51 protein-coding genes, 1 tRNA gene and 7 pseudogenes (2 of these 59 running past the window's edge) are annotated in these 54709 nt (G+C 73.8%); 26 read left to right on the top strand and 33 right to left on the bottom strand.

The features are described from left to right. On the top strand, positions 1-365 hold the 3' end of the coding sequence (locus KCH_RS17100; protein WP_035863983.1) for a DUF4389 domain-containing protein. 442 nt of this gene lie to the left of the window's left edge; 365 of the gene's 807 nt are visible here — the last part of the coding sequence; its start codon lies beyond the left edge, outside the window; its stop codon occupies positions 363-365. A 4-nt stretch (positions 366-369) separates the two neighbouring features. On the opposite strand, the gene KCH_RS17105 is transcribed toward KCH_RS17100, so the two are convergent. The 4 genes and pseudogenes from KCH_RS17105 to KCH_RS17115 form a co-directional block, all read right to left on the bottom strand. Further along, positions 370-1065: an NUDIX hydrolase gene (locus KCH_RS17105; protein WP_035863985.1), complete on the bottom strand. Its 696-nt coding sequence runs from the start codon at positions 1063-1065 to the stop codon at positions 370-372. Next, positions 1062-1936, bottom strand: a pseudogene (nth, locus tag KCH_RS39725) (endonuclease III). Before nth ends, KCH_RS17105 begins: the two are co-directional and overlap by 4 nt. A 133-nt stretch (positions 1937-2069) precedes the next feature. Next, a pseudogene (locus KCH_RS17110) lies at positions 2070-3479 on the bottom strand (MFS transporter); the annotation flags it as partial. A gap of 92 nt (positions 3480-3571) precedes the next feature. Next, positions 3572-4519, bottom strand: a complete 948-nt coding sequence (locus tag KCH_RS17115; protein ID WP_035863986.1) for a hypothetical protein — start codon at positions 4517-4519, stop codon at positions 3572-3574. A 354-nt stretch (positions 4520-4873) separates the two neighbouring features. Between KCH_RS17115 and KCH_RS17120 the strand changes: the two genes are divergently transcribed. The 3 genes from KCH_RS17120 to KCH_RS17130 all read left to right on the top strand — a co-directional run bounded on the left by KCH_RS17120 (position 4874) and on the right by KCH_RS17130 (position 8050). After that, positions 4874-5146 carry a heavy-metal-associated domain-containing protein gene (locus KCH_RS17120; RefSeq protein ID WP_035863989.1) on the top strand — a complete coding sequence of 91 codons (273 nt, stop codon included), beginning with the start codon at positions 4874-4876 and terminating at the stop codon, positions 5144-5146. 53 nt (positions 5147-5199) lie between these two features. Beyond that, positions 5200-7452, top strand: coding sequence for a heavy metal translocating P-type ATPase (locus KCH_RS17125; protein WP_035863990.1), 2253 nt, complete (start codon positions 5200-5202; stop codon positions 7450-7452). Positions 7453-7606: 154 nt separating this feature from the next. Then, positions 7607-8050, top strand: a complete 444-nt coding sequence (locus tag KCH_RS17130; RefSeq protein WP_035863992.1) for an iron chaperone — start codon at positions 7607-7609, stop codon at positions 8048-8050. A 12-nt stretch (positions 8051-8062) separates the two neighbouring features. On the opposite strand, the gene KCH_RS17135 is transcribed toward KCH_RS17130, so the two are convergent. Continuing rightward, positions 8063-8965, bottom strand: a complete 903-nt coding sequence (locus KCH_RS17135; RefSeq protein ID WP_035863994.1) for a hypothetical protein — start codon at positions 8963-8965, stop codon at positions 8063-8065. Positions 8966-9117: 152 nt separating this feature from the next. On the opposite strand from KCH_RS17135, the gene KCH_RS17140 reads away from it, so the two are divergent. From KCH_RS17140 to serS, 3 genes are all read left to right on the top strand, one after another. Next, a complete protein-coding gene (locus KCH_RS17140; RefSeq protein WP_035863997.1) occupies positions 9118-9312 on the top strand; it encodes a DUF4287 domain-containing protein in 195 nt (64 codons plus the stop codon). A gap of 29 nt (positions 9313-9341) precedes the next feature. Further along, entirely contained in the window at positions 9342-10139 is a 798-nt protein-coding gene (locus KCH_RS17145) for an alpha/beta fold hydrolase (RefSeq protein WP_035863998.1), read from the top strand. An 88-nt stretch (positions 10140-10227) separates the two neighbouring features. Further along, a complete protein-coding gene (serS, locus tag KCH_RS17150; RefSeq protein ID WP_035864000.1) occupies positions 10228-11523 on the top strand; it encodes a serine--tRNA ligase in 1296 nt (431 codons plus the stop codon). An 87-nt stretch (positions 11524-11610) separates the two neighbouring features. Here the strand turns inward: serS and KCH_RS46070 are convergent, their stop codons facing one another. From KCH_RS46070 to KCH_RS17160, 3 genes are read right to left on the bottom strand one after another with little or no spacing between them, the layout of a single operon-like run. Then, the gene (locus KCH_RS46070) at positions 11611-12465 is read right to left on the bottom strand and encodes a sensor histidine kinase (protein WP_051653154.1); all 855 of its coding nucleotides are present in this window, start codon (positions 12463-12465) and stop codon (positions 11611-11613) included. 11 nt (positions 12466-12476) lie between these two features. After that, positions 12477-12701 carry a hypothetical protein gene (locus KCH_RS39730; protein WP_051653155.1) on the bottom strand — a complete coding sequence of 75 codons (225 nt, stop codon included), beginning with the start codon at positions 12699-12701 and terminating at the stop codon, positions 12477-12479. Next, complete coding sequence (locus KCH_RS17160; RefSeq protein ID WP_035864002.1) at positions 12698-13369, bottom strand: response regulator; 672 nt, start codon at positions 13367-13369, stop codon at positions 12698-12700. The genes KCH_RS39730 and KCH_RS17160 overlap by 4 nt, the downstream gene beginning before the upstream one ends. A gap of 69 nt (positions 13370-13438) precedes the next feature. Between KCH_RS17160 and KCH_RS17165 the strand changes: the two are divergent. Then, positions 13439-14758 (top strand): annotated as a pseudogene (locus KCH_RS17165) (diacylglycerol/lipid kinase family protein). After that, positions 14755-15341 (top strand): annotated as a pseudogene (locus tag KCH_RS39735) (phosphatase PAP2 family protein). The pseudogenes KCH_RS17165 and KCH_RS39735 overlap by 4 nt, the downstream one beginning before the upstream one ends. Here KCH_RS39735 and KCH_RS17175 read toward each other — a convergent pair. The 11 genes from KCH_RS17175 to KCH_RS17215 all read right to left on the bottom strand — a co-directional run bounded on the left by KCH_RS17175 (position 15329) and on the right by KCH_RS17215 (position 25207). Continuing rightward, positions 15329-16003, bottom strand: coding sequence for a response regulator (locus KCH_RS17175; protein ID WP_035864006.1), 675 nt, complete (start codon positions 16001-16003; stop codon positions 15329-15331). The pseudogene KCH_RS39735 and the gene KCH_RS17175 overlap by 13 nt on opposite strands. Beyond that, a complete protein-coding gene (locus KCH_RS17180) occupies positions 16000-18543 on the bottom strand; it encodes an ATP-binding protein (RefSeq protein ID WP_035864011.1) in 2544 nt (847 codons plus the stop codon). The genes KCH_RS17175 and KCH_RS17180 overlap by 4 nt, the downstream gene beginning before the upstream one ends. A gap of 98 nt (positions 18544-18641) precedes the next feature. Next, positions 18642-19259 carry a K(+)-transporting ATPase subunit C gene (kdpC, locus tag KCH_RS17185; RefSeq protein WP_035864013.1) on the bottom strand — a complete coding sequence of 206 codons (618 nt, stop codon included), beginning with the start codon at positions 19257-19259 and terminating at the stop codon, positions 18642-18644. 19 nt (positions 19260-19278) lie between these two features. Then, on the bottom strand, positions 19279-21360 hold the full coding sequence (gene kdpB / locus KCH_RS17190) for a potassium-transporting ATPase subunit KdpB (protein WP_035864015.1): 2082 nt from the start codon (positions 21358-21360) through the stop codon (positions 19279-19281). After that, the gene (kdpA, locus tag KCH_RS17195) at positions 21360-23021 is read right to left on the bottom strand and encodes a potassium-transporting ATPase subunit KdpA (RefSeq protein ID WP_035864017.1); all 1662 of its coding nucleotides are present in this window, start codon (positions 23019-23021) and stop codon (positions 21360-21362) included. The genes kdpB and kdpA overlap by 1 nt, the downstream gene beginning before the upstream one ends. 1 nt (position 23022) lies before the next feature. Next, positions 23023-23112, bottom strand: a complete 90-nt coding sequence (gene kdpF / locus KCH_RS42565) for a K(+)-transporting ATPase subunit F (protein ID WP_035864019.1) — start codon at positions 23110-23112, stop codon at positions 23023-23025. Further along, positions 23109-23270 (bottom strand): hypothetical protein, encoded by a 162-nt coding sequence (locus KCH_RS42570; RefSeq protein ID WP_167574072.1) that lies wholly within the window; start codon positions 23268-23270, stop codon positions 23109-23111. Before KCH_RS42570 ends, kdpF begins: the two co-directional genes overlap by 4 nt. Positions 23271-23347: 77 nt before the next feature. Beyond that, positions 23348-24190, bottom strand: coding sequence for an NAD-dependent protein deacetylase (locus tag KCH_RS17205; RefSeq protein WP_035864022.1), 843 nt, complete (start codon positions 24188-24190; stop codon positions 23348-23350). Positions 24191-24330: 140 nt separating this feature from the next. Beyond that, positions 24331-24663: a hypothetical protein gene (locus tag KCH_RS17210; RefSeq protein WP_035864024.1), complete on the bottom strand. Its 333-nt coding sequence runs from the start codon at positions 24661-24663 to the stop codon at positions 24331-24333. After that, complete coding sequence (locus KCH_RS46075; RefSeq protein ID WP_279635877.1) at positions 24660-24782, bottom strand: hypothetical protein; 123 nt, start codon at positions 24780-24782, stop codon at positions 24660-24662. Before KCH_RS46075 ends, KCH_RS17210 begins: the two co-directional genes overlap by 4 nt. Further along, positions 24743-25207, bottom strand: a complete 465-nt coding sequence (locus tag KCH_RS17215) for a universal stress protein (RefSeq protein ID WP_051653156.1) — start codon at positions 25205-25207, stop codon at positions 24743-24745. Before KCH_RS17215 ends, KCH_RS46075 begins: the two co-directional genes overlap by 40 nt. Before the next feature lie 197 nt (positions 25208-25404). Here KCH_RS17215 and KCH_RS17220 point away from each other — a divergent pair, with 197 nt between their 5' ends. Both KCH_RS17220 and KCH_RS17225 read left to right on the top strand, forming a co-directional pair. Next, positions 25405-25830, top strand: coding sequence for a universal stress protein (locus tag KCH_RS17220; RefSeq protein ID WP_051653157.1), 426 nt, complete (start codon positions 25405-25407; stop codon positions 25828-25830). Between the two features lie 77 nt (positions 25831-25907). Further along, positions 25908-27098, top strand: coding sequence for an amidohydrolase (locus tag KCH_RS17225; RefSeq protein WP_035864026.1), 1191 nt, complete (start codon positions 25908-25910; stop codon positions 27096-27098). Positions 27099-27158: 60 nt separating this feature from the next. On the opposite strand, the gene KCH_RS17230 is transcribed toward KCH_RS17225, so the two are convergent. Further along, positions 27159-28634: an APC family permease gene (locus tag KCH_RS17230; RefSeq protein ID WP_035864029.1), complete on the bottom strand. Its 1476-nt coding sequence runs from the start codon at positions 28632-28634 to the stop codon at positions 27159-27161. Positions 28635-28683: 49 nt separating this feature from the next. Further along, a complete protein-coding gene (locus KCH_RS17235) occupies positions 28684-29898 on the bottom strand; it encodes an amidohydrolase (protein ID WP_035864031.1) in 1215 nt (404 codons plus the stop codon). Positions 29899-30076: 178 nt separating this feature from the next. On the opposite strand from KCH_RS17235, the gene KCH_RS17240 reads away from it, so the two are divergent. Both KCH_RS17240 and KCH_RS17245 read left to right on the top strand, forming a co-directional pair. Next, positions 30077-30733 (top strand): GntR family transcriptional regulator, encoded by a 657-nt coding sequence (locus tag KCH_RS17240; RefSeq protein WP_035864033.1) that lies wholly within the window; start codon positions 30077-30079, stop codon positions 30731-30733. A gap of 205 nt (positions 30734-30938) precedes the next feature. Then, positions 30939-31613 carry a Crp/Fnr family transcriptional regulator gene (locus KCH_RS17245; RefSeq protein WP_014136744.1) on the top strand — a complete coding sequence of 225 codons (675 nt, stop codon included), beginning with the start codon at positions 30939-30941 and terminating at the stop codon, positions 31611-31613. 87 nt (positions 31614-31700) lie between these two features. On the opposite strand, the gene KCH_RS17250 is transcribed toward KCH_RS17245, so the two are convergent. The 5 genes from KCH_RS17250 to sp36 all read right to left on the bottom strand — a co-directional run bounded on the left by KCH_RS17250 (position 31701) and on the right by sp36 (position 34376). Further along, complete coding sequence (locus KCH_RS17250) at positions 31701-32522, bottom strand: MBL fold metallo-hydrolase (RefSeq protein ID WP_035864036.1); 822 nt, start codon at positions 32520-32522, stop codon at positions 31701-31703. Then, positions 32519-32713: a hypothetical protein gene (locus KCH_RS17255; protein ID WP_035864038.1), complete on the bottom strand. Its 195-nt coding sequence runs from the start codon at positions 32711-32713 to the stop codon at positions 32519-32521. The genes KCH_RS17250 and KCH_RS17255 overlap by 4 nt, the downstream gene beginning before the upstream one ends. A 95-nt stretch (positions 32714-32808) precedes the next feature. Further along, positions 32809-33651 carry an NUDIX hydrolase gene (locus KCH_RS17260; RefSeq protein ID WP_035872424.1) on the bottom strand — a complete coding sequence of 281 codons (843 nt, stop codon included), beginning with the start codon at positions 33649-33651 and terminating at the stop codon, positions 32809-32811. A gap of 102 nt (positions 33652-33753) precedes the next feature. Next, on the bottom strand, positions 33754-34218 hold the full coding sequence (locus tag KCH_RS17265; protein ID WP_035864040.1) for a RidA family protein: 465 nt from the start codon (positions 34216-34218) through the stop codon (positions 33754-33756). A gap of 2 nt (positions 34219-34220) precedes the next feature. After that, complete coding sequence (gene sp36 / locus KCH_RS42575) at positions 34221-34376, bottom strand: Sp36 family protein (RefSeq protein ID WP_014136749.1); 156 nt, start codon at positions 34374-34376, stop codon at positions 34221-34223. Positions 34377-34653: 277 nt separating this feature from the next. On the opposite strand from sp36, the gene bagA reads away from it, so the two are divergent. Continuing rightward, positions 34654-35664, top strand: coding sequence for an ATPase BagA (gene bagA, locus KCH_RS17270; RefSeq protein WP_035872427.1), 1011 nt, complete (start codon positions 34654-34656; stop codon positions 35662-35664). Next, entirely contained in the window at positions 35661-36806 is a 1146-nt protein-coding gene (gene bagB / locus KCH_RS17275; RefSeq protein WP_035864042.1) for an ATPase BagB, read from the top strand. Before bagA ends, bagB begins: the two co-directional genes overlap by 4 nt. Positions 36807-36934: 128 nt before the next feature. On the opposite strand, the gene KCH_RS17280 is transcribed toward bagB, so the two are convergent. Beyond that, entirely contained in the window at positions 36935-37258 is a 324-nt protein-coding gene (locus KCH_RS17280) for a WhiB family transcriptional regulator (protein ID WP_035864045.1), read from the bottom strand. Between the two features lie 400 nt (positions 37259-37658). Between KCH_RS17280 and KCH_RS17285 the strand changes: the two genes are divergently transcribed. After that, entirely contained in the window at positions 37659-39881 is a 2223-nt protein-coding gene (locus tag KCH_RS17285; RefSeq protein WP_035864048.1) for a transglycosylase domain-containing protein, read from the top strand. A 165-nt stretch (positions 39882-40046) separates the two neighbouring features. On the opposite strand, the gene KCH_RS17290 is transcribed toward KCH_RS17285, so the two are convergent. Next, entirely contained in the window at positions 40047-40502 is a 456-nt protein-coding gene (locus KCH_RS17290) for a GatB/YqeY domain-containing protein (RefSeq protein ID WP_035864049.1), read from the bottom strand. A 131-nt stretch (positions 40503-40633) separates the two neighbouring features. On the opposite strand from KCH_RS17290, the gene KCH_RS17295 reads away from it, so the two are divergent. The 6 genes from KCH_RS17295 to KCH_RS17320 all read left to right on the top strand — a co-directional run bounded on the left by KCH_RS17295 (position 40634) and on the right by KCH_RS17320 (position 47807). Further along, positions 40634-41578 carry a metallophosphoesterase gene (locus KCH_RS17295; RefSeq protein ID WP_035864051.1) on the top strand — a complete coding sequence of 315 codons (945 nt, stop codon included), beginning with the start codon at positions 40634-40636 and terminating at the stop codon, positions 41576-41578. Positions 41579-41666: 88 nt separating this feature from the next. Then, positions 41667-41740: transfer RNA gene (locus KCH_RS17300), tRNA-Pro, on the top strand. 760 nt (positions 41741-42500) lie between these two features. Beyond that, entirely contained in the window at positions 42501-43487 is a 987-nt protein-coding gene (locus KCH_RS17305) for an HNH endonuclease (protein WP_051653973.1), read from the top strand. Positions 43488-43935: 448 nt separating this feature from the next. Further along, the gene (locus KCH_RS17310) at positions 43936-45078 is read left to right on the top strand and encodes a hypothetical protein (protein ID WP_157032083.1); all 1143 of its coding nucleotides are present in this window, start codon (positions 43936-43938) and stop codon (positions 45076-45078) included. A 276-nt stretch (positions 45079-45354) separates the two neighbouring features. After that, positions 45355-46668 carry a dipeptidase gene (locus KCH_RS17315; RefSeq protein WP_208866057.1) on the top strand — a complete coding sequence of 438 codons (1314 nt, stop codon included), beginning with the start codon at positions 45355-45357 and terminating at the stop codon, positions 46666-46668. Between the two features lie 20 nt (positions 46669-46688). Further along, a complete protein-coding gene (locus KCH_RS17320) occupies positions 46689-47807 on the top strand; it encodes an aminopeptidase P family protein (RefSeq protein ID WP_035864057.1) in 1119 nt (372 codons plus the stop codon). Between the two features lie 18 nt (positions 47808-47825). Here the strand turns inward: KCH_RS17320 and KCH_RS17325 are convergent. Beyond that, positions 47826-48697, bottom strand: a pseudogene (locus tag KCH_RS17325) (LysR family transcriptional regulator). Between the two features lie 90 nt (positions 48698-48787). Here KCH_RS17325 and KCH_RS17330 point away from each other — a divergent pair. After that, complete coding sequence (locus KCH_RS17330; protein WP_035864059.1) at positions 48788-49159, top strand: YybH family protein; 372 nt, start codon at positions 48788-48790, stop codon at positions 49157-49159. Positions 49160-49187: 28 nt separating this feature from the next. Here the strand turns inward: KCH_RS17330 and KCH_RS17335 are convergent, their stop codons facing one another. Continuing rightward, positions 49188-49715 carry a GNAT family N-acetyltransferase gene (locus KCH_RS17335; RefSeq protein ID WP_035864061.1) on the bottom strand — a complete coding sequence of 176 codons (528 nt, stop codon included), beginning with the start codon at positions 49713-49715 and terminating at the stop codon, positions 49188-49190. A gap of 67 nt (positions 49716-49782) precedes the next feature. Between KCH_RS17335 and KCH_RS17340 the strand changes: the two are divergent. Then, positions 49783-50564, top strand: a pseudogene (locus tag KCH_RS17340) (SURF1 family protein). A 3-nt stretch (positions 50565-50567) separates the two neighbouring features. On the opposite strand, the gene KCH_RS17345 reads toward KCH_RS17340, so the two are convergent. Next, complete coding sequence (locus KCH_RS17345; RefSeq protein WP_035864064.1) at positions 50568-51134, bottom strand: hypothetical protein; 567 nt, start codon at positions 51132-51134, stop codon at positions 50568-50570. A 32-nt stretch (positions 51135-51166) separates the two neighbouring features. Further along, the gene (locus KCH_RS17350) at positions 51167-52990 is read right to left on the bottom strand and encodes a S9 family peptidase (protein ID WP_035864066.1); all 1824 of its coding nucleotides are present in this window, start codon (positions 52988-52990) and stop codon (positions 51167-51169) included. Between the two features lie 141 nt (positions 52991-53131). Here KCH_RS17350 and KCH_RS17355 point away from each other — a divergent pair, with 141 nt between their 5' ends. Further along, the gene (locus tag KCH_RS17355) at positions 53132-53701 is read left to right on the top strand and encodes a DUF6197 family protein (protein WP_035864068.1); all 570 of its coding nucleotides are present in this window, start codon (positions 53132-53134) and stop codon (positions 53699-53701) included. Between the two features lie 11 nt (positions 53702-53712). On the opposite strand, the pseudogene KCH_RS17360 reads toward KCH_RS17355, so the two are convergent. Continuing rightward, positions 53713-54526: pseudogene (locus tag KCH_RS17360) on the bottom strand (helix-turn-helix transcriptional regulator). Between the two features lie 139 nt (positions 54527-54665). Here KCH_RS17360 and KCH_RS17365 point away from each other — a divergent pair. Further along, a protein-coding gene (locus KCH_RS17365) for an SDR family oxidoreductase (protein WP_035864070.1) crosses the window boundary here: on the top strand, positions 54666-54709 show its start. 715 nt of this gene lie beyond the right edge of the window; the window shows 44 of its 759 coding nt (coding positions 1-44); the start codon lies at positions 54666-54668; its stop codon lies off the right edge, out of view.

Genomic DNA, 54709 nt, shown 5'->3' on the forward strand with positions numbered 1-54709 from the left:
GGTGGACGCTGTCCTTCGTCAACTGGCTGATCGTGCTGATCCTCGGGCGGATGCCGCAGGCGCTGTTCGAGGCCACCGCCGCCGTGCTGCGCTACCGGATGCGCTTCCAGGCGTACCTGCTGATGCTGACCTCCGCCTACCCGAAGGACGTGTTCGGCGATCCGCCGAACGCCGAGCCGCAGCGCTCCGCGACCCGGCCGCTGGTGCTGACCGGGGCCGCGAAGGCGCTGCTGGTGATCTACCTGGTGCTGGGCCTGTTCTCGTCGGCGGCGGGTTCGACCAGCGACCAGTGGACCGACGAGAACGGCGACACCTACACCGGGGACGTGATCTCGACGCTCGCCCCGCTGCGGTCCGGGAGCTGACCGCTCAGGAGCCGTGGCGCAGCGACAGCGCCACGGCCTCCTCGGAGAGTTCGACGGTGCGCCGGCTGTCCCAGGGCCGTTCCAGGCCGCTGAGGTGCAGCACCCGGTCGATCACCCCCGCCGTGAAGCCCCACACCAGCCGGTCGGCCACCTGGAACGCCGGGCCGGTGAACCCCGAGGGGTGGCGCAGCCGGGCCCGGTTCGCCGGGTCGGTGAGCTCGGCCAGCGGCACCCGGAACACCGCGCCGGTCTCCGCCGGGTCCACCACCGCGACCGGCGACTCGCGCCGCCACCAGCCGAGCACCGGCGTCACCACGAAGCCGCTCACCGGGATGTACAGCGCGGGCAGCCGGGCGAACAGCTGCACGCCGGCCGGGTCGAGCCCGGTCTCCTCGGCGGCTTCGCGCAGCGCCGCCGCCAGCGGGCCGTGGGTGGCCGGGTCGCCGTCCTCCGGGTCCAGCGCGCCGCCCGGGAAGGACGGCTGGCCGGCGTGCGAGCGCAGGCTGCGGGCCCGTTCGATCAGCAGCAGGTCCGGGCCGGTCGGGCCCTCGCCGAACAGCATCAGCACCGCCGACGGGCGGCCGCCCTCGGCGGGCGGCAGGAAGCGGCTGAGCTGTTCCGGCGCCGCCCGCTCGGCGGCGTCGCGCACCGGCAGCAGCCAGTCGGGCAGGCCGTCGCGGAGCACCGCGGGCGCCGTCACGCCCCGCCCTCCGCGTTCTTCCGGGCGGCGCGCACCGCGGCCGGGGCGGTGTCGGGCAGCGGGTGGCCGGCGGCGACCTCGGCGCGGGCGGCCGCCTCGCCGGGGTAGTCGGCCGGGGGCGCAGGCGCTGGCCGGGCTGGCCGGCGAGCTCGTACTTGAGCAGCTTGCGGGCCTTCTCCGGCTCGGTCTCGCCGATGCCGTAGGAGGGGCAGAGCGGCGCGATCGCGCAGGCCCCGCAGGCGGGCTTGCGGGCGTGGCAGACCCGGCGGCCGTGGAACACCACCCGGTGCGAGAGCATCGTCCACTCCGACTTCGGGAAGATCGCCGCGACGTCGGCCTCGACCTGCTCCGGGTCCTCGGCGGTGGTCCAGCCGAAGCGGCGGGCGAGGCGTCCGAAGTGCGTGTCCACGGTGATGCCGGCGCCGCCGAAGGCGTTGCCGATGACGACGTTGGCGGTCTTGCGGCCGACGCCCGGCAGCGTGACCAGGTCGTCGAGCTTGCGCGGCACCTCGCCGTCGTAGCGGTCGCGGAGCCCGATCGCCAGGCCGATCAGGGACTTGGCCTTGGCCCGGAAGAACCCGGTGGGCCGGATGATCTCCTCCAGCTCCTCGGGGACGGCCGCCGCGAGGTCCTCCGGCGTCGGGTACTTGGCGAACAGCGCCGGGGTGGTCTGATTGACCCTCAGGTCGGTGGTCTGCGCCGACAGCACGGTCGCCACCAGCAGTTGGAACGGCCCGTCGAAGTCCAACTCCGGGTGCGCGTACGGGTACAGCTCCGCCAGTTCTCGGTTGATCCTCCGGGCCCGGCGCACCATCCCCAGGTGCGTCTCGGGCTTCTTCCGCCCGGCCTTCGCGACCTTGCTCTCTGCCATGCACGAAGGCTACGCCGATCCGTCCGGCCGGCGGTCGGGTTTGCGCCGCGTCCACGACGACGGCCCCTGCCCGGCGCTCCGCGGGGAGCGCCGGGCAGGGGCGGGGAACGGCGGGGTCAGGCGGTGGCCTCCGCCGGGGCGGCGGCCGGGCCGGGGTGCGGAGGGTGAGGAGGGAGGCGACGGCGCCGAGCAGGGCCAGGGCGGCGGCGCCGAGGAAAGCGGCGGAGAAGCCGTGGGTGAGGGCGACCGGGTCGCCGAGCTCGCGGGAGCCGTGGGCGGCGGCGACGGCGGTCATGGCGGCCAGGCCGAGGGCCGAACCCACCTGGTAGGAGGTGTTGACGATGCCGGAGGCGAGACCGCCCTCGGCGGGGTTCGGGACGGCCAGCGCGGTGCCCAGCGAGGGGATGAAGGCCAGCGACATGCCGACCGCGGCGAGCAGCGAGGCGGGCAGGACGTCGACCGTGAAGCTGCCGTCCGGGCGGGCCAGCGACAGCCAGTACATGCCGCCGGCCAGCGCGGCCAGGCCGGTGACGATCAGCGGCTTCGGGCCGAAGCGGGCGATCAAGCGGGGCGCCAGGACGATCATCATCAGCATGATCGCGGCGGTCATCGGCAGCAGCGCGGCGCCCGAGGCGAACGCCTTCAGGCCGAGCACCTGCTGCAGGTAGAGGTTGAGGAAGAACCACATCGGGATCCACGCGGCGGCCATCAGCAGCTGCGCCAGGTTGGCACCCGCCAGGTTCGGGCTGCGCCAGATGCCGAGGCGCATCAGCGGCTCGCGGCGGCGGGACTGGACCAGCAGGAAGGCGGCGATCAGCAGTAGGCCGCCGGCCAGCACCAGCCAGGTCTGCGCCGAGCCCCAGCCGATCTCCGGGGCGCGGACGACGGCGAACACGGTGACCGCGAGGCCGGCGGTGACGGTGACCGCGCCCAGCCAGTCGATCGAGCCGCGGCGGGCCGCGGCGGCGGGCATCACCGACGGGGTGGCGGCGAGCACGGCCAGCGCCACCGGGACGTTGACCCAGAACACCCACTCCCAGCTGGCGTACTGGGTGATCAGACCGCCGAGGAACACGCCCGCGGTGCCGCCGGCCGGGGCGGCCGCGCCGTACACGGCGAAGGCCTTGGGGAGTTCGGTGGGGCGGCCGCCGAACAGGGTCATCAGCAGGGTGAGCGCGGCGGGGGCGATCAGTGCGGAGCCGGCGCCCTGGGCGGCGCGGCCGACCAGTTCGACCCAGGCGGTGCCGGCCAGTCCGGCCACCAGGGAGCCGACGGCGAGGACGGTCCAGCCGGCGGCGAACACCCGCTTGGCGCCGAACAGGTCGGACAGGCGTCCGCCGAGCAGCAGCAGGCCGCCGAAGGCGATCACGTAGGCGTTGAACACCCAGGACAGGTTCTCCTGCGAGAAACCGAGCGCGATCTGCATCTTCGGCAGGGCCACGCCGATGATCGAGGTGTCCATGATGACCATGAACTGGGCGAGGGCGATGAGGGTGAGCGCCGTCCAGCGGCGCGGTGCGGGTGGTGCGCTGGGCTCGGACATGGCCGGGGCTCCTCTGGAAATATACCGGGAGGGGGTATGTGACGGACGTGGGTGTGCGCCGTTTCCGGGCGCACGGGGGGCCTGGCGGCCGGTCAGTGCTGGTGGCCCGCCTCGGCGGGAGCGGGCGCGGGCGCGGCGGCCGTGGCGTCGGCGGTGAGGGTGAAGGCCGCCGTGTGGACGGTGCCCGCGTGCTGGAAGTCCAGGAACAGGCGGTAGTCGCCCGCGCTCGGCGCGGTGGCGGTGAAGTCGACCTCCGGCCCGGGCGCGGTGACGCCGTCGCCGGGCTCGCCGTCCGGGTGGACGTGCAGGTAGCCGAGGTCGCCGGCGCGCAGCACCACCAGGTGACCGTAGGCGGCGAGGTAGGGGTCGAGGTCGGCGACCGGGTGGCCGTCCTTGCTGACGGTGAAGGCGAGGCGGCCGGCCCGTCCGGTCGTCAGGTCGCCGGCGAGGGTGACGGTGTAGCCGTCGACGGTCACGGTGCGGCCGGTCTGCGGGAGGGCGGCCGGGCGGTAGTCGCCGGTGGCGTGCAGGTCCGCGCCGAGGGTCAGCGACTCGGTCTCGGCGGCCGGGGTGAAGTCGGCGAACACCCGATAGTCGCCGGCCTTGGCGATGGTGGCCGGGACGGTCCAGGTGCCGTCCGCGGCGCGGACCGGGTGGACGTGCTGGAAGTCCGTCAGGTCGCGGCTGGCGACGATCAGGTGGAGTTCCTTCTCGTGCGCCGGGCGGTAGGCGGTGAGCGGCTTGCCGTCCGGGGCCAGCACGCGGAAGCTCAGCTCGGTCGGGCCGGCGGCCGGGACCACGGTGCGGTCGAGGCTGAGGGTGTAGCCGCGGTCGGAGATCTGCAGGCCGCCGACGGGATGGTCCTCGTGGCCGCCGTGTTCCTCGTGCGGGGCGGCCGCGGTGTCGTGGGCCCGGTGGTCCTCGTGCGCGGTGGGCGGCGCGGCCGGGGTGGTGCCGACGGCGTGGCCGACTCCGTAGGCGGCGCCGAACGCGAGGGCGAGGCCCGAGGCGAAGACGGCGACCTTGAGTGCGGTGTTCATGGCGGACTCCTTTGACGGTTGGCGGTGCCCGGCGACACCACGGAGTACATACCCCCCAGGGGTATGTGTCAAGCGTGAGCGGGCCCAGATTCGACGGAGGGGCGGACCGCCGCCGGGCGGCCCGCGCGGCAAACGGCGAGGTCAGGGCGGCGTACGCCGAGAGGCGCGGGCGGCCGGAAATTTCTCGAGGTCAGGAGTGGTGTGCGGTCGAGAACAGGAACCGCACGCGCGAGGAGGCCGGCGGCCCGGATCCATGGAGAGCAACGCTTGCATTGCATACCCCCCAGGGGTATAAATGTTGCTACCGGAGGTGATACCCCCTCTGGGTATCAGAAACCAGCTACGGAGGATCCCATGTCCTGCTGCTCCAGCGACGGCACCTGCTCGACCACCGCGACCGTCACCGAGCCGGCCGCGGTCACCACCGTGTTCGCCGTGTCCGGGATGACCTGCGGCCACTGCGAGCAGTCGGTCGGCAAGGCGATCGGGGCGCTCGACGGCGTCCACGCGGTCCAGGTGGACCTGAAGAACGGGCTGGTCACCGTCGGTTCGGCGGCCGAGCTCGACGACGAGACGGTGCGCGCCGCCGTCGACGAGGCCGGCTACGAGCTGACCGGCCGCGCCTGAGAAGTGCAGTGCCCGGCCGCCGGCCGGGATGTCCGAGACCACGAGGAGCCCTGATGACCACCCAGGCAGCACCCGCCTCGACCGAGGTGGAACTCCGCATCGGCGGCATGACCTGTGCCTCTTGCGCCGCGCGGATCGAGAAGAAGCTCAACCGCATGGACGGCGTCCGGGCCAGCGTCAACTACGCCACCGAGAAGGCCAAGGTGGTCGTCGACGGGCCGGTGGACGTCAGTGACCTGATCGCCACCGTGGAGGCCACCGGCTACACCGCCGCCCTCCCGGAGCCGCCGGCCGAGGAGCGGGGCGGGCCCGCCGAGGAGCAGGCCGACGAGCTGGCGCCGCTGCGCCAGCGGCTGATCACCGCGCTGGCGCTGGCCGTGCCGGTGATCGCGATGGCGATGGTGCCGGCGCTGCAGTTCGACAACTGGCAGTGGCTGTCGCTGACCCTGGCCGCGCCGGTGGTGACGTACGCGGCCTGGCCGTTCCACCGGGCCGCCTGGACCAACGCGAAGCACGGCGCCGCGACCATGGACACCCTGGTCTCGCTGGGCACCGGCGCCGCGTTCCTGTGGTCGCTGTGGGCGCTGTTCTTCGGCGACGCGGGCATGCCGGGCATGCGGCACGGCTTCGAGTTCACCATCGCCCGCTCCGACGGCGCGTCGAACATCTACCTGGAGGCGGCGGCCGGCGTCACCGCGTTCATCCTGGCCGGACGGTACTTCGAGGCCCGGTCGAAGCGGACCGCGGGCGCGGCGCTGAAGGCGCTGCTGGAGCTGGGCGCGAAGGACGTGACGGTGCTGCGGGACGGCCGCGAGGTCCGCGTCCCGGTCGGGCAACTCGCCGTCGGGGACCGGTTCGTGGTCCGCCCGGGCGAGAAGATCGCCACCGACGGCACCGTGGTCGAGGGCAGCTCCGCGGTGGACGCGTCGATGCTGACCGGCGAGTCGGTGCCGGTGGAGGTCGCCCCCGGCGACTCGGTGACCGGCGCGACCGTGAACGCCGGCGGCCGGCTGGTGGTCGAGGCCACCCGGGTCGGCGCGGACACCCAGCTGGCGCGGATGGCGAAGCTGGTCGAGGACGCGCAGAACGGCAAGGCCGCCGCGCAGCGCCTCGCGGACCGGATCTCCGGCGTGTTCGTGCCGGTCGTGATCACCCTGGCGCTGGCCACCCTCGGCTACTGGCTGGGCACCGGCGAGGGCTGGACCGCCGCCTTCACCGCGGCCGTCGCGGTGCTGATCATCGCCTGCCCCTGTGCCCTGGGCCTGGCCACCCCGACCGCGCTGCTGGTCGGCACCGGCCGCGGCGCCCAGCTGGGCATCCTGATCAAGGGCCCGGAGGTGCTGGAGAACACCCGCAAGGTCGACACCATCGTGCTGGACAAGACCGGCACCGTGACCACCGGCCGGATGGCGCTGGTCGGCGTGCACACCGCCGAGGGCACCACCGAGGACGAGGCGCTGCGGCTGGCCGGCGCGCTGGAGCACGCCTCCGAGCACCCGATCGCCCGGGCGGTGGCCGCGGCCGCGCAGGAGAAGTTCGGCGAGCTGGAGCCGGTCGAGGGCTTCGAGAACGTCCCGGGTCTGGGCGTGCAGGGCGTCGTCGACGGCCACGCGGTGGTCGCCGGGCGGGAGGCGCTGCTCGCCGAGTGGGCGCAGCACCTCCCGGCGGAGCTGCTGGCCGCGAAGGCCGCGGCGGAGCGGACCGGCCGGACCGCGATCGCGGTCGGCTGGGACGGCCAGGCGCGGGCCGTGCTGGAGGTGGCGGACGCGGTGAAGCCGACCAGTGCGGAGGCGATCGCCGAACTGCGGGCGCTGGGCCTGCGGCCGGTGCTGCTGACCGGTGACAACCGGCTGGTGGCGGAGTCGGTGGCGGCCGAGGTCGGGATCCCCGCCGAGGACGTGATCGCCGAGGTGCTGCCGGAGGACAAGGTCGCCACCGTGCAGCGGCTCCAGGCCGAGGGCCGCACCGTGGCGATGGTCGGCGACGGCGTCAACGACGCGGCCGCCCTCGCCCAGGCCGACCTGGGCCTGGCGATCGGCACCGGCACCGACGCGGCGATCGAGGCCGCCGACCTGACCCTGGTCCGCGGCGACCTGCGCTCGGCGGCGGACGCGATCCGGCTCTCGCGCCGGACCCTGGCCACCATCAAGGGCAACCTGTTCTGGGCCTTCGCCTACAACGTGGCGGCCCTGCCGCTGGCCGCGACCGGCCTGCTCAACCCGATGATCGCCGGCGCGGCGATGGCCTTCTCCTCAGTCTTCGTGGTCGGCAACAGCCTGCGGCTGCGGACCTTCAAGGCCCGCTGAGCACCGCATCGGAGCCCGGCCCGGGAGTCCCCCGGGCCGGGCTCCGGCGTTCCCGGGACCGCTCCGGAGACCGATCAGTTTCTGAGAAGCCGGGCGGGCGGGCCCGTTCCTAGGATGAAGAACGTCAACGGGACAGCGGGACGGGAGAGCGGTCATGGCGGAGAAGCACGAGGGTTTCACGGCGGACGAGCGCGCGGCGATGAAGGAACGCGCCAAGGAGCTGAAGGCGGAGTCCAAGCGGGCGTCGGCCGCCGCGAAGGCCGCCGAGGCGGAGCGGGACCTGCTGGAGAAGATCGCCGAGATGCCCGCCGAGGACCGGGTGCTGGCCGAGCGCTTCCACGAGATCGTCACCACGGTCGCGCCGCAGCTGGCCCCGAAGACCTGGTACGGAATGCCCGCGTACAACAACGAGGACGGCAAGCCGGTGTGCTTCTTCCAGAGCGCCGCCAAGTTCAAGTCCCGGTACGCGACGATCGGCTTCAGCGACAACGCCCGGCTGGACGACGGGGACATGTGGCCGGTGTACTACGCGATCGCCGACCTGGGCGAGGCCGAGTCGGCGCGCATCGCCGAGTTGGTGAAGCGCGCCGTCGGCTGACCTCGCGGTGCGTCAGGCGTAGCTGCGCAGGGTGAGCAGGGCGCCGAGGGTGACGCCCGGGCGGGCCTCGTGCTCGGTGGACTCCGACCAGCGGGCCCAGTTGATCGGCCAGCCGCCGTCCGGGAGCTGGGCGGACGCCAGGTGGACCAGGCCGCGTTCGAGTTCGGCGTCGGAGAACCAGGCGCGGGCCAGGCTGTCCGGGCCGGGGGCGAAGTCGTGCGGCAGGTGGTACTCGCGCGGCGCGTAGCCGGGGGCGAGCCGCACCTGCTCGGGGTGGGCCGGGTCCAGCAGCACCAGCTGCTGACGGCGCACCAGTTCACCGAGGCGGGCGGCCTGTTCGGCGGCCCAGGCGCGGTCCGGCGAGGCGTCCAGGAAGCCGACGGCGGTGATCGCCTCGTACGGGTGGGTGGTGTCGATCGCCTCGATCGTGCGGCGGCAGAACTCCTGGGCGCCCTTCAGCCACGGGTGCTGCACGCCGTGCCGGAGCAGCGGCGCGGCGATCTGGCCGGTGGCGAGCAGTTCGGCGGGCGGGTCGTCGGCGATCGGCAGGAAGGGCGGGTGCGGGTACCGGCGCAGGCTGGGCAGCACGGCGGGGACGCCGCCGTCCGGGGTGGTCAGGGTGGCGGCCCAGTCGCAGAGTTCGGTGCCGCGCGGGCCGTTCAGGGCGCCGGCCTCGGCGGTGATGCGGGCGGCGGCGCCGGCGGCCAGCGGCTGGGCGGCCGGGCCACGGACGTCGGGTTCCAGGCCGTACGCCCAGCCGCCGTCGAGGGTGCGGTAGGCGTCCAGGGCGGCGAGGACGCCCGCCGGGTCCGGGACGCCGAACAGGTGGGTGAAGCGCCGCTGTTCGAGGACCCGGCCCGCGGTCCACAGGTAGTCGGCGGCGCGCTCGATCGTGCTGTCGTCGATCCATGCCATGCCCCGACGGTAGGCGGCTGCGGCGGGCCGCGGCCGGTGTTCGCCGAGTGGCGCGAAAAAAGTTTCGCGGGGAGCGATGAGTGCCGCGGGGGACGCTCGTCCATTCCTGTGACGGCAACGACGGCAGCGCGGCGGACACGGAGGAACCAGGGATGAGCGTCAAGGGACCGGCCAGCTACTTCCCCTCGATCGAGCAGAAGTACGGGCGGCCGATCGCCGACTGGCAGGAGCTGATCCGCAGCTCGCCGCTGACCAGGCACATGGAGCTGGTCGCCTGGCTGAAGGCCGAGCACGGCCTGGGCCACGGCCACGCCAACGCGCTCGTCGCCCACACCCTCGCCCACTGACCACCCGCACCGCACAAGGGAGTTCGACCATGACCGAGTTCGTGACCTCCGCCGACGGCACCCCGATCGCCTACCAGGCGGCGGGTGAGGGCCCCGCCGTGGTGATCGTGGACGGGGCGCTCTGCCACCGCGCGTTCGGCCCGTCCGCGGGCATCGCCGAGCAGCTGGCCGCCCAGGGGTGCCGGGTGTTCAGCTACGACCGGCGCGGCCGCGGGGAGAGCGGCGCCGGCGACCAGTACGCCACGGAGCGGGAGATCGAGGACCTGGCGGCGCTGGTCGCGGCGGCGGGCGGCTCGGCGACCCTGTTCGGGGTGTCCTCCGGCGGGGCGCTGGCCCTGCGGGCGGCCGGCGCGGGCATCGGCGTCGAGCGGGTCGCCGTGTACGAGCCGCCGTTCGCCACCACCGAGGAGCAGCGGGCCCGGTTCCGGGAGTACCGGGAGGGCGTGCGGCGGGACGTCGCCGCCGGCGACCGGAGCGCGGCGGTCGCCCGCTTCATGGCCTTCGTCGGCGCGCCCGAGGAACTGGTCGACGGAATGCGGCAGTCACCCGCCTGGCCGGTCTTCGAGTCGGTCGCGCCGACGCTGGTCACCGACGCGGAGGCGCTGGAGGCCGCGGACGGCGCGCCGGTCCCGGCCGGGCGGCTGGCCGCGCTGACCGTGCCGGTGCTGGTGCTGGACGGCGGGGACAGCACGGAGCTGCTGCGGGACGCGGCCCGGGCGACGGCCGCCGCCGCGCGCGCCGAGTACCGCACCCTGGACGGCCAGACCCACGAGGTGGCGCCGGAGGTGCTGGCGCCGGTGCTCGCGGAGTTCGTCGCCAAGGGCTGACGGGGCGGCGACAAAGGCGCTGCAGCGCGCTCGGCGCCCCTGCTACCGTCGGGGAACTTCACCTGGCTGTCCCGAGGAGCAGACTCCGATGCATGATGCCCGCGCCCTGATCGACCTGGGGGACGAGGCCGTCCGACGGCTCGCACGTCGCGGCTACCGGCTCGACCTGTCCGCACTGGAGGCGCTGCAGTCCCGCCGCAACGCGGGCATCCAGGCCGGCGACGAGCTGCGGGCCCGCTCCAAGCAGGTCGCGCAGGAGGTGCAGCGGACGGCCAAGCAGGGCGGCGACGTCACGGAGCTGAAGGAGAGCGCCCGCGCGCTGAAGGAGCAGATCCAGCAGAACGAGGCCGAACTGGAGACCGTCCAGCAGGAGTTGACGGACCTGCTGCTGACGATCCCGAACCTGCCCGCGGACGAGGCGCCGGACGGCTTCTCGGACGAGGACGCCACCGAGCTGCGCCGGGTCGGCGAGCCGCGGGCGTTCGACTTCACCCCGAAGGACCACGTCGACCTCGGCGAGGTCATGGGGATCATGGACTTCGGCCGGGCCACCAAGCTGTCGGGTTCGCGGTTCAGCGTGCTGCGCGGCACCGGTGCCGCGCTGGAGCGGGCGATCGTCGCGCTCCTGCTGGACCTGCACACCCGCCGGCACGGCTACGTCGAGCACGCGGTGCCGTACCTGGTGAACCGCCGCACCATGACCGGCACCGGGCAGCTGCCGAAGTTCGAGGAGGACCTGTTCCGGACGGGCGTCGCCGACCGCGACCTGTTCCTGATCCCGACCGCCGAGGTGCCGCTGACCAACCTGTACGCGGACGAGATCGTGGCGCCGGCCGAGCTGCCGCTGGCGCTGACCGCGCACACCCCGTGCTTCCGTTCGGAGGCCGGCTCGTACGGGCGGGACACCCGCGGGCTGATCCGGCTGCACCAGTTCTCGAAGGTGGAGATGGTGCGGATCTGCGCCGCCGACCAGGCGCGCGAGCAGATGGAGCTGATGGTGTCGCACGCCGAGGCCTGCCTGCGGGAGCTGGAGCTCTCCTACCGGGTGGTCGTGCTGGCGGCCGGCGACACCGGCTTCTCCTCGCAGCTGACGTACGACCTGGAGGTGTGGCTGCCCAGCCAGGACACCTACCGGGAGATCTCCTCGGTGTCGGACTTCGGCACCTTCCAGGGCCGCCGGGCGGGCATCCGCACCCGGGACGAGAACAACCGGCCGACCCCGGCCGCCACCGTCAACGGCTCGGGCCTGCCGCTGGGCCGGACCATCGCGGCGGTGCTGGAGCAGCACCAGCAGGCGGACGGTTCGGTGCTGCTGCCGAAGGCGCTGCACAAGTACCTGGGCTTCGCCCGGATCGCGGCCGACGGCACCCCCGTCGAGGAGTAGGACCCGCCCGCCCTTCCCGGCAGCGCGTCGACGGCGCACGGCTCCCCCGGTTCCCGGGGCGGCCGTGCGCCGTCGGCGTTCGGGCGCTCAGGTGGGGAGGGTCGCGGCGACCCGCCAGCCGGTGCCGTGCGGGCCGGCCGTCAGTTCGCCGCCGAGGTCGGCGATCCGGGTGCGCAGCGCGCTCAGGCCGGTGCCGCCGCCGGGGCGGGCGCGCGGGTGGGCGGGCCCGGAGTCGGTGACGGTGACGGTCAGTCCGGCGTCGGGGCAGTGGGCGAGGGCGAGGGTGATCCGGTCGGCGGCGGGCGCGTGCCGGCGGATGTTGGTGAGCGCCTCCAGCGCGACCCGGTAGGCGGCGTCCTCGACGACCGGCGGCAGCGCGGGCAGATCGTCGGGGCGGTGCAGGGCGGGCCGGTCGGGGAAGTGGTCGAGCAGGCCGGGGAGTTCGGCGAGGGTGTGGCGGCGCGGGGCGGCGTCCTCGGCGCGCAGGGCGTCGAGGGTGTGGTCCATCGAGGCGAGGGCGCGCTGCCCGGCGGCCTCCAGCCGGGCCAGCAGCCGGGCGTTCTCGTCCGGGTCGTAGCCGCTGACCTGGGCGGCCTGGACCTCCAGCAGGATGCCGGTGAGCTCGTGGGCGACGTAGTCGTGCAGGTCGCGGGCGACGGCGAGGCGCTGTTCGCGGCGGGCGTCGCGGACGGCGCGGGCCCGGCGGTCGTCCTGGCCGCGCAGGTAGAGGGCGCCGCCGAGGGCGACGGCGACCGGCGCGACGGACAGCACCAGGCCGGCGACGGAGGCGTCCAGCGGCTCGGGCTGGCGCAGCGCGAAGCGCAGCGGCAGCAGCAGGGCCGCGCCGGTGGTGAGCGCGCCGACCGTCCATGACTGACGGGCCGTCAGGTGCCGGACGGAGCGGACCACCAGGACCAGCAGGACGGCGAACTCGACGGGCATCCACGGCAGGGTCAGCCCGTTGTCGCCGAGGTAGCCGGCGTCGACGGCGAGCGAGAGCAGCGCGGCGCCGGCGGGGCGAGCACGGGCGAGCGCGGGCCGAGCGGGCGGGGCAGCGCGGTGAGCGCGACGACCAGGACGGCGGTGACGGCGGGGATCCAGGCGTTCCACGGGCCGAACGGGGCGGGCAGGAGCAGCAGGGCGGCCGCGAGGGCGGTGAGGGCGCGCCGGGCGGTCATGCGGCCGGGCCGCCGGGCAGGTCGGCGAGGTAGCCGAGTTCGAAGGCGCGCATGGCGACGCCGACCCGGTTGCGGACGCCGAGCTTGCGCTGGATGTGCGCGACGTGGGTCTTCACGGTGCCGGGCGAGATGAACAGGGCGGCGGCGATGTCGGCGTTGGTACGGCCCTCGGCGACCTCGCGGGTGATCTCCCGTTCGCGGGCGGTGAGCGGTTCGGCCGGCGGCGCGGCGTCGGGGCGGCGGCCGGTGACGTGCTGGAGCAGCCGGACGGTGACGGAGGGGCTGATCAGGCTGTCGCCGGCCATCGCCGCGCGGACGGCCTCGATCAGCAGGGCGGGCCCGGAGCGTTTGAGCAGGAATCCGGAGGCTCCTCCGCGCAAGGCGGGGTACACGTACTCGTCGAGGTCGAAGGTGGTCACCACGACCACCTTCACCGGCGGGTCGGCGGCGGGTCCGCAGAGCTGCCGGACGACCTCGAGGCCGTCCATCCTGGGCATCCGCACGTCGACGAGGGCGACGTCGGGGCGCAGGGTCCGGGCGGCTTCGATCGTGGCGAGGCCGTCGGCGGCCTCGCCGACCACCTGGAGGTCGGATTGGGTTTCGAGGATGCGTCGCAGTCCGCGCCGGACCATGTCCTGGTCGTCGGCGATCAGTACCCGGATGGTCACCCGGCGGATTCTGCCACAGCGGGTCCGTCGCACCGGGCCCGGCAGCTGACGGGGCGTTACCGTCGGGGAATGGCTGAGGTGGTGCGGGCGAAGTGGCTGGCGCGGGCCGCGATCGGGTGCGGGGCGGCGGCGGTCGGGGTGCTGGCCGCGGGCGCGGGGCTGCGCGGGGCGCTGGTGGTGGCCGTCGGGCGGCGGCGCTGGCGCTGATGGCGGTCGGGGTGTGGTGGGCGCTGTCGCGGCGCGGGCCGCTGCGCTGGCTGGGGGTGCTGCTGGCGGCGGCGGCCCGGCGGGCGCGGTGGCGGCGTACGTCGGGGCGGGGACGTGGCCGTGGGTGCTGGGCGCGGTGGTGCTGTGGGCGGTGGGCCTGTGGCCGGCCCGGGCGGCGCTGCGGGCGGCGCGGGGGATGCAGGCGATGCCGGAGCGGGAGGCGGCCCGGCCGCGCCGTCCGGTGCTGATCATGAATCCGAAGTCCGGCGGCGGGAAGGTGGAGAAGTTCGGCCTGGCGGAGCGGGCCCGGGAGTTGGGCGCGGAGGTGGTGCTGCTGGACCCGTCGGCGCCGCAGGACGTGGCGGAGCTCGCGGAGCGGGCGGTGGCGGACGGCGCGGACCTGCTGGGGGTGGCGGGCGGCGACGGCACGCAGGCGGAGGTGGCGCAGGTCGCGGCCCGGCACGGGCTGCCGTTCCTGGTGGTGTCGGCGGGCACCCGCAACCACTTCGCGCTGGACCTGGGCCTGGACCGGAACGATCCGGCGCGCTGCCTGGACGCGCTGACGGACGGGGTGGAGCTGCTGGTGGACCTGGGCGAGGTGGCGGGCCGGGCGTTCGTCAACAACGTGTCGTTCGGGACGTACGCGGAGATCGTGCAGAACCCGGAGTACCGGGACGCCAAGGCCTCGACGGTGCTGGCGATGCTGCCGGACCTGCTGGCCGGCTACGCGGGCGCGGAGCTGACGGCGGAGGCGGGCGGCGAGCTGCTGGAGCGGCCGCAGGCGGTGCTGGTCAGCAACAACCCGTACGACGCCGGGGACCTGCTGGATCCGGGCCGGCGTTCGCGGCTGGACCTGGGCCGGCTGGGGGTGCTGGGGGTGCGGGTGGACGGCGCGGCGCAGGTCGCCGACCTGGCGTTGCGTGGTACGAGTGCGGAGGCGGTGCGGACCCTGATGGGGCGTGAGGTGCTGGTGACGGCGGAGGCGGCGAGGATTCCGGTGGCGGTGGACGGCGAGGCGCTCGAACTGGACGTACCGGTGCGGTGCGTGATCCGGCCGGGGCGCTGCGGGTGCGGGTGCCGCGGGACCGGCCGGGGACGGTGCGGTCGGCGCCGCCGCTGTCCTGGCGCCGGCTGGCCCGGCTCGCGGCGGGCCGCATCGAGGCGAACGGCGGTGTGCGATGAAGGCGTTGACGCGGCTGGTGCTGGCCGGGCAGCGGGTGGTGGCGGACCTGGCGGCGGTGGACGGGGCGGTGTACGTCGCGGTGGCGGCGACGCCGACGCCGACCCTGGACGAGAAGCTGCGGCAGCTGTCCACGGCGGCGAACCACTCGAAGCTGTCGATCGCGGTGGCCTGCGGCCTGGCGCTGGTGCCGGGCGCGCCGCGCCGGGCGGCGCTGGTGGGCTGGGCTCGGTGGCGGCGGCGTCGGCCGCGGCGAACCTGGCGGGCAAGTCGCTGGCGCGGCGGGCCCGGCCGGACCGGGTGGCGGGGAAGGTGCCGCAGGCGCGGCACGTGCCGATGCCGGAGTCGGCGTCGTTCCCGTCCGGGCACACTGCGTCGGCGTTCGCGTTCGCCACCGGGGTGGCCTCGCAACTGCCCTGGGCGGCGGCCCCGTTGGGTCTGCTGGCGGCCGCGGTGGGCTATTCGCGGGTGCACACGGGGGTGCACTATCCGGGCGACGTGGTGGCGGGCGCGCTGCTGGGGACGGTGGCGGGCAGCGTGGTGGCGGGCGTGGGCCGCCAGGTGACCGCCCGTCAGGGCAGGTAGCGGTAGCCGAGGCCGGGTTCGGTGACCAGGTGGCGGGGCCGGTGCGGGTCGCGTTCGAGCTTGCGGCGCAGGGCGGCGAAGTGGACCCGCAGGTAGTTGCCGTGGTGTTCGTGGCCGGGCCCCCAGACGGCGGTGAGGAGCTGCCGACGGGTGACCAGCCGGCCGGGGGCGGCGAGCAGCACGGTGAGCAGCCGCCACTCGGTGGGGGTGAGCCGGACCGGGCCGTCCGGGCCGGTGGCGCGGGCGGCGGCCGGGTCCACGGTGTGGTCGCCGATCCGGGCCAGTGGCGGGGCGGCGGCGGGGGCGGGGCGGCGGAGCACGGCGCGCAGCCGGGCGAAGAGTTCGTCCATGACGAAGGGTTTGGTGAGGTAGTCGTCGGCGCCTTCGTCGAGGGCCCGGATGCGGTCGGCGGGGTCGGTGCGGCCGGACAGCACGATGACCGGTGCGGCGCTGTGCAGCCGCAGGGCGCGCAGCACGTCCATGCCGTCCCGGTCGGGCAGGCCGAGGTCGAGCAGGACGGCGTCGGGCGGGGTCCGCTCGGCCAGTTCGAGGGCCTGCCGGGCGGTGCCGGCGGTGAGGGCCGCGTACTGGCGGGCCAGCAGGTTGAGCCGCAGGGTGCGCAGCAGGCGGGGTTCGTCGTCGACGGCGAGGACGCGGGTCATCGGGTTTCCTCGGGGGGTGCTTCGGTGGCGGCGGGCAGGGTGAGCAGCATGGTGGTGCCGCCGCCGGGGGTGTCCTCGACGTCGAGGGTGCCGCCCATGGCCTCGGCGAGGCCGCGGGAGAGCGCGAGGCCGAGTCCGAGGCCGGTGGTGTTGTCGGTGTCGCCGAGGCGCTGGAACGGCAGGAAGACCCGGTCGCGGTCCTCGGGCGGGATGCCGGGGCCGCGGTCGACGACCCGGATCTCCACCCGGTCGGCGTGCCCGGACGCGGTGACCAGGACGGGTGCGCCGGGCGCGTTGTGCCGCAGCGCGTTGGTGACGACGTTGGCGAGGACGCGTTCCAGCAGCGGCGGGTCGGCGAGGACGGCCGGGGCGGTGTCGAGGTCGAGGGGGTGGACGGGCGCGGCGGGGTCGGGCAGCGAGTCGAGGGCGCGCGGCAGGATCTCGTCCAGGTGGGTGGGCTGCAGGTGCAGGGTGAGGGCGCCGGCCTGGAGGCGGCTGAGGTCGAGCAGGTTGTCGACCAGCCGGGTGAGTTCGACCAGCGACTCGTCGGCGAGGGCGAGCAGTTCGGCCCGGTCGTCGGCGGAGAACTCGACCTCGGGGCTGCGCAGCGAGCCGACCGAGGCGAGCGCGGTGGCGAGCGGGGTGCGCAGGTCGTGGCTGACGGCGGCGAGCAGCGCGGTGCGCATCCGGTCGGCGGCGCGGATCGGTTCGACCTCGGCGGCGGCGGTGGCGAGCCGGTCGCGTTCCAGGGCGGCGGCCAGGTGGGCGGCGAACACGGACAGCACCCGGTGGTCGGTGTCGGGCAGCCGGCGTCCGGTGAGGACCAGCAACGCGTCGGCGCCGACCGGGAGTTCGGTGGTCTCGGGGTGCTCGTCCGGGGTCGCGGGGGTGTCGGTGCGGGCGAGCACCTCGCCGGTGGCGGGGACGAGCAGGGCGGCGGTGTCCAGGCCGAAGGAGGTGCGGGTGCGGTCCAGCAGGGCGGGGACGGCGTCGGCGCCGCGCAGCACCGAGCCGGCCAGCGTGGACAGCGTCTCGGCCTCGGCGGTGGCGCGGGCGGCGCGGGCGGTCTGCCGGGCCGCGTGGTCGACGACGGTGGACACGCAGAGCGCGACGGCGGCGAACACGGCGAGCGCGATGAAGTTGTTGGCCTCGCCGATGGTGAAGGTGTGCACCGGCGGGATGAAGTAGTAGTTCAGCAGCAGCGAGGCGACCAGGGAGGCGAGCAGCGCGGAGGTCGCGCCGCCGAGCAACGCGACGGCGACGACGCCGAGTTGGAAGATCAGCGCGTCGGTGGTGAGGTTCAGCGCGGTGTGCGCCTGGGAGAGCACGGCGGTCAGCAGGGTGGGGACGGCGAGCCCGGCGGCGTAGCCGGCCAGGGTGCGGCGGCGGGAGTGCCGGCGGCCGAGCGGGGGGAGCCGGCCGCGCCCGGTGAACGCGTGGGTGACCATGTGGACGTCGATGTCCTCGGAGCGGTCGACGGTGGTCTCGCCGATGCCGGGCCCGGTGAGGAAGCGGTTGGTGCGGCCGCGCCGGCTGGTGCCGAGGACGAGCTGGGTGGCGTCGCGGGCGCGGGCGAAGGTCAGCAGCGCCTCGGGGATGTCGTCGCCGACCACCACGTGGTAACTGCCGCCGAGGGACTCGACCAGGCCGCGCTGTTCGGCGAGCCGGCCGGGCGAGGCGCCGGCCAGGCCGTCGCTGCGGGTGACGTGCACGGCGAGCAGTTCGCCGCCGGCGGTGCGGTCGCAGATCCGGGCGGCGCGGCGGATCAGGGTGGGGCCCTCCGGTCCGCCGGTGAGGGCGACGACCACGCGTTCGCGGGTCTCCCACACCCGGTCGATGTTGTGCACGGCCCGGTAGTCGCGCAGCCCTTCGTCGACCCGGCCGGCCAGCCAGAGCAGCGCGAGTTCGCGCAGCGCGGTGAGGTTGCCGACCCGGAACCAGTTGGCGAGCGCGGCGTCGACCTTCTCGGCCCGGTAGACGTTGCCATGGGCGAGGCGGCGGCGCAGCGCCTGCGGGGCCATGTCGACCAGTTCGATCTGGTCGGCGCGGCGGACCACCTCGTCGGGGACGGTCTCGCGCTGCGGCACGCCGGTGATCTTCTGCACCACGTCGTTGAGCGACTCCAGGTGCTGGATGTTGACGGTGGTGACCACGTCGATGCCGGCGGCGAGGAGTTCCTCGATGTCCTGCCAGCGCTTGGCGTGCCGCCCGCCGGGGACGTTGGTGTGGGCGAGTTCGTCGACCAGGGCGAGTTCGGGTCGGCGGCGCAGCAGCGCGTCCAGGTCGAGTTCGGCGAACTCGGTGCCGCGGTAGCGCCGCACGGTGCGCGGGAGTTGCTCCAGGCCGTCGAGCAGGCGGGCGGTGCGCGGCCGGTCGTGGGTCTCCAGCAGGCCGACCACCACGTCGGTGCCGCGTTCCCGGCGGCGGTGCGCCTCGTCGAGCATCCGGTAGGTCTTGCCGACGCCGGGGGCCGCGCCGAGGTAGACCCGTAGCCGGCCGCGCCGGTGGCCGGGGGGCTGTGCTCCGGGGGCGACTGGCATGGCGGCTCGTCTCGCGGTCGTGGGCGGGAGGGGGTCGGGGACGCGTCCGGCCGGACCGGGCGGGGGAGCGCCCGGGCCGGCCGTGTCCTGACGTGCGGTCACTTCAGTCCGGCGACCGCGCGGTTGAGCAGCAGCACGTTGACGCCCGGCTGTCCGAGGAAGCCCAGCGAGCGGCCGTCGGTGTACTTCTCGACCAGCCGGTCGAGCTGCTCGGCGGGCACGCCGCGGGCCTTGGCGACCCGCTGCACCTGCTGCTTCGCGTAGGCGACGGAGATCTGCGGGTCGAGCCCGGAGCCGGAGGCGGTCAGCGCGTCCGGCGGGACGCTCGCCGGGTCGACGCCGTCGAAGGCGGCGACGGCGGCGCGGCGCTCCTCGACGGCCTTCAGCAGCTCCTCGCTGTTCGGGCCGAGGTTGGAGGCGCCGGAGGACTTCGGGTCGTGGCCGCCGGCGGACGGGCGCGGCTGGAACCACTTCGGGTCGGGCTGCGCCTGCTCGTCGGGGTCGTCGGGGTTCTGCTTGGGCAGGTCGAAGCCCTGGGCGAGCAGGCCGGAGCCGATCTCCTTGCCGTCGGCCTTCACGATCGAGCCGTCGGCCCGGTCGGGGAAGGCGAGTTGGCTGATGCCGGTGACCAGCAGCGGGTAGGCGATGCCGAGGATCACGGTCATCACCAGCAGCATCCGCAGCGCGGTGAGGTGGGTGCGCAGGAAGGTGGGCATGTCTCGTTCTCCTCTCGTGTCAGCTCAGGCCGGGGACGAACTGGACGACCAGGTCGATCAGTTTGATGCCGAGGAACGGCACCACCAGACCGCCCAGGCCGTACACCCCGATGTTCCGGGAGAGCAGCGAACCGGCGTCGGACGGGCGGTACTTGACGCCACGCAGGGCCAGCGGGATGAGGCCGACGATGACCAGGGCGTTGAAGACGATGGCCGAGGTGATCGCGGAGGTCGGGCTGTGCAGGCCCATGATGTTGAGGTGGCTCAGGCCGGGGTACACGCCGGCGAACATCGCGGGGATGATCGCGAAGTACTTGGCCACGTCGTTGGCGATCGAGAAGGTCGTCAACGCGCCTCGGGTGATGAGCAGTTGCTTGCCGATCTCGACGATCTCGATCAGCTTGGTCGGGTTGGAGTCCAGGTCCACCATGTTGCCGGCCTCCTTGGCCGCCATGGTGCCGGTGTTCATCGCCACGCCGACGTCGGCCTGGGCGAGCGCGGGGGCGTCGTTGGTGCCGTCGCCGGTCATCGCGACCAGCTTGCCGCCCTCCTGCTCCTTCTTGATCAGGGCCATCTTGTCCTCGGGCGTGGCCTCCGCGAGGAAGTCGTCGACGCCCGCCTCCTCGGCGATCGCCCGGGCGGTCAGCGGGTTGTCACCGGTGATCATCACGGTCTTGATGCCCATCCGGCGGAGCTCCGCGAACCGCTCCCGCATGCCCTCCTTCACCACGTCCTTGAGGTGGATGACGCCGAGCACCCGGGGCGGGCGCTCCCCCTCGCGGTCGGCGACCACCAGCGGGGTGCCGCCGGCGGCGGAGATCCCGTCGACCAGCTGCGCCACCTCCGGGCCGACCGAACCGCCGTGCCCGGTCACCCAGTTGGCGACCGAGGCGGCCGCGCCCTTGCGGACCTGCCGGCCGTCGCCCTCCGGCAGGTCCACGCCGGACATCCGGGTCTGCGCCGTGAACGGCACCCACTCGGCGTGCGCCAACTCGCCCTGGGCGCGGGCCCGCAGGCCGTACCCGGTCTTGGCGAGCACCACGATGGAGCGGCCCTCCGGGGTCTCGTCGGCCAGCGAGGACAGCTGCGCGGCGTCCGCCAGCTCCTCGACGGTGACGCCCCCGGCGGGCCGGAACTCGGCGGCCTGCCGGTTGCCGAGCGTGATGGTGCCGGTCTTGTCGAGCAGCAGGGTGTTGACGTCGCCGGCGGCCTCCACGGCCCGGCCCGACATCGCCAGCACGTTGCGCTGCACCAGCCGGTCCATGCCGGCGATGCCGATCGCCGACAGCAGCGCGCCGATGGTGGTCGGGATCAGCGCGACGATCAGCGCCACCAGCACCACGGTGGGCTGCGGGGCGCCCGCGTAGGTCGCCATCGGCTGCAGGGTGACCACGGCGATCAGGAACACGATGGTCAGCGAGGCCAGCAGGATGTTCAGCGCGATCTCGTTCGGCGTCTTCTGCCGGGCCGCGCCCTCGACCAGGGCGATCATCCGGTCGATGAAGGTCTTGCCCGGCTCCGAGCCGATCCTGACCACGATCCGGTCGGACAGCACCTTGGTGCCGCCGGTCACCGCGGACCGGTCGCCGCCGGACTCGCGGATCACCGGCGCGGACTCGCCGGTGATCGCCGACTCGTCGACGCTGGCGATGCCCTCGACCACGTCGCCGTCGCCGGGGATCACCTGCCCGGCCTCGACCACCACGTGGTCGCCCAGCCGCAGCGCGGTGCCCGCGACCTCCTCCTCGGCGGACGAGGCCGGCCAGTCGACCAGCCGCCGGGCCGTCGCGTCGGACTTGGTGCGGCGCAGCGTGTCGGCCTGCGCCTTGCCGCGGCCCTCGGCGACCGCCTCCGCCAGGTTGGCGAACACCGTGGTCAGCCAGAGCCAGGCGGTGATCGCCCAGGCGAACACCGACGGGTCGGCGATCGCGGCGACGGTGGTGACCACCGAGCCGACCTCGACCACGAACATCACCGGGTTCTTCACCATCACCCGGGGGTCGAGCTTCTTCACCGCGTCGGGCAGCGAGGTGAGCAGCAGCTTCGGGTCGAGCAGGCCTGCCGCCGCCCGGTGCGGTACGGGTTCAAGGGTGGTGGACATCAGTGGAGACCTTCTGCGATCGGCCCGAGGGCCAGGGCCGGGAAGTAGGTGAGGCCGACGACGATCAGCACCACGCCGGAGAGCAGGCCGACGAACAGCGGCCGGTGGGTGGGCAGGGTGCCGGCGCTCGCCGGGACGGGCTGCTGCCGGGCCAGCGAACCGGCCAGCGCCAGCACGAACACCATCGGCAGGAACCGGCCGAACACCATCGCCAGGCCGAGCGCCGTGTCGTACCAGGCGGTGTTGACGGTGATGCCGGCGAACGCCGATCCGTTGTTGTTCGCGGCCGAGGTGAACGCGTACAGCACCTCGGAGAAGCCGTGCGGCCCGGAGTTGAGCATCCCGGCGCGCTCGCCGGGCAGGGCGATCGCGGTGCCGGCGCCGATCAGCACGAGGGCCGGCGTGGTGAGGATGTACAGCGAGGCGAACTTCATCTCCCGGCCGCCGAGCTTCTTGCCCAGGTACTCGGGGGTCCGGCCGACCATCAGGCCGGCCACGAACACCGCGACGACCGCCAGGATCAGCATGCCGTACAGGCCCGAGCCGGTACCGCCGGGAGCGATCTCGCCGAGCATCATGTTGAAGATCGTCAGCCCGCCGCCGAACGGCGAGTACGAGTCGTGGAAGGAGTTCACCGCGCCGGTCGAGGTGAGCGTGGTGGAGGCCGCGAACAGGCTGGACCCGGCGATGCCGAACCGCTGCTCCTTGCCTTCCATCGCCGCACCGGCCGCCTGCAGGGCGGTGCCGCCGTGCTGGTGCTCGAAGAAGGTGATCAGCGCCGCCGAGGCCACCCAGAACAGGCCCATCACCGCGACGATCGCGTAGCCCTGCCGGTGGTCGCCGACCATCCGGCCGAAGGTGCGCGGCAGCGAGAACGCGATCACCAGCAGCAGGAACACCTCCACCAGGTTGGTGAAGCCGGTCGGGTTCTCGAACGGGTGCGCCGAGTTGGCGTTGTAGAAGCCGCCGCCGTTGGTGCCGAGCAGCTTGATGACCTCCTGCGAAGCCACCGGGCCGCCGGGGACGGCCTGCTGACCGCCCGTCAACGTGGTCACCTCGTGGAAGCCGTGGAAGTTCTGCACCACGCCGTTCGCGGCCAGCACCAGCGCGAACACGATCGCGATCGGCAGCAGCAGGCGCAGCGAGATCCGGGTCAGGTCCACCCAGAAGTTGCCGACCCGGTCGGTGCGGTTGCGGGTGAACCCGCGGATCAGCGCCGCCACCACGGCGATGCCGACGGCCGCGGAGACGAAGTTCTGCACCGCCAGGCCCGCCATCTGCACCAGGTGGCCCATCGCGGACTCGCCGCTGTACGACTGCCAGTTGGTGTTGGTGGTGAACGAGATCGCGGTGTTCCAGGCCTGGTGCGCCTCCATCTCGGGCACCCCCAGGCTCAGCAGCAGGTGCGTCTGCAGCCGGATCAGCCCGTACAGGAACAGCACCGACAGCGCGGAGAACGCCAGCACCGACCGCAGGTACACCGGCCAGCGCTGGTCGGCGTCGCCGTCGACGCCGACCACCCGGTACAGGGCCCTCTCGGCTCTCAGGTGCTTCGAGGTGGTGAGCAGCCGCGCGATGTAGTCGCCGAGCGGCCGGTAGCAGAGGGCCAGCGCGCCGACCAGGGCTATCGCCTGGAGCCAGCCGGCAAGGGTGTCGCCCATGTCAGAACTTCTCCGGGTGGATCAGTGCGAGAACGAGGTAGCCGACCAGCGCGGCGGCGACGATGAGACCGACGAGGTTCTCCGCGGTCACAGCTTCTCCACCCCCCGCGCGATCAGGGCGATGACGGCGAACACGGCAACCGTGATGCCGACATGGATCAGATCCGACATGGCTCCACCAAGGTGGCTCGGGACAACGGCCTGCGTATCTCGCCGGCACAGTGAGCCAAGCAGCGCCGTCGCCCTCATCGACGCTTCCTGACGCCCCCCATACGGGTGGTCCCGCCCCCTTGACGCCTCCTTGACGCGCGCCCGGGGCGCGGGGGCTACGCGGCGAGCAGGTCGGCCAGGGCGGTGAGGGTCTCGCCGAGGGGCCGGTCGAGGCGGGTGGTGGCGAGGTCGTCGCCGCGGGTGGTGCCGCGGGTGATGATGGCGACCGGCTTGCCGGTCTTCGCGGCGTGGCGGACGAAACGCAGGCCGGACATGACGGCCAGTGAGGAGCCGAGGACGAGCAGGGCCTCGGCCTCGTCGACCAGGCGGTAGCAGTGGTCGACGCGGTCCCTGGGGACGCTCTCGCCGAAGAACACCACGTCGGGCTTGAGGACGCCGCCGCAGCGGGCGCAGTCGGCGACGGCGAAGGACTCCACCAGGTCGTCGGGGACTTCGACGTCGCCGTCCGGGTTGATGCGCGAACCGGCGTCGCGGAAGGCCGGGTTGAGCGCGGCGAGGCGCTCGTCCAGTTCGGTGCGGGGGCTGACGGCGGCGCAGCCGAGGCAGATCACCCGGTCGAGGCCGCCGTGCAGTTCGACGGCGTCGGCGGTGCCGGCGGCGCGGTGCAGGCCGTCCACGTTCTGGGTGATCACGGCGGAGATCCGGCCGCTGTCGCGCAGGCGGGCCACCGCGTAGTGGCCGGCGTTCGGGCGGGCGCCGGCGATCACGGCGCGGCCGGCGTGGCTGCGGGCCCAGTAGCGCCGGCGGGCCGGCTCCCCCGCCAGGAACTCCTGGTACGTCATCGGCGCCCGGTGCCGGCGGATCCCGTCCGGTCCGCGGTAGTCCGGGATGCCGGACTCGGTGGACAGCCCGGCCCCGCTCAGCACCGCCACGCCGCCCCCGCCCAGCAGGCGGGCCACGGCGGCCAGGCCGTCCTCGTGCGCAGTCATACCGTCCATTGTGGCCGCCCGGGCCGGCTCCGGGAGGAACGGGCATACGGCCCGGGCAGCGCCCCCACGCACCACCCGGACCGTTCCCGTGTGCGGCCGCCCCGGCCCCCACAGCCCGGACTGCCGCCGTCTTCAGTTGTACGTCGCCCTCACGGCCGGCGGGACAGCCGGGCCGTCAGTGCGGCGAGCAGGGCCGTGCCCGCGAACACCGCGAACTGCCGGGTCTCGAAGCCCCATCCCTGCCAACGCAGTTCGGCGTAGCGGTGTTCCGCGAAGCCGTTGTGGAACAGCCACGCCGCCAGGCCGATGACGGGTGCGGCCGGCAGCCGGGAGCGGGAGCCGAGCGCCCAGCACCCGGCCGCGAAGGCCGCCGTGCCGAACCAGCCGCCGCGCAGCTCCCCCACCAGGCCGAGCGCCGCGGTCAGCCCGGCCGCGCCGAGCAGCGCCGGCACGATGGACAGCCCGGCCGACGGGGCGGTCACTCCCGGCCGGTCCGCCGGCCGGCGTCGACCAGGTCGCGCAGCTCGCTGTCGAGGGCCCGGGCGGCGAACAGGTGGCCACTCAACTCATCGAGGGTGACGGCGAGTTCGGAGCGCGGCACGACCAGCACGGGCAGGCCGCCCGGCGCAGGCAGTACGCGGGGACGGACCCGCGCAGGCCGCGGTGCAGCCAGGAGCCGGACGGGCCGAGCACCAGCAGGTCGCCGGGCCGGTCGGCGGCGGCGAGCAGGCTCGGGGCGGTCCGGCCCCGGACGGTGCGGGCGGTGAGCGGAACGCCCGGGTCGGCGCCGCCGAACGCCTCCGCCATCGCCTCGGCGAGCGTCGTCGCGGCGGCCTCGCGGACCGCGGTCAGCAGCGGCGGGCACGGCGAGCGGCGGTGGCCGAACTCGCCGCTCGGCGGCTCCCACGCGTGCAGGGCCAGCACCTCGCCGCCCAGCCGCCGGGCCTCGGCCACCGCGCGGTGCACGGCCGCCAGGCTGCCGAGCGATCCGCTGACCCCGACCACGATCCGCGGCCGCTGCTCCATGACACGTCCTCCGTCCAGGTACTCGCGGGCTCCGGCCTTCCGGTCGCCGGGGCCCGCGCCACCCAGCAGACCGCACCCCGGCCCGCCCCCGGCCGTCCTTGACGCCCTCCTGACGCCGGGGCCCGGTTTCCGAACGCCGCCCTGACGCCCGCCCGCGCCGCCCGGGCGTTGACTGGAGGAGGACGAGGAGGTGGGTCATGGACCGCACTGCGGAGTCCCGGGTGGTGGTCGGCGTCGACGGTTCGGCGGCGAGCCTGGCGGCGCTGCGCCGGGCCGCCGTGGAGGCGGCGGCGCGCGGGGCCGTGCTGGTCCCGCTGTTCGCCGGGCGGACGCCGGACCGCACCGCCCGCCGGCTGCTGGACGGCGCGCTGCGCTCCGCATTCGGCGGCTGGCCGGGCGGGCTGGTGGTCCGCCCGACGGTGGCCGCCGGCCCGCCGGGACCGGCCCTGGTCGCCGCCGTCGCCGGGCCGGGCGACCTGCTGGTCCTCGGCGCCGCCGCCCGTCGGCACTGGCACCCGCACGGCGACCGCGCGGTGCGCCACTGCCGCGGCCACTGCCCCTGCCCGGTGCTCACCGTCACCGGCCGCGCGGGCACACCGAACCGTCAACTTGCCAATGATTAAAGCGAGTTGACTGCACGCTGCGGCACCGGTCAGCTTGGTTCCGGAAAGGCCCTCAGCACCTCCCCGGGAGCGACACGATGCACGCGACACTCTTCCGCCAGGTCCGCCCGTTCGGCGGTCCGGTCACCGATCTGGCCGCCGTGGACGGCGTCCTGGTGGCCGAGCTGCCGGAGGGCAGCAGTCCGGTGGTGGTGGAGGGCGGCGGCAGGATCGCGCTGCCGACACTGGTGGACGCGCACATCCACCCGGACAAGACGAGTTGGGGCGAGCCCTGGTACAGCCGCCGTCCGGCCGGCAGCCTGCCGGAGTACGTGGCGGGCGACGTCGAGCTGTACCACCACCTACGCAGCCCGATCGGCGAGCGCGCCCACCGCCTGCTGGCCCACGCGGTGACCCGCGGCACCCGCGCCGTCCGCGCGCACGTGGACGTCGCGCCCGCGTACGGCCTGGCCGGGGTGACGGGCCTGCGGGAGGCCGCCGAGCGGCTCGCCGGGAAGCTCGACGTGCAGTCGGTGGCGTTCCCGCAGCACGGGGTGCTGCGCACGCCGGGCGCGGCCGAGCTGCTCACCGAGGCGGCCCGCGAGCACTTGGTGGACGCGGTCGGCGGCATCGACCCGGCCGGCTTCGACGGCGGCAGCGCGGACGGCAGGGAGCAGCTGGACCTGCTGTTCGGGCTGGCCGAGCGGCACGGGGTACTGCTGGACGTCCACCTGCACGACCGGGGCGCGGCCGGCCTCGGCCCGCTGCGCGAGATCGCCGCGCGGACGGTCGCGGCGGGCCTGCAGGGCCGGGTGACGGTCAGCCACGTGTTCTGCCTGCCCGGGCTGACCGGCAGTGAACTCACCGCAGCGGCGAACCTGTTGGCGGCGGCGGGGATCGCGCTGACCACCGTCGCGCCGTCCGCGCACCAGGTGCTGCCGTTCCGTGCGCTGCAGGCCCGCGGCCTGCGGGTGGGCCTCGGCTCGGACGGGGTGCGGGATTCGTGGAGCCCGTTCGGCAACGCGGACATGCTGCACCGGGCGCACCTGCTGGGCTGGACCACCGACGCCCGCACCGACCGGGAGCTGACCGACTGCCTGGAGCTGGCCGCGCACGGCGGCGCCGACCTGCTCGGCCTGCCGAGGGCCGACCTGACGCCGGGCTCGCCCGCCGACTTCCTGCTGGTGGACGGCGAGTGCCCGCCCCAGGTGGTGGTCGACCTGCCGGAGCGCGAGCTGGTGGTGAAGGCTGGCCGGGTGGTCGCCGAACACGGAAAGCTGCTGGACTGACGCACGCCGAACCGGCGGTGACGGGCCGTCGGGGCCCGCCGCCGCCGGTCGGCGGGGCGCTCAGTCGCGTTCGACATCGACCTCGGTGAGCCGGGCGAACCGCTCCGGGTCGGTGCGCCGGATCCGCCGGGCGACCAGCCAGCCGGCCGCGCCGACCAGCGGCACCGGGACCAGCAGCAGCCAGTTCACCAGGCCCGAACGGCCGCTCAGCAGATCGAAGTTGAAGACCGCGAGCACGGTGAGCACGGCCAGTCCGGCGGCTGCCAGCAGCGGCGCCCAGACCACCCGGAACGCGGACAGCCCGCGCCGGTCCCTGCGGAAGAACGCGAACACCGCGACCGCCGCCAGGCCCTGCATCGCCATGATGCCGAGCACCCCGACGCTGTTCGACCAGAGCAGCACCACCAGGTACGGGTCGACGGCGAGCACCGCGCCCAGGCCCACCACCAGCGCGTTGAACGCGGACTGCACGAGCACTGCCTGCCCCGGCGAGCCGGTGCGCGGCGACACCCGGCCCAGGCCGCGCGGCAGCAGACCCTCCCGGCCCAGCGCGTACAGGTAGCGGGCGGCCGCGTTGTGGAAGGCCAGCGCGGAGGCGAACGCCGAGACGATGATCAGCACGTGCATGGTGTCGGACAGCCACAGGCCGACGAACCGCTCGGCGGCCCGGAAGGTCAGGTCCGGTCCGCCGTCCGCGCGGGCCTGCGCCACGGCCAGGTCGGTGCCGTACGCGCCCATCACGATCCAGGTGCCGAGCGCGTAGAAGACGGCCAGGAAGCCGATCGCGACGAAGGTCGCCCGGGGCACGGTGCGGGCCGGGTCGCGGGCCTCCTCGGCGTAGATCGCGGTCGCCTCGAAGCCGGTGAACGCGCCTATCACCAGCACGAACATGCCGGCCACCCCGGCCTGGGTGAGCAGCGACGGGTCGAAGGACACCGGGTCGAGCGCGGCCGTCCCCCGGTCGGCCAGCACCCCGCCCTCCATCACCAGCAGCGACAGCACCTCCAGCACCAGCGCCACGCCGAGCACCTTCGCGGACAGCGTGACCTTCAGCCAGCCGAGCACGCCGACCACCGCCACGCACGCCCCGGAGAGCAGCCACCACGGCACGTGCGCGCCGGTCCGCTGCTCGATGTGCCCGGCCGCGAAGTACCCGAACGCGGCGGCCACGCCCGGGGTGATCAGGTTGTAACTGACCACTGCCACATAGGCGGTGACCACGCCGAGGGTCCGCCCCAGCCCGCGCGCCACGTACGCGTAGAACGCGCCCGCGTTGCGCACGTACCGGCTCATCGCGGTGAACCCGGCGGCGAACAGCACCAGCAGCGCGCCGGAGATCAGGTACGCGGCCGGCGCGGACGCCCCGCCGACGCCGATCGCGAACGGCGCGATGCCGGCCAGCACGGTCAGCGGCGCGGCCGCGGCGACCACGAAGAACACCAGGTCGGTGGTGCCGATCAGGCCCTTGGCCAGCTGCCCGGGCGGCTCGGCGGCCGGTGCGGGCGGACTGTCGGTGGGGGTGGAGACGGTGGTCATGGTGGGGGTCCTTCCGAACACGGGGCGGTACGGGGGGAGTTCGGGTGTGTCAGCGGGCGAGCCGGTCGAGCACCGGGCGGCCGCGGTGCAGCACCAGCAGCCGTTCGGGGTGAGCCGCGACCGCCTCCGGCACGGAGTGGGCGGCCACCGCGACCAGGTCCGCGCGTCCCCCGACGGCGATCCCGTAGTCGGCCAGCCCGAGCGCCCGGGCGGCGTGCGCGGTGGCCAGGTCGGCGGCCAGCCGCAGGTCCTGATCGGTCATCAGGTCGCCCTGCAGCCCGATGATCGTGGCCCGCTCCAGCATGTCGCCGGTGCCGTACGGCCACCACGCGTCGCGGATGTTGTCCGAGCCGGCGAAGACCAGCACCCCCAGCTCGTGCAGGCGCTTGACCGGCGGCATCGACCGGGCCGGGCCGTTGGTCATCACGGCCACTCCGGCGTCCGCCAACGCCGCTGCGGTGGCTTCGAGTTCGCGGTCGTCGAGCTGCCCGAGGCAGTACGCGTGGCTGACCGCGACCCGGCCGGCCAGGCCCAGTGCGGCGGTCCGGCCGGCGATCGCCCGCAGCTGCGCCGCGCCGGGAGCGCCGCCGTCGTGCAGGTGGATGTCGATGCCCGCGCCGTGCCGCTCGGCGAGGCCGAAGACCACGTCGAGCTGGCCGTCCACGTCGCAGTCGAAGCCGAACGGGTCGAGTCCGCCGATCAGTTCGGCGCCCTCCCGGAGCGCGGCGTCCAGCAGCCCGGCCACGGCGGGCTCGGCGACCACGCCGCTCTGCGGGAAGGCGACCAGCTGGACGTCGATCAGCTCGCGGACCCGTTCGCGGGCCTCCAGCACGGCGTGCAGGTGGTCGAGGCCGGTGTCCGGGTCGACGTCCACGTGCGAGCGGACGTGGCCGGTGCCGAGCGCGGCCATCCGGCGGGCCAGCGCCTCCGCGCGGTCCACCACCGGGAGCAGCTCGGCGACCTCGCGGCGCAGCCGCCGCTCGGAGGCGATCTGGGCGCGCAGGTCGGCGGTCTCGCGGTGCGGCTGCCAGGGGGCGCCGAGGAAGGTCTTGTCGAGGTGCGCGTGACCGTCGACCAGGGCGGGCAGCAGCAGCGCGCCGTCCAGGTTGCGCCCGTCCGGGCCGGCGGGCGTGCGTTCGCGGCCGGGCGGGACGGGCGTGATCGCCGCGATCCGGTCCCCGTCGATCCGCAGGTCCGCGCGGGTGCCGTCGGCCAGGGCGGCGTCCAGCAGCAGCTGCGGGGCGGGGGTCGGAGGGGTCGTCACGGGGGCCTCCTCGGCTCGGCGAAGGGGATGCGGGCGGGGCGGCCGGGCACCGGTCGGGGCCGCTGGGCGGCCAAGCTATCCGGTATACCGAATACCGGACAAGGGGGTGGCCGGGAACGATCTGGAATGATCTGATCCTCAGACCGCTCGGCCCGCCCGCTTCCGCCTGGAGCCCCCGATGCCCGACACCCTCGGCGACACCCACCAGTCGCTGGCGGACCTCGTCTACCTCCGGTTGCGCGAGCGGATCATCGAGGGCGAGTACCCCGCCGGACAGCGCCTGGTGGAGCGCGAGCTCGCCGAGGGCCTGGGCGTCTCCCGGATCCCGCTGCGGGAGGCCATGCAGCGCCTGGAACGCGAGGGCTTCCTCACCGCCCAGGCCCGCCGCGGCGCGGTGGTCGCCGACTTCGGACCCGAGGAGGCCGAGCACTTCTTCGCCGTCCGCGAGTCGCTGGAGGCGCTCGCCGCCAGCCTCGCCGCCCAGCACGCCACCGCCGCCGGCGTCCGCGGCCTGGAACGCCTGCTCGCCCGCACCCGCAAGGCCGCCGAGGCCGGCCGGCTGCGCGAGACCGTCAGCCTGAACGCCGACTTCCACCGCGAGATCGTCGAGCTCTCCGGCAACCCGCTGCTGCGCGACATGATGGCCCCGCTCGACGGCCGCCTGCGCCGCCTGTTCCGCCTCACCTCGGACGCCGAGACCAGCCTCCCGATGTGCACCGAGCACCAGCAGCTGCTCGACGCCATCAAGGCCCGCGATCCGGAGACCGCCGCCGCACTCGCCCGCCACCACGTCGCCGGCACCCGGGCGTTCGCCCTCCAGGCCCTCGGTCGCTGACCCTCCGACAGGCCCGGTCGCTGACCCTCCGACAGGCCGGGGCGGCGACACGCCGTCGGACCGGCGCGGTCGCCCCGGTCACCCGAAGTGCGCGAATGGCCGCGTAGGCGGCACCCCAGCACACCCCCTCCTCATATGATCGGAGCGACATGCGTCATCCTTGGTGGTGAGTAGCACTGCCCATGACACCAGCAGGAGGAAGCTCGTGGACGACGTTCTGCGGCGCGCCGCGCTGTTCGCGGCACTCGACGACGACCAGGCTGCCGAGCTCCGCGCTTCCATGACCGAGGTGACGCTCGCCCGCGGCGAGTCGCTGTTCCACGAGGGCGACCCGGGCGACCGGCTGTACGTCGTGGTCGAGGGCAAGGTCAAGCTGCACCGCGCCTCGCCGGACGGCCGCGAGAACATGCTCGCCGTGCTCGGCCCCTCCGAGATGATCGGCGAGCTCTCGCTGTTCGACCCGGGCCCGCGCACCGCCACCGCCACCGCCCTCACCGAGGTCAAGCTCCTCGGCCTCGGCCACGGCGACCTGCTCCCGCTGCTGCACGCCCGCCCCGAGGTCTCCATCGCGCTGCTCCGGGCGATCGCCCGCCGCCTGCGCCGCACCAACGACGTGATGTCCGACCTGGTCTTCTCCGACGTGCCCGGCCGCGTCGCCAAGGCCCTGCTCGACCTCTCCCGTCGCTTCGGCGTGCAGTCCGACGAGGGCATCCACGTCGCGCACGACCTCACCCAGGAGGAGCTGGCCCAGCTGGTCGGTGCCTCCCGCGAGACGGTCAACAAGGCGCTCGCCGACTTCGCCGGCCGCGGCTGGCTGAAGCTGGAGGCCCGCGCCGTGGTGCTGCTGGACGTCGAGCGGCTGTCGCGTCGCTCCCGCTGAGCCGGCTTCCGAGGTCGCGCCCACGTGCACACCGGTGCACGGGGCGCGATCTCCGTTTTCCGGCCCGGTTCCGTTTCGCGGGCCGGCTCAGATCAGGCCGTGCTCTTCCAGGTACGTGAGCTGGGCCCGCACCGACAGCTCGGCGGCCGGCCAGAGCGCGCGGTCCACGTCGGCGTAGACCCGGGCGACCACCTCGGGGGCGGTGCGGCAGCCGGCCTCGACGGCGGTCTCGACCTGGGCGAGGCGGCCGGCCCGGTGGGCGAGGTAGTAGTCGACGGCGCCGAGGGCGTCCGCGAGGACCGGGCCGTGGCCCGGCAGGACGGTGCGGACGCCGTGCTCCGCGGCCATCGCGTGCAGGCGGCGCAGCGAGGCCAGGTAGTCGCCGAGGCGGCCGTCGGGGTGGGCGACCATGGTGGTGCCGCGGCCGAGGACGGTGTCGCCGGTGAGGATCGCGCCGTCGGCGGGCAGGTGGAAGGTCAGCGAGTCGGAGGTGTGCCCGGGGGTGGCGACCACCCGCAGGTCGAGGCCGCCGATCTCCAGCCACTGGCCGCCGTGCAGCCCCTCGTCGCCGAGTCGCAGCGCCGGGTCGAGGGCGCGGACGGCGGTGCCGGTGAGCTCGGCGAAGCGGACGGCGCCCTCGGCGTGGTCGGCGTGGCCGTGGGTGAGCAGGGTGAGGGCGATCCGCTTGCCCTGCTGTTCGGCGATGCTGACGACCCGTCGCAGGTGGGTCTCGTCGAGCGGGCCGGGGTCGACGACCACGGCCAGGTCGGAGCCGGGCTCGGACAGCAGCCAGGTGTTGGTGCCGTCCAGCGTCATCGGGGACGGGTTGGGGGCGAGCACGCACTGGGCGCGCGGGGTGGCGGCCCCGCCGACGGCGTCGGCGGGGTCGCCCGGAAGCAGACCGCTCACGCGGCGTCCGCCTCGGCCCGACTGAGTCGTCGCAGCGGGAGCGGCCGCACCAGCGCCCGGCCGGGCAGCTCACGGACCAGCAGGCGGGCGCCGGCCGCGGGCAGGGGTGCGGCGTCGCAGGCGGCGGCGCGGGGGGTGACGGTGCGGGCGGGCATGGCCGAGGTCCGGCGAGCCACGTCGTTGTGGGTCATCGGAGGTCTCCTTCCGGGGTGTTCTCAGTCGGTGCTGTCGCAGGGCAAAGCCACTGGTCGGCGCGGCGGTCGCCGTGCTTCCCGGGGGAAGGTTCTCACGCCGGGAACACGCCGTCGACAGTCAGTTCGTCATACCCGGGCCAGCGGACCGTCATGCGGTCGCCGAGGACCTCGGCCCGGCCCAGCACCGGGGTGACCTTGCGGTCCGCGGCGGCGGCCAGCGCGTCGGAGGCGGCCCGGACCTGAGACAGTTCGCGCAGCACCGTGACGGTCGGCGGCATCATGCCGAGCCGGCCCTCGTGGAAGCCGGCCACCGCGTCGGCGGGCGTCATCCAGGCGACCCGGTCGGCCTCGCCGACGGTGTCCGCGGCGGCCTGGCCGGCGGGCAGCGCGGCGACGAAGAACCAGGTGTCGAAGCGGCGTTCCTCGAACTCCGGGGTGACCCAGCGCGCCCAGGCGGCCAGCAGGTCGCTGCGCAGCACCAACCGGTGGCGCGTCAGGAACTCGGCCAGGGACAGTTCGTGGGACTCCAGCGCGTCCCGCTCGGCCGCCCAGTCGCCGGGTTCGACCAGCGTGCGGTCGTCGGGGCCGGCCAGCAGCACGCCGGCCTCTTCGAAGGTCTCCCGGACGGCGGCGCAGACCACGGCGCAGGCGGTCGGCTCGTCCACGCCCAGCCGCTCCGCCCACTCCTCGGTGGTCGGGCCGGCCCACGGCGGGCGCACCTCGCGGTCGCGGGGGTCGACGCCGCCGCCGGGGTAGGCGTACATGCCGCCGGCGAAGGCCATCGTGGTGCGCCGGCGCAGCAGGTACGCCTCGGGGCCGGCGGCGCCGTCGCGCAGCAGCACGACGGTGGCGGCGGGCCGGGGCGCGGCGGGGGTGAGCTCCCCGGTGGCCAGGGCGCGGATTCGGGCGGGCCAGGACGGCGGCATCTCGGGCATGTTCACGGATGTTAACCGCCGTTGCGCTGCACCGGAACCACCTCCCGGACAGCACGAAGGGCCCGCCGCCGCGGTCGCGGCGACGGGCCCGGAGTCGTCGCGTCAGTCGCGGACGCGGACCATCATCTCGACCTCGACCGGCGCGTCCAGCGGCAGCACCGCGACGCCGACGGCGCTGCGGGCGTGCACGCCCTTGTCGCCGAAGACCTCGCCCAGCAGTTCGCTGGTGCCGTTGACGACGCCGGGCTGGCCGGTGAAGTCGGGGGCGGAGGCGACGAAGCCGACCACCTTGACGACCTGCTCGACCTTGTCCAGGTCGCCGACCACGGACTTGATCGCGGCCAGCGCGTTCAGCGCGCAGATCCGGGCGAGGTCCTTGGCCTCCTCGGCGGTGACCTCGGCGCCGACCTTGCCGGTCAGCTGGAGCTTCCCGCCGACCATCGGCAGCTGCCCGGAGGTCATCACATAGTGACCGGTGCGCAGCGCGGGGACGTACGCGGCGACCGGGGCCGCCACCTCGGGCAGGGTCAGCCCGAGCTCGGCGAGCTTCTGCTCGACCTGGCCCATGACTACTCCTTCTCCCGCTTCAGGTACGCGACCAGCTGCTCCGGGTTCGGCCCGGGGACGACCTGGACGAGCTCCCAGCCGTCCTGGCCCCAGGTGTCGAGGATCTGCTTGGTGGCGTGCACGAGAAGCGGCACGGTGACGTATTCCCACTTGGTCATGGGGTGACTCTAGCCGCCCCGGCCGGTGTGAGGTGGGACACAAAGGGGGCATCATTCGCCGGGGCGACCGGGATGCTCCCGTCATCCGGAGCGCTCGCTCGTTACCCTCGCGGTGAGGGATGCCCGCGGGGATCCCGGCAGGAGGAGTGCCCCGGCAGTGCTCCTGCAGGCAGCAGCAGGCGGCGACGGACGGAGAGCGGGCGTGGCGGGCAGCAGCGGTACGGCGGGGCCGACCGGGCAGGCGTCGCCGCGGGAGCCGGACTGGGAGGGCGTCAGGCTGCACGTGGTCAGCGGCAAGGGCGGCACCGGCAAGACCACCCTGGCCGCGGCCCTCGCGCTGGCGCTGGCCGCCGACGGCAGGCGCACCCTGCTGATCGAGGTGGAGGGCCGGCAGGGCATCGCCGAGCTGTTCCAGATCGCGGCGCTGCCGTACGAGGAGCGCCGGGTGGCGACCGTGACGCCCGCTCAGCTGGGGCTGCCGGGCAGCGGGCACGGCGAGGTGCACGCGCTGGCGATCGACACCGAGCAGGCGCTGCTGGAGTACCTGGAGATGTTCTACAAGCTGGGCCGGGCCGGGAAGGCCCTGCAGAAGGTCGGCTTCGTGGACTTCGCCACCACCGTCGCCCCGGGCGTGCGTGACGTGCTGCTCACCGGCAAGGCCTGCGAGGCGTCCCGCCGCAAGGGCCCGGACGGCCGGCTGCGCTACGACGCGGTGGTGATGGACGCCCCGCCGACCGGTCGGCTCACCCGCTTCCTGAACGTCAACTCCGAGGTGGCGGGCCTGGCCAGGTTCGGCCCGATCCACTCCCAGGCGCAGGCCGTGATGCGGGTGCTGCGCTCGCCGGAGACGGCGGTGCACTTCACGACGCTGCTGGAGGAGATGCCGGTGCAGGAGACGGTGGACGGGATCGCCGACCTGCGCGAGGCCGGGCTGCCGGTCGGCGGCGTCCTGGTGAACATGGTGCGCCCGCCGATACTGGACGCGGCGGCGGTGGCGGCCGCCGACGGCGACCACCGGGAGGACGTGGCGCTGGCGCTCGGCGAGGCCGGCCTCGGCGGCCGCTCGCGCAAGCCGGAGACCGTCCGGGCCGCCGTGGAACCGCTCCTCGACCCGCTGCTGGAGCAGGCCAGGGAGCACGCCGAACGGGTCGAGCTGGAACGCACCCAGCGCATCGACCTCCAGCAACTGCGGCTTCCCACCTACGAGTTGCCACTACTGGGCGAGGGCGTGGACCTGGCCGGCCTGTACCGGCTGGCAGGCGAACTGAAGCGGCAGGGGGCGGCATGACCGGGCTGGACATCGACACCCTGATCGACGACCCGGCGACCCGGATCCTGGTCTGCTGCGGCTCCGGCGGCGTCGGCAAGACCACCACCGCCGCGGCGATCGGCCTGCGGGCCGCCGAACGCGGCCGCCGCGTCGTGGTGCTGACCATCGACCCGGCCCGCCGGCTCGCCCAGTCGATGGGCCTGACCGAGCTCGACAACACCCCGCGCGTGGTCAAGGGCACCCGCGGGGAGGGCGAACTCCAGGCAATGATGCTGGACATGAAGCGGACCTTCGACGAGGTCGTGCTCGCCCACGCCGAACCCGAGCGGGCCAAGGCGATCATGGAGAACCCGTTCTACCAGTCGCTGTCGGCCGGCTTCGCGGGAACCCAGGAGTACATGGCGATGGAGAAGCTGGGCCAGCTCCGCGCCGAGGACCGCTGGGACCTGATCGTGGTCGACACCCCGCCGTCCCGCTCCGCGCTGGACTTCCTGGACGCGCCGAGCCGCCTCGGGTCCTTCCTGGACGGCAAGGTGATCCGGCTGCTCACGGCCCCCGCCAAGGTCGGCGGCCGGTCCGCGATGAAGTTCCTGAACGTCGGCATGGGGCTGATCACCGGCACCCTCGGCAAGATCTTCGGCGCCCAACTCCTCACCGACGTGCAGACGTTCGTCTCCGCGATGGACTCGATGTTCGGCGGCTTCCGGGAACGCGCCGACCGCACCTACCAGTTGCTCAAGGCCGAGGGCACCGCGTTCCTGGTGGTCGCCGCGCCCGAACGGGACGCGCTGCGCGAGGCCGCGTACTTCGTCGACCGGCTCGCCGCCGACGCCATGCCGCTGGCCGGCCTGGTGCTCAACCGGGTGCACGCCTCCGGCGCCCCGCAGCTCACCGCCGAACGCGCACTGGCCGCCGCCGAGGCCCTGGAGGAGAACGGCACCGCCACCGCCACCGTCGAGGCCGAGACCCTGGCGGCCGGACTGCTGCGGCTGCACGCCGAACGCATGCAGGTCATGGCGAGGGAGCGCCGCACCCGCGACCGCTTCGCCTCGGTCTACCCGGACGTGCCGATCGTCGAAGTGGCGGCCCTGCCCGGAGACGTCCACGACCTGGACGGACTGCGGGCCATTGGCGAACGCCTCGGCTCCCCCGCCGAGTGAGCCGACAGCCCACCGCACCAACCCGCCTGACGGACCGTCACTCCGCCTGACGGGCCGTCAACCCGTCCGGCGGCAGCCGCCGCGCCCGCGGAACACCGGCCGGCCGGGCGCCCGAGCGCCCGGCCCGGTCAGCCCGCCTGCGCGTAGTCCCGGAGGACCACTCCGGTGGCCAGCGACTCCTCGTACTCGGTGCGTGCGGTCTCCAGCAGCCTGCGCCAGGACCCCACGGTCGGTCGCCGCCGCAGCAGCGCCCGACGCTCGCGTTCCGTCATTCCGCCCCAGACGCCGAACTCGACACGGTTGTCGAGTGCGTCCGCGAGGCACTCGGTGCGCACGGGACACCCGCTGCACACCGCCTTGGCGCGGTTCTGCGCCGCCCCCTGCACGAACAGTTCATCCGGATCGCTCGTGCGGCACGCGGCCTGCGCGCTCCAGTCGTCCACCCAGCCCATTCCGGCGCCGTCCTCTCCCGATTCGGGGCTCCCCCACGGCGGCAACGGCATATTCACCGTTGCCAGTTGAGGACGTTACGGAAGAACGACACAACGCAACAGCCCCTGTCGGCCCAATCTCGAATGACCCGATCGGACTATGGGTGTCCGACAGCTCACTCGTTGGAGTGACTGCAGGTCGCAGGGCTTGCGGGGGTCGATTGGTGCGTTTTCGTCACGGTGCGCGACAGCCGCCCGCCGCGCGGCTCTCCGAAATCGGTGCACAATGCCCCGAATCGGACAAAGCTCATCACTCACAAGAGTGATGATGATGAACGGAGCGAAGCTGTCGCAGTTCTGTGACAAGCGTAGGCGAACACCTGCCCCCCTGTACGGGATTCCGCAACGTAGGGTTCTCCCCATGGCACCTACGCGATCCACGGGCTCCGCACTGGACAAGGCAGGGCTCGGCGTCAAGTTCCTGGGCAGCGCCGTGCTCGCCGGCATTCTGGTCGCCGGAATGGCCCTGCCGGCCGTCGGCGCGTTCGGTCTGACCGCCAAGGACACCGCCGAGTCGTTCGACAACATCCCGGACGACTTCAAGACGCCGACCCTCTCCCAGGCGTCGATGATCTACGACGCCAAGGGCGGCCTGATCGCCAAGGTGTACGACCGCGACCGCACCATCCTCACCGCCGACCAGATGGCCCCGGTGATGCGCCACGCCCAGGTCGACATCGAGGACGCCCGCTTCTACGAGCACGGCGCCGTCGACCTCAAGGGCGTGCTGCGCGCGGCCACCAAGAACGCCGAGTCCGGCACCACCGCCCAGGGCGCGTCGACGCTCACCCAGCAGTACGTGAAGAACGTCTTCGTCGAGCAGGCCGGCGACGACCAGCAGGCCTTCCTCGAAGCCACCAAGAAGAGCATGGGTCGCAAGATCCAGGAGCTCAAGTACGCCATCAAGCTGGAGGAGGACCTGAGCAAGGATCAGATCCTCACCAACTACCTGAACATCACGTTCTACGGCCACCAGGCGTACGGCATCGAGGCCGCCTCCAACCGCTACTTCAGCAAGAGCGCCAAGGACCTCACCATCCCGGAGGCCGCGATGCTGGCCGGCCTGGTGCAGAACCCCTCGGCGTACGACCCGGTCACCCACCCGCAGGCGGCGCAGACCCGCCGCAACACGGTGATCAACAAGCTGCTGGAGTTCAAGCACATCTCGCCGGACGAGGCGAAGGCCGCGCTCGCCGCCCCGCTCGGCATCAAGTACTCCGAGCCGCAGAACGGCTGCATCACCGCGCAGAACGGCATGGGCTTCTTCTGCGACTACGTGCGCCACGTGATCAAGCAGGACCCGGTGTTCGGCAAGACCGCCGCCGAACGGCAGAAGGTCTGGTCGCAGGGTGGTCTGAAGATCAACACCACCATCGACCCGGACAAGCAGAAGGACATGTACAACGCGGTGACCAAGAAGGTCAACGTGAACGACAAGGTCTCCGCCGCCGGCACCATGGTCAAGCCCGGCACCGGCGAGATCCTGGCGATGGCCCAGACCCGCCCGTACGGCCTGGACGAGTCCAAGAAGCAGACCGTCCTCAACCTGAACGTCGGCGCGGCGATGGGCGGCGGCAACGGCTTCTCCCCCGGCTCGACCTTCAAGCCGATCCTGGCCGCGGCCGCGCTGGAGAACGGGGTGCCGATCACCCAGGAACTCCCCTCGCCGTTCAAGATGGAGTACCCCAAGGTCTCCACCTGCCAGGGCATGTGGAACGACACCAGCAAGCCCACCGTGCAGAACGAGGCGGAGAAGGAGTACGGCCCCTACAGCATGCAGATCGCCATGCAGAAGTCGGTCAACACCTACTTCGTGCAGCTGGAGCAGCAGACCGGCCTCTGCCCGATGAAGCAGATGGCCGACAAGCTCGGCGTCGGCACGCTGGCCAACGGCAAGGCGCTGCAGGAGGTCCCCTCCATGGTGCTCGGCACCCAGGAGGTCAGCCCGCTGCAGATGGCCTCGGTCTACGCCTCCTTCGCCGCCCGCGGCGTGTACTGCTCCCCGGTGGCGCTGACCTCCGTGATCGGCACCGACGGCAAGAAGCTCGACGTGCCGAAGGCCAACTGCAACCAGGCGATGTCCCAGTCCACCGCGGACGGCGTCAACACCCTGCTGCTCGGCGTGACCGAGAAGGGCACCGGCTCCTCCCTCGGCCTCGACGACGGCCGCCCGATCGCCGGCAAGACCGGCACCACCGACGAGCGGTACGCGGCCTGGTTCACCGGCTACACCCCCGAGCTCTCCACCTCGGTCTGGCTCGGCGGCGTCGGCGGCAACGTCTCGATGAAGAACATCACCATCGGCGGCAAGTACTTCTCCTCCGTCTTCGGCGCCGACGGCCCCGGCCCGATCTGGCAGATGGCCATGAACGACGCCCTGGACGGCACCCCGGTGACCCGCTTCCAGACCGTCGACATCCCGGTCCCGCAGCAGCCCACCCCGCCGCCCACCGACCCGGGCCCCCCGTCCGGCGACAACGCCCAGGGCGGCAACGGCTGGCCCGCCGGCGGCCTCACCACCGGCGGCATCTCCTGGCCGCCCAACCCCGGCGGCGGCAACTCCGGCAAGCCCGGCCACCGCTAGGCCCTCCCGGCAGCAACGACGGAGCCGCCCTCCCGGAGATCATCTCCGGGAGGGCGGCTCCTTCAGTTCCCCGGCCGCTGCCGCGGCCCTTCCGTACGCCTGAGCAGGTGTACGCCTGCTCAGCCGTACGCCTGCTCAGCCGTACGTCTGCTCAGCCGTACGCCCTCAGCCGGCCAGGGCGGCCTTCACCGCGGCGGCCACCCGGCCGCCCTCCGCCTTGCCCTCGACCTGCGGACGCACCAGCTTCATCACGGCGCCCATGCCCTGCGGACCGCTCGCCCCGGACTCCGCCACCGCGGCGGCCACGATCCCGGCCAGCTCCTCGTCCGTCAGCTGCTTCGGCAGGTAGGCCTCCAGCACCTCGCCCTCGGCCCGCTCGCGGGCCGCCTGCTCGGTACGGCCGGCACCCTCGAACGCGTCCGCGGCCTCGCGCCGCTTCTTCGCCTCCTTGCCGATCACCTGCAGCACCTCGGCGTCGGACAGCTCGCGCTTCTGCTTGCCCGCCACCTCGGCGCTCGTCACCGAGGCCAACGTCAGCCGGAGAGTGGACGAGCGGAGCTCGTCCCGTGCCTTGATGGCAGCCGTCAGGTCCTCGTGCAGCTGCTCCTTGAGCGTCGTCATGCCGCCGATTCTGACACCTGTCCGGGCCCGACGCCGCCCCTTTACCTGCCGGTTCGTGCTGACGACCCGTCATCCCCCGTCGACCCCCGGGTGCTTGTCCGGCTTTTCGAACGGTCTGCGACCATGGACCGATGCGACCGCTGTACTCCGTCCCGCTCGGTGTCGCCGCCACCGGCGCCGCCTGTCTCGTCTACGCCGCCGGGTACGAGGTCCGCTCGTTCCGGCTTCGCCGCGTCGAGGTCCCGGTCCTGCCCGCCGGCGCGCGGCCGATCCGGATCCTCCAGGTGTCCGACATCCACATGGTCACCGGACAGGCCAAGAAGCAGCGCTGGCTGCAGAGCCTCGCCGGACTCCGGCCCGACCTGGTCGTCAACACCGGCGACAACCTCTCCGACCCGCTCGGCGTGCCCGCCACGCTCGACGCGCTCGGCCCGCTGATGGACTTCCCCGGCGTCTACGTCTTCGGCTCCAACGACTACTACGGGCCCGCCCGCAAGTCGCCCACCCGCTACCTCAAGGCCCTGCGCAGCGGGGTCCACGGCCTCAACAACCCCGACGGCTCCGGCCGACGCGGCATCACCGGCGCCGTCCACAACCCGTGGCAGAAACTCCGCGACGGCTTCGACGCGGCCGGCTGGCTCGACCTCACCAACACCCGCGGCCGGCTCTCCGTCGCCGGCCTCGACATCGAGTTCACCGGACTAGACGACCCGCACATCCGCCGCGACGACTACAGCGCGGTGGCCGGCGGCCCCTCCCCCGACGCCGACCTCTCCCTCGCCGTCGTCCACGCCCCGTACCTGCGCGTCCTCGACGCCTTCACCGCCGACGGCTACCCGCTGATCCTCGCCGGCCACACCCACGGCGGCCAGCTCTGCATCCCCTTCTACGGCGCCCTGGTCACCAACTGCGACCTCGACACCGACCGGGTCAAGGGCCTCTCCACCCACACCGCCGCCGGCCACCGCTCCCACCTCCACGTCTCCGCCGGCTGCGGCACCAACCGCTACACCCCCGTCCGCTTCGCCTGCCCCCCCGAAGCCACCCTCCTCACCCTCACCCCCGCCCCTCGCTGACCAGCCCCTAAACCGGATTTCGTGTCTGGCCCCACCTCCTGTAGAGTTCTACTCGTTGCGCCGGACACGGAAGGCAACAAAGCAGGACCGGGGTATAGCGCAGCTTGGTAGCGCGCTTCGTTCGGGACGAAGAGGCCGTGGGTTCAAATCCCGCTACCCCGACTTCGTAACACCAGCTCAGGGCCGGTGACTCGCAAGAGTCACCGGCCCTGGCTGCTTCTCCCAGCCCTCTGGGGAGAATGCTTGGAGAAAGCCGCCGGATAACTGGCTTACCGGGCCGACGGCCAAGGCTCCCTCAGCAGCACGTCGAGCCACATCCGGGTGAGGCGAGTCGTCCTCGTGCCCCATCCGCTCGTCCTTGAGTATCACCGGTGTCCGCAGCTCGTCCATCATCGTCTTGTGCGGGTGCCGGGTTTCAGGCCGCGCGCGATCATGGCACGCCTGAGCGCGGACGGCAGCCCCATCCCGTGGGCAGGAACGCCGGGTCAGGAGTCGGCCAGCCTCAGCGCCCCAGACGCGCCTCCTCCGGGTAGCAGCCGGTAGCTGCCGGATGAAACAGCCTCGTGGCAAACCTGTGCCTTTGGCGGCACGGTCAGGCAAGCAGGCCGGCCAGTCCACGCCGTCAGTCGGCTTCGCCCATCCCTTCTGAGGGATCCGCTACTTCTGCTGCCTCCCAAAGGCAAATTGGTGGTTCAAACTGGGCTCGATTTCCACGCCAATCACGCCAACCGATCTTGGTTCGGGGAGGTTGACGATCCGACGCAGCAGCGCCTCCCGGCGAAGGCGGCCGCCATCCCTGTTGGAGCATCAGAGACGGCGGCCGGCTGAGTTGTCTGGTTGAACGGCTAGGTTGTGCACCGGGCGGGCTTGGCCCATGGCGGATGCGCGCGGACCGGTTGGACTGGGGATGGGGTACGGGGCAATGGGTGCATGGCTGGTTCTGGCAGTAGGGGACGACCGCTCGCACGGTGGCAACGATGGGTACGACGACGAGCCGTCGCAGCACTACAGCTGGGACAGCACCGTCCCAAACCATGCGAACATGCAGGTCGGCGATGTGATCGCGCTCTGGGACAAGAAGGCCTTGCTGGGGGTGTCGGTGATCGAGGAGATCGCCCGGGAGCAGGCTGAGAAGGACGTCTACACCTGCCCGCACTGTGGGAAGGCCAGCTTCAAGCCCCGCAAAACCAAGAAGCCGGAGTATTTGTGCTTCGACTGCAAGGCCGAGTTCGACGTCCCTGTCACCAACCGCAGAGCGGTAACGACCTACCGGTCCCGGCACGATGCCGCGTGGACCGACATGGCCGGTCTGCTGCCCGGCCAGCAGCTCCGCGCACTGTGCGACAGCCCCAAGTCCCAGAACAGCCTGCGCCCGCTCCAGTGGGACAGGCTCCGGACGGCTATCGAGACAACTGGCGAGAGCACCGTGCGTATCGTCGACGCCGCCCAGAAGACCTTCCAAGACGAACGCCACAGGGCGGCGGCGAACGAGAAGGGCTTCCACGGCGACCGACCGATCAAGGGCGGGCATCGTACTGTTACCGTCCGGGCCAGGCTCGGCCAGCGCGCATTTCGCCAGCACCTGCTCGCTACCCATGGCGACAACTGCGCCTTTACCGGCCCCACTCCGCGCACCGCCTTGGACGCCGCCCACCTGTACAGCTACGCAACCAACGGCGAACACCACGACGACGGCGGACTGCTCCTCCGCCGGGATCTGCACCGCCTGTTCGACTTGGGTCTGCTGGCTGTCCACCCCGCACAGCTCACCATCGACGTATCCGCGCAGCTCACCGACTACCCGCTCTACGCCGACCTGCACGGCAGAATACTCACCGTGGCACTGAGCGCGGCGCACCGAAGCTGGTTGCGAATCCACTGGACCATGCACCGCACCGACCCGGTCTGACGTAGAAACTGGGGCGGGCCTGGACCTCCTGGTGCGGTGCTGCTGCCGCGGTCAAAACACGCGGACCGCATCTCGATAGGCAGCACGAAATATTGCGCGCGCCTCGGGCCCACAGGACACGAGGCGCGTCCCGGCAGAGGCCACTCTCTGGGGGTGTGACTTGGAGGAGATCTTGAAAGCTGCGACTCAAGGTGCCGACAGAGGCCAACGTCAATCAATGGTCTGAACGGCACCGTTGGCATCGTTTCCTGGTCGCCCGTCCCTCAGGGTCTAGATTCGGGGCGAGAGGCCGTGGGTTCAAGTCCCGCCACCCCGGCCGGGCTGTGAGGGCCGCATCGGCGAGATCCGGTGCGGCGCTCACTCGTTGGGGCGGGTGGGTGGGTGGTGTGCGGTGGGGCCGTCACCTGTGTGGGGTCGTGCCGTTGTGATGGGCATGAGCGTGTTTGCGATGGCACAGTCGTTTCCCGTCGAGCAGGGGCCGACCAGTGTTCCGGTGTTCTACTCCGGGTACTGGCTGCGGCCGACGTACACGCAGCGGGTGGATGACGATCAGTGGGATCTGCGGGTTCCTGCCAGTCAGTTGGCGGAGTTGGCGGGGCCGGTGGACGCGGCCGAGCGGCTGGGGGCGCGGCGGGAGCTGTTGGCGAGTCCGCAGAACGCGGGGCGGGCGCAGCTGTTGCGGGAGTGCCCGGAGCTGTTCGGGATCGTGGGCCGGGTGGTGCTCGGGGTGGACGAGCTGCTGTGGCGGGCGGAGTTGGGGTGGGGCGGTTGCAGTGTCGACCTGTCCGGCATCGAGTGCATCGACGGGTTCCAGACGATCGGGTTGATCGCGCGGGGTGCGGCGGACCTGTCGACGGAGCATCTGGACCGGGCGGTGCTGGACGTCCGGATCGTGAGTGGTGCGGCGCGTGAGCTGGCCCGGGCCGCGCACGATCATGCGCACCGGCATCACAATCCGACGGTGGCGCAGGACCTGTTGCTTCGTCATCCGGTGATGCGCAGGCTGGTGCGGCAGTTCGAGAGCGACGGGATTCCGTTCCGGTTGCGGCGGGGTGAGCGGCGCGGGCCGAGCCGCGGCGGTTACGCGGTGGACGAGGCGACCACCGCGCTGGCGCTGTTCTCGGCCGGGGAGGGCCCGGCGTTGGCGTTCCAGACGCTGACTCCGGAGGGCCGGGAGGAGATCTGGCGGGATCCGTCGGGGTCGAAGTTCCGGGCGTTGTTCGGCGCGGAGACGGAGGCGACCGGGGTGCGGATCGCGATCATGTTCCGGCGGGCGATCCTGGAGGAGTTGGAGGAGATGCTCCGCGAGCGGTCGGCGCACCACTGGCACCTGCTGGCGGACGCCCCGGACCTGGTGGTGTGGGCGGTGGCGCGGGAGTTGCCGCTGGCCGAGCTGCACCGGGACACGGCCGGCCCGTGGGCGCCCGCGTGGGAGCGCATCCTGGACCACCAGTTGCCGGCGCTGACCCGGACGACCGCCGAGCGGCTGGTCGCCGCGTACCGGAGCGAGCGCACCCGGGTGTACCGGCGGGACGAGGTCCGCGAGTTGGCGTGGTGGTCGCGCATCCTGGACGCCGCCGCCGTGGCGTGACCCCGCGCGGCACCGTCCCGCGCCGCTGCCCGTGGGTCCTCCGCCGCGGCGTGACCCCGTCCGGCGCCGCCCGACACCTGCCGACCCCGCGCGACACCGTCCGCCACCACTGCCCGTAGGCCCGCCGCCGTGGCGTGCCCCGCGCGACACCGTCCCGCGCCGCTGCTCGTGGGCGCCCCCGGCGGGGCATGATCGGTGTGTCGAGGTCGGGAAGTCGACCGGGTTCGGAAGGGGACGGGCGTGGCGGACGATCTGGGTGTGCGGGTCGCGGGGTTGATGGGCCGGGCCAGGGCGGATCTGGCGGAGCTGGTGGCGATCCCCTCGGTGGCGGATCCGCGGCAGCAGCCGCCCGCGCGGTGCCGGGAGGCGGCGGAGTGGGTGGCCGCGGCGTTCTCGGAGGTGGGCCTGCGGGACGTGCGGCTGGTGGAGACGCCGGACGGCAGCCTCGCGGTGCTGGGTCACCGTCCGCCGCCGCCGGGCGCGCCGACGGTGCTGCTGTACTGCCACTACGACGTGCAGCCGCCGCTGGGCGAGGAGTTGTGGGTCTCGCCGCCGTTCGAGCTGACGGAGCGGGACGGCCGCTGGTACGGGCGCGGTGCGGCGGACTGCAAGGGCAACCTGGTGATGCACCTGACCGCGTTGCGGGCGCTCGGGGACGAGCTGCCGGTGGGCGTGAAGCTGGTCGTGGAGGGTTCGGAGGAGCAGGGGACGGGCGGCCTGGAGGAGTACCTGGCGCAGCATCCGGAGGACCTGCACGCGGACGCGCTGCTGATCGCCGACACCGGCAACGCGGCGGTGGGGGTGCCGACGGCCACCACCTCGCTGCGCGGGATGGCGAACGTGGTGGTGACGGTGCGGACGCTGGAGTCGGATCTGCATTCGGGGATGTTCGGCGGCCCGGCCCCGGACGCCCTGGCGGCGCTGGTGCGGATCCTGGACTCGCTGCGCGACGCGGACGGCGGGACGCGGATCGAGGGCCTGCCGGCCGACGGCGTCTGGGAGGGCGTGGGCTACGACGAGCAGCAGTTCCGGTCGGACGCGGGCGTGCTGGACGGGGTGGCGCTGACCGGTTCGGGGACGGTCGCGGACCGGTTGTGGGCGCGTCCGGCGGTGACGGTGCTGGGCATCGACTGCCCGCCGGTGGTGGGTTCGGCGTCGGCGGTGCCGGCCGAGGCGCGGGCGCGGGTGAGTCTGCGGGTGCCGCCGGGGATGGATCCGGGCGCGGCCCAGCAGGCGTTGACGGCGCACCTGGTGGCGGCGGCGCCGTGGGGTGCGCCGGTGTCGGTGGAGCCGGAGTCGAAGGGTTCGCCGTTCCGGGCGGCGACGACCGGGAGGGCGTACGCGGCGCTGGACCGGGCGGCGCGGGAGGTGTACGGCAAGCCGTTGTCGTTCCTGGGGCAGGGCGGTTCGATTCCGCTGTGCAGTGCTCTTGCCGCGCAGTACCCGGAGTCGGAGATCATCCTGATGGGTGTGGAGGAGCCCCGTTCGCTGATCCACGCGCCCAACGAGAGCGTCGACCCGGGCGAGATCGAGCACATGGCCCTGGTCGAGGCACTGTTCCTGCGCCACTACGCGGCCGCCGGCCGCTGACCCCCAGGGAGAAGATCCTGATGCCCGAGCCGTTCACCACCGCCGACTTCCAGGCCCGGATGGCCCGTGCCGCGACGGCCGCCGCCGATGCAGGGCTGGCCGGACTGGTCGTCACGCCCGGTCCGGACCTGACCTATCTGACGGGCTACCACCCGACGGCGAGCACCGAGCGGCTGACCGCGCTGGTGGTCGCGCCGGGCGCCGAGCCGGTGCTGCTGGTGCCGAAGCTGGAGCGTCCGGACGCGGAGCGGGCGGCCGGCGCGGAGGCGGTCCGGATGGCCGACTGGGTGGACGGGCAGGACCCGTTCGCGGTGCTCGCGCCGAGCCTGGACCCGTCCGGCCGGTACGGGATCTCGGACAACGCGTGGGCGATGCACCTGCTGGGGTTCCAGGAGACGCTGCCTGGCACCTCGTACGCCTCGCTGACGGCGGTGCTGCCGATGCTGCGGGCGGTGAAGGAGCCGGACGAGCTGGCCCGGCTGGCGGCGGCGGGTGCGGCGGCGGACCTGACGTACGGGGCGATCCTGGGCGTGCCGTTCGCGGGGCGCACGGAGCGGCAGGTGGCGGCGGACCTGGCGGCGCTGTTGATCGAGCACGGGCACAGCCAGGTGGACTTCACGGTGGTCGGCTCGGGTCCGAACGGGGCGAATCCGCACCACGAGGCCGGGGACCGGGTGATCGAGCGCGGTGACACGGTGGTGTTGGACTTCGGCGGGCTGAAGGACGGCTACGGCTCGGACACCACTCGGACGGTGTTCGTCGGCACCGAGCCGCCGCAGGAGGTGCAGGAGGTGCACGACCTGGTGCGGCGGGCCCAGCAGGCCGCGTTCGACGCGGTGGCGCCGGGGGTGAGCTGCCAGGAGATCGACCGGGTGGCCCGGGCGGTGATCACCGAGGGCGGGTACGGCGAGTACTTCATCCACCGCACCGGTCACGGCATCGGCCTGACCACGCACGAGCCGCCGTACATGATCGAGGGCGAGACCCGGCCGCTGGTGCCGGGCATGTGCTTCTCGATCGAGCCGGGCGTCTACCTGCCGGGCCGGTTCGGCGTCCGGATCGAGGACATCGTGACGGTGACGGAGGACGGCGGGCTGCGGTTCAACGGGACGCCGCACGAGCTGGCGCTCGTGAACTGACGCCTCCCCGCCGGGCGTTCAGCGGCTGAACGCCCGGCGGAGCTCGGCGCGCAGGGCGCGCAGCGCGGGGCGGGCCCGGGGCGGGAGACCAGGGCGAGCAGGCCCGGGGTGGTGAGGCCGGCGACCGGGACGGGCAGCAGGGCGGGGAAGGCCTCGGCCATCGAGCGGCTGAGCACGGCGACGCCGAGGCCGCGGACGGCGAGGTCGGCGATCGCGGAGGCGGCGGAGGCCTGGAGGGCGATCCGCGGGGTGAGGCCGGCGGCGGCGCAGTCGCGGTCGAGGACGGTGCGCACGCCGGTGCCGGGCGGCAGGCAGATCAGCGGGTGGGCGAGCAGTTCGGCGAGCGTGGTGGCGGCTCCGGCGAGCGGGTGGCCGGGCGGGACGGCGGCGACCAGGGGTTCGTCGATCAGGGTGTGCGCGTCGAGGCCGTCGGGGGTGGTGCCGGCGCAGCCGATCAGGGCGAGGTCGAGGGCGCCGGTCCGGACGGATTCGGTGAGGTGGTCGGATTCGCCTTCCAGCAGGGCGAGTTCGACGCCGGGGTGGGCGCGGTGGAAGGCGGCGAGGCCGTCGAACAGCGGGGTGAGGGTGCAGCCGGCGACCATGCCGACGGTGAGGCTGCCGCGGATCAGGTCGCTGATCTCGCCGACCGCCTGGCCGACGGCGCGGGCGGCGGCGACGGCCTGCCGGGCGTGTTCGAGGGCGGCCTTGCTGGCCACGGTGAGGGTGACGCTGCGGGTGGAGCGGTCGAAGAGTTCGGCGCCGAGTTCGCGTTCCAGCTGCCGGATCTGGGCGCTGACCCCGGACTGGCTGATGTGCACCCGCTCGGCGGCGCGGGTGAAGTTGCGTTCCTCGGCGACGGCGAGGAAGTACTCCAGCTGCCTCAGTTCCATGAGTCCTGATTCTAGTTCCAAACAGAACCAGCTGTTGGACTTCTGATCGCGCGGGAAAAAGAATGGACTCATCACCACGAGGAGGCAGCGATGAGCGAGTACGAGAAGGCGATGCGGCCCGAGGACCTGACCCGGCTGTTCGTGGAGCGGTCCAACGCGGGCGACGCCGCCGGGGTCGCCGCGCTGTACGAGGAGCACGCCGTGATGGCGTACCCGCCGGGGCGGTTCACGGTCGGCCGGGAGGCGATCCGGGCGCTGTGGGAGCAGGTGCTGGCGCACCGTCCGCAGTTCACCCCGGAGCCGCCGCTGCCGACCCTGGCGGCGGACGGCATCGCGCTGACCGCCACCCCGCCGAAGGACGGCGCCGGGGCCCGCGCGCAGGTGGTGCGCCAGCAGCCGGACGGCAGCTGGCTGCGGCTGCTCGACCAGCCCGAGTTCCTCCGGCCGGAGAGCGCCGCGTGAGGCACCGCGCAGAGCACCGCGTGAGGTGCTACGCGGGCAGCCGCTTGTAGTAGTAGGTGGTGTCGGCGAGCACGCCGTCCGGGGTGGCGGCGTGCTCGGGGACGGTGCCGAAGGCGGTCCAGCCGGCGGTGCGGTAGAGGTGTTCGGCGGCGCTGCCGGTCTGGGTGTCGAGCAGCAGCAGGGTGGCGCCGGTGTCGCGGGCGGCCTGCTCGGCGGCTGCCAGCAGGCGCCGTCCGAGGCCGGCGCCGCGGGCGTCGCGGTGCACCAGCAGCTTGGCGACCTCGGCGCGGTGCCGGCCGTTGGGCCGGGTCTCGCGGACCAGGGAGACGGTGCCGAGCAGCCGGCCGTCGGGGCCGGTCGCCGCCCACAGCAGGCGGCTGCCGTCGGCGACGGACGGGTGCAGGGTGCGCCACCAGGCGGCGGCCTCGTCGCGGCCGGTGCCGGCCAGGAAGCCGACCGAGGCGCCGTCGTCCACGGCGTCCAGCAGCAGGTCGGCGAGCGCGTCGCAGTGGGCGGGCAGGTCGTCGGCGGTGAGCGGGCGGATGGCGGGGGTCATCGCGCCACCGTACTGCGGGCCGTACCCGGGGGTCGGGGCCGGTGTCAGGAATGGTTACCGTGGTGGGGTGTACCGGTTCCTGTTCAGCCCGCGGTGGCTCGTCGGCTCGGTCGTCGCGGTGGCGGCGATCGGCGTCTGTCTGATGCTGGGCTCCTGGCAGTTGGGCCGGTTCGAGAGCCGGGTGTCGACGCACCAGGAGAACGGCAAGGCGGCGGCCGCGGCCGCCGAGGCCGAGCCCCGGTCGCTGGCCGAGGTGCTGCCGGACGCCGCGGCGAAGGTCGGCACCGACACCCTCGGCCGGACGGTGAACGTCACCGGCTCCTACGACACGGCGCACCAGTTGCTGGTGCCGAACCGGACGGTGGACGGGCGGCAGGGCTACTACGTGCTGACCCCGCTGCTCACCGACGGCGGCCGGGCGGTGCCGGTGGTGCGCGGCTGGGCGGCGGGCTCGCCGGGGCGGCCCCGGAGGCGCCGTCCGGGCAGGTGTCCGTGACGGGCCGGCTGCAGGCCCCGGAGAACAGCGGCAGCGGCGGCGCGGTGGCGGGCGGCCTGCCGACCGGGCAGCTGGGCACGATCAGCCCGGCGACGCTGGTGAACGTGCTCCCGTACCCGGTGTACGACGGCTGGGTGGCGGCCGACGACGTCCCGGCGGGCCTGGCGGCGGTGCCGACGGTGCAGCCGCAGGGCGGGGACGGGCTGAGCCTGCGGGCGTTCCAGAACCTGGGCTACACCCTGGAGTGGTTCGTCTTCGCCGGGTTCGTGGTCTTCATGTGGTTCCGGCTGGTGCGCCGCGAGGCGGAGGCCGCCCAGGACCGGGCCCTCGGACTGGACCCGGCCCTGGACTGACCGTCAGCGGGTGCCGGAGCGGGACGGCGACGGCCGCGCCGACGGCGGGGCCGGGGCGCTGCCGGACGGCGTCGCGCTGGGGCTCGGGCAGGGCACCGGCGGGGCCGCCGCGCTCGCCGTGGCTCCGCCGGGCGACGCCGACGGCGAGCCGGTGGCGGGGCCCGCGGCGGGCAGCGCGTTCGGAGTGGCGCAGTCGGAGCCGGTGCCGTTGAAGCCGCCGAAGCCGGCCGCCGGCGAGGGGTTGCCGCACTCGTCGACGTAGTCGTCGCTGCGGGTGGAGCCCGGCCGGTGGTGGTAGTGGTGGACCACCGTGGTGCCGCCCCCCGTGTAGTGGGAGGTGCTGGAGCCCTTCTTGCCGCTGGACCCGCTGCTGCCCTTGGAGCCGCTGGAGCCCTTGGAGCTGCGGCCGCCGCTCTTGCCCTTGGCGAGGAACTGCAGGTCGAGCCCGGTGTCCGCCTTCGCGGGGCCGGCGGCCTCCACGCAGTCGTACTTCTCGGTCGACGAGCAGCCGGCCAGGGTCAGCACCACGGCCCCGAGCGCGACGGCGGCCAGCGCGGCGCGTCCACCCATCAGTTGTCCCCCCTGCCGGCCGGGTCTACCGGTCACCGGACGGTGCCGGGGGCCAGGTGCCGCCGGACGAAGTCGATCTCCAAGCGGAGCTGCTTGATCCGCTCGTCGACGACCAGCGAACCGTGCCCGGCATCGTAGCGGTACACCTCGTGGACCTTGCCGAGCTCCTCCAGCCGCCGGACGTAGTTGTCGATCTGCCGGATCGGGCAGCGCGGGTCGTTGACGCCGGCGCTGATGTACACCGGGGCCTTGACCTGCTCGACGTGGCTGAGCGGCGAGGAGGCGTGCCAGCGCTCGGGGACCTCCTCGGGGGTGCCGCCGAACAGCGTGCGGTCCAGGGACTTCAGCGCCTCCATCTCGTCCGCGTACGCGGTGAGGTAGTCGGCGACCGGGACGGCGGCCAGGCCGAGCGTCCACAGGTCGGGCTGGGTGCCGAGGCCGAGCAGGGTCAGGTAGCCGCCCCAGGAGCCGCCGGACAGCACCAGCCGGTCCGGGTCGGCGAGGCCGCTGCCCACCGCCCAGTCGCGGACCGCGCCGATGTCCTCCAGCTCGATCAGGCCGACGCGTTCGGTGAGCGCGTCGGTCCAGGCCTGCCCGTAGCCGGTGGAGCCGCGGTAGTTGACCCGGACCACCGCGAAGCCGTGGTCGAGCCAGGCGGCGGGGCCGGCCGCGAAGGAGTCGCTGTCGTGGTGGGTGGGGCCGCCGTGCACCTCGAACACCGTCGGGTGCGGGCCCTCGCCGGCGGGGCGCTGCACCAGGGCGTGCACCCGGCCGCCGGGGCCCTCCACCCAGACGTCCTCGACCGGCACCGAGCCGGGCGGCACCGGGCCGGGCGCGCGCAGCACCACGGTGCCGGCGGTGGAGCGCACCGCGGACGGCTCGGCGGCGGAGGACCACAGGAACTCGACCGTGCCGTCGGGGCGGGCGGTGGCCCCGGCGACGGTGCCGCGCGGGGTGTCCAGGCGGGTCAGCTCGCCGGTGTCCAGCCGGTACGAGAACAGCTCGGAGCGGGCCTCGTACTCGTGCTCGATCAGCAGCGAGCGGGCGTCCGGCCGCCACTGCGCGGACAGGTCGCCGGGGAACGGGCGGCCCTGCTCGTCGCGGAGGCTCAGCTCGGTCTCGGTGCCGGTGGCGACGTCCCACAGCATCGGCTCCCAGCGGCCGGTGCGCTGGTGGGCGACCAGCAGGCGGGTGTCGCCGGGGGCAGGCGCGAAGCCGAGGCAGGCGACGCCGCGCGGCTCGGCGCGGCCGGTGACCTCGTCGAGTTCGGCGACGGTCGCGCCGTCGGGCAGCCGCAGCACCCGGATCGCGGAGTGCATGGCGTCGCCGTGCTCGGTGTGGTCGACGGCCAGCAGGGTGCTGTCGTGGGACAGGTCGCCGACGCCGCCGTACTCGGCGTGGTGGTAGACCACCTCGGGCTCGGCGGCGCCGGGGCGGCGCAGGTACAGGGTGGTGCCCTCGTCGTCGGTGGAGGTGCCGACCACCACGGTGCCGTCGCGGCCGAGCGCCAGGCCCGCCTCGTAGGCGGCGGGGACGCCGGGCACGGCCTCCTGGTCGGGGCCGCCGGCGAACGGCTGGCGGCGCCAGACGCCGAACTCGTCGCCGTCGGTGTCGTCGAACCACCAGATCCACTCGCCGTCGGGGCTGAGCTCGGCGTCCGTGGTGCCGTTGGGGCGGTCGGTGACCCGGCGGTGCTCGTCGGTGCCGCGGTCCCACGCGTACACCTCGTAGGTGCCGGTCGCGTTGGACACGTACAGGGCCCGCTCGGGTGCCTCGTCCGCCCAGTCCGGCAGCGAGACCCGTGCTGCCCGGAACCGCTGCTCCCACGCCGGAACGACGTTCGTCTGCTCGTTCATACCCTCATCCAACCGGATCGCAGGCGGTGATCGGAACGGCGGCGGCGAACGGCGGGGACACGAAACGGCTGCGGTCCGGTTCCTGACGGAGCATCAACCGAAGAGGTACAAATACGACATAACGACCGTAGGAGTTGTGCCGTGACCGTCTCCGCACCCCCGCTCGACCACCTCGACCTGCCCGTCCTCGCCCAGCACCTGGGCCTGGTCGAGGAGATCGAGCAGTACCTGGCCGGACTCCCGCCGCCCCCGACCGCCTCGCCTGCTGCGCTCCCCCCGGCGCAGCCCGGCAGCCACGGCGGCCGGTACGGCTCCGTCCGCCAGCCGTGGAACCACGGCTACCCGCTGCCGCGCCGCACCCTGCTGGACCGCCTGGGCCGCCGCCCCGGCCCGCCCGGTGCCCGTCACCGTCGCCGGGCATCTGCGGCTGACCTCCCGCTACCTCGCCGAGGCCGGCTGGATCCAGGCGCGATGTGGGACGCGGCCGGCCGGGTCTGCCTGCTCGGCGCGCAGACCGCCGTCCTCGCGCACGGCTACGGCACCGCGTACACGGTCCGCCGGGCCCGCGCCCAGGTCATGGAGGTGCTGCACGCCACCGGCCGCCCGACCACCTCGCCCGACCTGTGGAACGACCTCCCGGGCCGGCGGCAGGCCGAGGTGCACGCCCTGCTGCAGCGTGCCGAGGCCCGCGCGGAGTCGCTCGGCATCTGACCCGCCCGCCGTCAGATCCGCGCGGCGTCCGCCAGCAGCGCGAGGCGCTCCGCGGTGGGCGAGCCCGGCTCCGCGGTGTAGACGACCAGGTGCAACCCGGGCTCGCCGGGCGGGGTGAGCGTCTCGTAGCCGAGGTCCAGCTCCCCCACCCGCGGGTGCAGCAGCAGCTTGCGGCCGTGGTTCTTCTCCCGGACGCCGTGCCGCGCCCACAGCTCGGCGAACAGCGGGTCGGCGGCCAGGTCGGCGAGCAGCGCGGCCAGTTCCGGGTCGTCGGGGTGGCGGGCCGCGTCCACCCGCAGGAACGCCGCGGTCTCGGCGGCGACCCGTTCGAAACTCGGGGTAGAGCCGGCGGCCGGCCTCCGACAGGAACGCGTGCCGGGCCACGTTGACCTGCCCGGGCGGCATGTCCGAGAACCCCATCACGGCGTCGCCGGCCGCGTTCCAGGCCAGCACGTCCAGGCAGCGGCCGAGCACGAACGCGGGCGAGTCCAGCGCGTCCAGCACCAGCCGCAGGCCGGGGCGCAGCTGCCGCGGGCTGCGCCCGGTCGTCCCGCGCGGCGGCCGGGCCAGGTCGTGCAGGTGCTGCCGCTCGGTCCGGTCCAGCCGCAGCACCCGGGCGACGGCGTCCAGCACCTCCGCGGACACCCCGTCGCCGCGGCCCTGTTCGAGCCGCACGTAGTAGTCGACGCTGACCCCGGCCAGCTGCGCGACCTCCTCGCGGCGCAGCCCCGGCACCCGGCGGCGGCGCCCGTGCTCGGGCAGTCCGACGTCGGACGGCTGGATCAGGGCCCGGCGCAGCCGCAGGAACTCCCCCAGTTCGCTCATCCCCTGACGATACGTCGGGGACGGGCCGGGAAGGTGGTTCCGGCAGACCCAGGAAAAGCCCGGCCCTGGGCAGCGGGCCGGCACGCGCCAAGACTCGTGGACGTCACCGCAGCAGACCCGAACAAGGAGCGTGACTTCCATGGGGTACCAGACCCTGCACGGCCGCACCGCCGTCGTCACCGG

Origin of the sequence: Kitasatospora cheerisanensis KCTC 2395 (assembly GCF_000696185.1) — a bacterium.
GTDB classification, from domain to species: domain Bacteria; phylum Actinomycetota; class Actinomycetes; order Streptomycetales; family Streptomycetaceae; genus Kitasatospora; species Kitasatospora cheerisanensis.

What these genes read in the sequence shown, in the direction of transcription:
- KCH_RS17115 (WP_035863986.1), bottom strand. Translation starts at nt 4,519, where the DNA reads ATGAACACCGCACTCAAGGTCGCCGTCTTCGCCTCGGGCCTCGCCCTC.
- KCH_RS17120 (WP_035863989.1), top strand. Translation starts at nt 4,874, where the DNA reads ATGTCCTGCTGCTCCAGCGACGGCACCTGCTCGACCACCGCGACCGTC.
- KCH_RS17125 (WP_035863990.1), top strand. Translation starts at nt 5,200, where the DNA reads ATGACCACCCAGGCAGCACCCGCCTCGACCGAGGTGGAACTCCGCATC.
- KCH_RS17130 (WP_035863992.1), top strand. Translation starts at nt 7,607, where the DNA reads ATGGCGGAGAAGCACGAGGGTTTCACGGCGGACGAGCGCGCGGCGATG.
- KCH_RS17135 (WP_035863994.1), bottom strand. Translation starts at nt 8,965, where the DNA reads ATGGCATGGATCGACGACAGCACGATCGAGCGCGCCGCCGACTACCTG.
- KCH_RS17140 (WP_035863997.1), top strand. Translation starts at nt 9,118, where the DNA reads ATGAGCGTCAAGGGACCGGCCAGCTACTTCCCCTCGATCGAGCAGAAG.
- KCH_RS17145 (WP_035863998.1), top strand. Translation starts at nt 9,342, where the DNA reads ATGACCGAGTTCGTGACCTCCGCCGACGGCACCCCGATCGCCTACCAG.
- serS (WP_035864000.1), top strand. Translation starts at nt 10,228, where the DNA reads ATGCATGATGCCCGCGCCCTGATCGACCTGGGGGACGAGGCCGTCCGA.
- KCH_RS46070 (WP_051653154.1), bottom strand. Translation starts at nt 12,465, where the DNA reads ATGCCCGTCGAGTTCGCCGTCCTGCTGGTCCTGGTGGTCCGCTCCGTC.
- KCH_RS39730 (WP_051653155.1), bottom strand. Translation starts at nt 12,701, where the DNA reads ATGACCGCCCGGCGCGCCCTCACCGCCCTCGCGGCCGCCCTGCTGCTC.
- KCH_RS17175 (WP_035864006.1), bottom strand. Translation starts at nt 16,003, where the DNA reads ATGACCCGCGTCCTCGCCGTCGACGACGAACCCCGCCTGCTGCGCACC.
- KCH_RS17180 (WP_035864011.1), bottom strand. Translation starts at nt 18,543, where the DNA reads ATGCCAGTCGCCCCCGGAGCACAGCCCCCCGGCCACCGGCGCGGCCGG.
- kdpC (WP_035864013.1), bottom strand. Translation starts at nt 19,259, where the DNA reads ATGCCCACCTTCCTGCGCACCCACCTCACCGCGCTGCGGATGCTGCTG.
- kdpB (WP_035864015.1), bottom strand. Translation starts at nt 21,360, where the DNA reads ATGTCCACCACCCTTGAACCCGTACCGCACCGGGCGGCGGCAGGCCTG.
- kdpA (WP_035864017.1), bottom strand. Translation starts at nt 23,021, where the DNA reads ATGGGCGACACCCTTGCCGGCTGGCTCCAGGCGATAGCCCTGGTCGGC.
- KCH_RS42570 (WP_167574072.1), bottom strand. Translation starts at nt 23,270, where the DNA reads ATGAGGGCGACGGCGCTGCTTGGCTCACTGTGCCGGCGAGATACGCAG.
- KCH_RS17205 (WP_035864022.1), bottom strand. Translation starts at nt 24,190, where the DNA reads ATGGACGGTATGACTGCGCACGAGGACGGCCTGGCCGCCGTGGCCCGC.
- KCH_RS17215 (WP_051653156.1), bottom strand. Translation starts at nt 25,207, where the DNA reads ATGGAGCAGCGGCCGCGGATCGTGGTCGGGGTCAGCGGATCGCTCGGC.
- KCH_RS17220 (WP_051653157.1), top strand. Translation starts at nt 25,405, where the DNA reads ATGGACCGCACTGCGGAGTCCCGGGTGGTGGTCGGCGTCGACGGTTCG.
- KCH_RS17225 (WP_035864026.1), top strand. Translation starts at nt 25,908, where the DNA reads ATGCACGCGACACTCTTCCGCCAGGTCCGCCCGTTCGGCGGTCCGGTC.
- KCH_RS17230 (WP_035864029.1), bottom strand. Translation starts at nt 28,634, where the DNA reads ATGACCACCGTCTCCACCCCCACCGACAGTCCGCCCGCACCGGCCGCC.
- KCH_RS17240 (WP_035864033.1), top strand. Translation starts at nt 30,077, where the DNA reads ATGCCCGACACCCTCGGCGACACCCACCAGTCGCTGGCGGACCTCGTC.
- KCH_RS17255 (WP_035864038.1), bottom strand. Translation starts at nt 32,713, where the DNA reads ATGACCCACAACGACGTGGCTCGCCGGACCTCGGCCATGCCCGCCCGC.
- KCH_RS17260 (WP_035872424.1), bottom strand. Translation starts at nt 33,651, where the DNA reads ATGCCCGAGATGCCGCCGTCCTGGCCCGCCCGAATCCGCGCCCTGGCC.
- KCH_RS17265 (WP_035864040.1), bottom strand. Translation starts at nt 34,218, where the DNA reads ATGGGCCAGGTCGAGCAGAAGCTCGCCGAGCTCGGGCTGACCCTGCCC.
- sp36 (WP_014136749.1), bottom strand. Translation starts at nt 34,376, where the DNA reads ATGACCAAGTGGGAATACGTCACCGTGCCGCTTCTCGTGCACGCCACC.
- bagB (WP_035864042.1), top strand. Translation starts at nt 35,661, where the DNA reads ATGACCGGGCTGGACATCGACACCCTGATCGACGACCCGGCGACCCGG.
- KCH_RS17280 (WP_035864045.1), bottom strand. Translation starts at nt 37,258, where the DNA reads ATGGGCTGGGTGGACGACTGGAGCGCGCAGGCCGCGTGCCGCACGAGC.
- KCH_RS17285 (WP_035864048.1), top strand. Translation starts at nt 37,659, where the DNA reads ATGGCACCTACGCGATCCACGGGCTCCGCACTGGACAAGGCAGGGCTC.
- KCH_RS17290 (WP_035864049.1), bottom strand. Translation starts at nt 40,502, where the DNA reads ATGACGACGCTCAAGGAGCAGCTGCACGAGGACCTGACGGCTGCCATC.
- KCH_RS17295 (WP_035864051.1), top strand. Translation starts at nt 40,634, where the DNA reads ATGCGACCGCTGTACTCCGTCCCGCTCGGTGTCGCCGCCACCGGCGCC.
- KCH_RS17305 (WP_051653973.1), top strand. Translation starts at nt 42,501, where the DNA reads ATGGGTGCATGGCTGGTTCTGGCAGTAGGGGACGACCGCTCGCACGGT.
- KCH_RS17310 (WP_157032083.1), top strand. Translation starts at nt 43,936, where the DNA reads ATGGCACAGTCGTTTCCCGTCGAGCAGGGGCCGACCAGTGTTCCGGTG.
- KCH_RS17315 (WP_208866057.1), top strand. Translation starts at nt 45,355, where the DNA reads ATGGGCCGGGCCAGGGCGGATCTGGCGGAGCTGGTGGCGATCCCCTCG.
- KCH_RS17320 (WP_035864057.1), top strand. Translation starts at nt 46,689, where the DNA reads ATGCCCGAGCCGTTCACCACCGCCGACTTCCAGGCCCGGATGGCCCGT.
- KCH_RS17330 (WP_035864059.1), top strand. Translation starts at nt 48,788, where the DNA reads ATGAGCGAGTACGAGAAGGCGATGCGGCCCGAGGACCTGACCCGGCTG.
- KCH_RS17335 (WP_035864061.1), bottom strand. Translation starts at nt 49,715, where the DNA reads ATGACCCCCGCCATCCGCCCGCTCACCGCCGACGACCTGCCCGCCCAC.
- KCH_RS17345 (WP_035864064.1), bottom strand. Translation starts at nt 51,134, where the DNA reads ATGGGTGGACGCGCCGCGCTGGCCGCCGTCGCGCTCGGGGCCGTGGTG.
- KCH_RS17350 (WP_035864066.1), bottom strand. Translation starts at nt 52,990, where the DNA reads ATGAACGAGCAGACGAACGTCGTTCCGGCGTGGGAGCAGCGGTTCCGG.